A 57,078-nucleotide genomic window follows, 5' to 3' on the forward strand; every position below is an offset into this window, starting at 1 on the left:
CCGGCGAAGCCGCGCATCGGGACGCGGGCGTCGCGGTCGTGCGAGCCGAGGGCGGCGAGCGGGATGCCGTCGCAGGAGGGTTCGAGGCGCAGCCAGCGGCGGGTCTCGGCCTCGCGGGTGACGTCGGCGGCGATCCGGGCCTCGGCCTCGGAGGTCAGTGCCAGCACCCGGCGCACCCCGTGCTCCTCCAGCAGGGTGAGGGTGACGTCCTCCTCCCGGGCGGCCGCGATGAGGTCGCCGACGAGCGCCTCGGGGACGTCCCGGTTGGCGAACGGGTGGCGGCTGGAGTGGCGTTGGGTGAGGGCCGGATAGAGGTCGGCACCGAAGGGCCGCGACGTACGGGCCGGTGCGGAGAGGTCGAGCACGGCTCGCGGCTGGGTGCCCTCCCCTGCGGGGAACAGCCGGACGGCGGCCTCGCGGCCGAGGTGCGCGGCGGCCACCCGCAGATTGAACAGGGCGGCGCCGATCGAGATGTGCAGTGCCCGTCCGTCGGGGTCGGCGGCCGGGACGGCGCGGGTCAGGTCGGCGTGGACCTCCAGGCCGAGCAGGTCGGGGGTGGCGCGGAAGTGCCAGGGCTGGCTGTTGTGCAGCGAGGGCGCGAGGCCTCCGGCCTCGGCCAGCAGCTGCAGATCGGCGGTGGAGAGGGCGGTTTCGGTGGCGGTCATGGTGGTTCACTCCCTGCTCCCGGCGGGGAGCGCCGGTGATTCGAGCATCCGCCGCGTCGGCGGTGCCTGGCGAGGGCCCAACGGCCCTGGGCCCACCGGCCGAGCGGCCTCGGGTTCCGAGGGCTCCGAGGGCTCCGAGGGCTCCGAGGGCTCCGAGGGCTCCGAGGGCTCCGAGGGCTCCGAGGGCTCCGAGGGCTCCGAGGGCTCCGAGCAGCATCGGGTTCCGAGGGTTCAGTGGCCGGCCGGGCCCCGGCCCCACCCCGGACCGCCCCCGCCGGCCCGGCCGATGGGGCCCAGTGGAGGGCCGATCGGCCCTGCCGCCGGCACGCCCGGCGGCGGTCTGCTGGGTACTGGAAGCCTGGTGATCCTGCCGGGCCCGGAACATCCGGAGGCAGCGCCGTGCTGACCGACGAGCCCCGCACCACCACTCAGCAGCTGATGCACACTGCCTGCGGGCGGACCCTCGCGGTCTCCCGCTTCACCCCGGAGGTCCTGCCGGACAGCGGCCGCGTCGTCCTCGACACGCTCTGCGAACCGTACGACACGGACCAGGTCTGGGTCTCGCTCACCCCGGCCGAGGCCCGGCAGCTGGCCGGGATGCTGCTCCGCCAGGCCGCCGCGGTCGACCGCCCCCGGACCGCGCGACCCGGGCGGATCGAGGTCGACCCGGTGGCGGGCGACCTGTACGCCATCGGCGTCCGCTCGCACAGCCTGGCCGTCGACCAGCCCACCGACGCGGGTGGCGCGGACGCGGCGCCGACCCCGGTCGAGCTGTGCGCCTCCGCCCTGGCCTCCTGCACCGCCCACTACGCCGGCGGCTACCTCGACCGGCACGGCCTCAGCCGCGACGGCCTCCACGTCTCCGCCGACTACACCATGGCCCAGGACCGCCCGGCCCGGATCGCCTCGGTGTCCATCGAGGTCACCGCCCCCGGCCTGCCGCCCGAACGGGAGGCGGGTCTGCTCGCGGTCGTCCGCCATTGCACGGTGAAGAACACGCTCGACCGCCCGCCGGACGTCAGGGTCTCGTTGAACGGCATCCGAAGGGCGGGCGCGTCATGAAGGCCGGAGACCTGATGACCACACCGCCGGTCACCGTGGGACCCACCACGACGGCCTTCCAGGCCGCGCAGGTCATGGAGCAGGAGGCGGTCGGCTGCGTGCTCGTCACCGACCACGGCCGACTGCGGGGCATCCTGACGGACCGCGACCTCACCGTTCGCGGGCTCGCGCACGGTCCCCGCCCCGCCCAGCCGGTCGGGGACCTCATGACCACCCCGGTCACCACCGTGGACGCCGGCGACGACCTCGACACCGCGTACCGCACCTTCCGCAACGCCGGCGTCCGGCGCCTCCCCGTCCTCGACGACGGCCGCCCGGTCGGCATGCTGACCGTCGACGACCTGCTGCGCGACGTCGTGGAGCGCTTGGTCGACCTACTGATCCCGGTGTCGCGCAGCGCACTGCGCGAAACCACCGTCTGACCGCACCGCGCCGAAATCCGCACTCGGCCCGACCGGGAGAACCATGCGTCCCCTCGGTCGACGCCGGGTGCCCCCTGCTGGTCTCCCGAACCGACACCGGCGAGCAGGCCTCTCCGTATCCGTCCTCCAGGCCGCCGCCTACCTCCGCAGCCGGCTCCACCTCGGCGACACGGCCTGGCAGACCGCCCGCGAGGCGCTGGGAACCCGCCCGACCCGATCGGACGAGTCGAAACCAAGTAGGCCACCCGGACGCACGGCATTGGGGCCAGGGCCGCACCGGGCGAGGACGACCCCGCCCCGCATAAGGTTTTCTTCGGGTTCTCGAATCTCCCCTTCTGAAATCGTCATCATAAGTAACATTGCACTCACCCTGTGAAATTTCACAGTCTGAAATATGCCCACGGCACATAACAATGAGATAACAGTGGACTAGACCACTGAAGCCGCAGAACGACAAGTCACCTTCGACCACTGCCTGTTGACGCTCGATGTGCGCCGTCTATGCGCGTAGCCGCAACTCGGCCCGGACTTCTCCGTTCCGGTTTTGACGTGGCTCTGCCAGACTCCCCCGCATTCGGCTTCACCTAACGGGGAGTGAGATCTGACGCATGAGCAGACACCGCAGGAAATCACGTCGGGCGGCCGTGACGGCCATCGCCACCGTGCTGGCCGCCGCGGCCGCGCTGGGCATCGGTGCCGTGGCCCAGGCAGGTCTGGTCAAGGGAACCGTCATCGGAGGGCAGGGGAACTACAGCACCGTCAACGAGCGTGTGCTGGCCTCCCTCTCGGCTCGGGTCTCCGGCCAGGCCGCGCCGGGCGACCGCATCCCGATGATCTGCCGGACCACGGGGGACACCGTCGAGAACGACAACCGCTGGATCTGGTCCGGCGCCTACTACATCGCCGACGCCTTCATCAGCGAGGACACCGGGAACCTGCCGCTGTGCAGCTCGACCCGGCCCACCAGCTGGACGGCACTCGACATCACCATGCAGAAGCAGGTCCAGGACGAGTGGTGCTGGGACGCCTCCGGCCTGACGGTCGCCACCTACTGGGGTTACAACCAGTACAACCAGTACGACTTCTGCCGCCTCGCCCAGCAGGGCCGCTGGCTGGACTGCAACGACCGGCCCGCCACGCTCGACGACATGGCCAACGGCCTGTCCGCCATGGGCTTCCGCAACAGCGGCTACGACCTGAACCGCAACGCCTCGTTCAGCGAGGTCACCAACGAGATAGCCAACGGGCGTCCGTTCGCGGTGCGCATCGGCTGGACCTCGGGCGGCGGGCACATGAACGTCATCTACGGCTACGACAGCACCAGCAACATGATCGCGGTGGGCGATCCGTGGCCCAGCACCCAGACGTACACCTGGTGGAACTTCAACACCTACGCCAGCAACGGCTCGTTCCAGTGGACCCACTCGCGGGTCGGCATCCACGCGTGAGGAGACAACCAACCATGAGGACCCTGAAGGCGGTTGCGCTCACCGCCGCCGCACTCGTGAGCGTCGGAGCCGCCACCACGACAGCCCGGGCCGACAGCGGGGCCGACGTCCCCGACTACGGCGCCGCTCAGCAGGTACTGCGCTCCGGGCAGACCCACGACACCGTCTCCCGCTTCCTCGGCGCCGCGAGGACGGCGACCGCGCCCGGAGCCGGGACCGGCGCCGACGGCGGCGGTGCGGGCAGCCGGCCGAACACCCCCAACGCAGTCGCCGCGCCGCCGTCGTTCCAGTTCAGGGACCCGGTCCCGATGTACGAGCTGTCGGTGGACTTCGTGGCCGGCAAGGCCCAGCCGACACCGCAGAACGCGCTCAGGCTGTCCTACCTCGCCTCGCGGGTGAGCGCGGCCGACGGTCACCAGGCCACCGTACTGCTCGCCCCGCCGGACAAGGGCCGCAGCTGGGGGCTGGCGGGCATCCAGGACGGCGACAACGAGCTCAAGCTCGCCGAACGCACCACCGCCGACGCCCGCACCTTCACCGAGCCGCAGATCCACGCCTGGTACCGGCTCACCGCGAGCGGCGACGTCGAGCCGCTCAACAGCGAGGCCACCACGGGCCTCGGCGGCAGGCACAGCCTCCCGCTGGCCGCCTACCAGAAGCTGGTGACCGGCCGGTACGCGGACAAGCTCCCCGGATCCGGTTACGACCGGAACGGGCTCGCCGGAGGGTTCGGGCTGTTCGACGGCACGGGGACAGCAGCCGGGGCACCGGCCCCGACACCGCCCCAGGTCCTGCCCGAAGCACGGCCGGGGACGCAGGGTCCGACGTCCTCGTCGGCCTCCGCCGATCAGTCGTCCGCGACGTCATGGCAGCTGCCGGCGGTCGGCGCCGCCGTGCTGGCCGGCGCCGCGGGGCTCTGCCTTCGCCTGCGCCGTCGCGGCCGCGGCGCACCCACGAACTGACACCCGAACGGCGCACACGCACGAGGCACCGGGCGACGGCCAACACGCCTTCGAGCGCCCGGTGCCTCGTGCTCCCCGACCAGTCGATCAGGCCCCACGCCTTGGTGGAACCGTTGGTCCCGTGCTCCGGCCGTTCACCGCTTTCGATCGCGGCGTCCGGCTCGGGCTGTTCCGGTCTCCGAGTCCGGTTCCGATGGGCGGCGCTGGGCTCCGGCCACCCACCAGCCAACCAGGACGACGAGCGCTCCCACGCCGATCCTGATCAGCACGCTCAGCGCGGACTCGTGCGAGTGGTGCGCCACCCATTCCCAGATCAGGTAGGCGAGGACGGCGGCGAGGAGCACGACGACGCCCGCGAGGCGCCGTCCCACCCTGTGGGCTCCCTCAGCCGGCGACTGTGACGCGGGATCGTTCGTCGAGGGTTTCCCGTCGGGCCTCGTCGGTGGTGGCGGCGCGGACCTGACCAGCAGGGCCGATGCGGAGGCCCCGGCCAGCAGCAGGAGGGCTCCGGCGAGCGTGAACGCGGCGGGCAGGCCGGGCACGAAGAGGGCGCAGGCCAGGAGCACCCCGCCGGCGGCGATGACGAGTTCCACCGTGTTGGCACCGAACCCGCTCCGGCGGGTCAGGAAGGTGACCATCCCCCAGACGGTCAGGGTGTAGCCGCGGAAGGCCGCGAGGAGCGTGCCGACCAGCTTGATCTTGTGAAGGTTGAACGCCGAGTTGGGCTCCGGTGCGGTCGCGGTGTTGACGGCGACCGATGCTGCCTGGGAGACCGTGCGGGCGAAGGTGTCGCTACCCGCGTCCCCGGCGATCAGCTCCCCACCGATCTGATAGGTCTCAGCCCACAGGTCCCACAGGGCCTGGGTCGGGAGAACGCCCCCGGCAGCGTCCTTCTTCCGCGTGTTGTAGAGGTTCAGCCAGCCGCTTTCGCCGCGGGTACGGTCCCTGCTCGGCTCACCGTTGATCGAGATGGCCAGCGCCTCGATGTCCTCCCTGAGGATGTCGGTCTGAGCCGCCTGGGTGATCACCTCGATGCACGCCTGCAGCCCGGCCGCGTCGACCGCGGCCCCAGGCGGTCCGGTCCGGTTCGAGTCCCGCGTCCAGCGCCTCCACCTCGGCGTGTTCAGGTGAACGACGGTGACCATGCTTTCCAGGAATGTCCTGCACTGCGCCTCACGTTCCTCCCACTTGGCCTCCAGCCAGCTGCGATCGTCGCCGTCCGACCTGGTGTACAGGGCGCATTCGCGGACGGCGTCGAGCAGTTCGGCCGCGCGTTCGGGCGAGCTGGCCCCGCTGTCCGCCGTGACCACGGCGCACCGCCTGAGCTGGTCGGACGAGAGCAGCATGCGCACGATGTGCTCCGCGCCGTCCATCCGCCCGCGCAGCCAGTCGTTGACCCTCCAGGACGGACGGTAGAACGCACCGAAGTGGTGGAGTTGCCTGCCCGTCAGCAGATCCGGATCCTTGGCCGAGAACTGGACCAGCTCCACCTCCTGCTCGACGTCCTGGCTGGCGCCGGAGAAGGAGAGCTGTACGACGTCGAGCCGGAGCATCCGCCGCAGCACCTCGTGCTCGGGCGGAAGTCCGCGCCACGGCACCCGCGCCGCTCTTGCCGGCCCCCTCGCCGGGCCGAACAGGTAGTCGTGGAGGGCTCTGAGCCGTTCGCTCTCCTGGCGGTCGGATTCGGCCGGCCACGGAATCCGGGCGACGGCAGCGATGTCCGAGGCGCAGCCGTGCAGCACCCCGGCCACCGCACGGGCCCGTTCGTACTGCCACTGACGGTCTTCCTGGCGCGTCCATCCCTTGAGGATCTCGTCGAGCCACGTCTCCAGCTCGTCCTTGTTCGTCGCCGTCCCTGATCCGGGCTTCGATCCGGGCTTCGCCTTGCGGCTCGGCATCTTCGACGCGGGCGCGTGGGCCCAGTAGTCGTCGAGCCTGCGCCGCTCCTGCTGGATCTCCTCCAGTGTGGAGTTCAGCCTGTGCCGGGCAGCGATGACCTTCCGGCGCTGATCGGTATTCATCGGCGCCAGCAGGACCGCCCGCCTCAGCACGTCGACGGCCATGTCCGCCAGCCGCTCGACGGTGGTCACGCCCCAGTCCCACTCGCTGCCCGCCCGGTTCAGGGCTCGGTCCAAGGGGCCGGCGGGGATGAACGAAGCGGCCTGGCCGCGGTCCCGCCACAGCAGCCCTCGCAGCACGTCGACCAGCTCGCTCCGACTCCACCTGTCCCGCTGCGCCGGCTGCCCCGCGGCGATGAGTCCTGCGATGATCCGGGCGGCAAGGTCGATGCGGACTTCGATGTATCCGCTCCAGGCCGGCTTCGACAGGTCCCCGGTGGCGCCTGTCATGGCTGCCCCGAGACGGTCCCTGACCCGACGTCGAAGGCGCACCGCCTCGTTGTTGCCACGGATTTCGGCGAGTTCACGCGACACCGAGTCGGTCGACCGCAGCCGGGTGAACACGCCGAGCACGGCATCCCGGGCCTGCGGGCGGTTCTTCTTGCCCGGCAGGGTCGTCGTCTCGCCCGGATCGGGCACGACGTAGGCGAGCACGCGACGGACCTGGATTCCCGCGGGCTGCCGGTACACCGCCTCCAACGCCGGGCGGATGGGCTTGTTGAGCAGCACACCGCCGTCGAGGACGTACTGCGACTGGCGGAAGTTGGCACCGCCGGCGGATGACGGCCACGGTCCGTCCCCGGCGGTGGTTGATGCCTCCACATCGACCCAGTGCGGCTCGAACGCCCCGGGGAACGAGGAGGTGCACCGGGCCGCGCTCGCCAGCTTCTTCACGACACCGTCGACATCGCCGTCGACGGCCAGGTCGCCGAGGGCGGGTCTGCCGGCGACGGGCTTGGCGAACCTGAAGGTCGCGTCGTGGTCCACCTCGGTGATCCCCACCCCCAGGTCGTCGGTGAACGACGTCGTCCGGCCCTCCCACAGGGTGCCGGTGAGAATGAGTTCGACCGGGTGGCCGTAGCTGTCCGCGGCTCCCTGATCGGCGGACGTGGGGGGCTGGGCGTCGAGGATCCCGTCGAGGGCCTGCTCGAGTCTCGGGAAGAAGTAACCGTCCCCCTGCAGGAGGGACGGCGGGTCCTTGTCGAGTGGACTGCGCAGCAGCTTCTCCAGGCTGCCGTGATCGCGCCACAGGTCCCGCAGGCCACGGAGGTCCCGATTGCGTGCGAGACCGAGGGCCAGGAAAGCGCCGTTGATCCCGCCCGCCGATGTCCCGGCGATGACGTCCACTCGCGCATCGGCCTGCAGCAATCCGAGCAACGGCTCGTAGACCGACCGCTGCCAGCGGCGCGCCATCGCGAGGTGGTGCAGCTCCAGTGTCACACCACTCATCCAGATGGCAAGGCTCACACCGCCGTTCAGCACAACGGCGAGGCGGATTTCCTGGTCGAAGGCATCTCCTTCCGCGGAATTCCCGGAATTTGGATATTCATTCGCTGTGTTCACCGCACCGTCTCCATCGGCTTCCCGCGCCCTGCGTACCGGACCTGGCGTAAGCAGTCTGATCCACGGTCGGCAAAGTCCGCAAAATGTCAACAAGATTGTTGGCGAATCAACAGATTCGCCCCGGCCTGAGCGCACAGCCCGCACCATGTCACGCATGTCACGCATTCGGCTCTCCCCGGTAGCGCCATGCACCGGAGGATGGTGAACTCGGGTTGTCGATGCCGCTGGGAGCGCAGCCGTGAGCGCGGCGTGAGCACATTCGGAAAGTCCGGGCGGGGAAGAACGGCGACCTGCCGTCCCGGTCGGCGGCGATCGCCACGGCAACCTCGTCCGTCAACGTCGCGCTGACCGTCCTCGCGCGGGAGCCGTCACGATGAACGCACCGCGGCGGAGGCCGCAGGCCCCATCCTCGGCTGCGCCCAACTCGCCTGACGCGCAGCGGAGTCTCAACTCCGCCGTCGTCGGATCAGGAGAGCGCGGAGGGCCGCGGGCGGCAGGCCTGGCCGAAGGCCGGTGCCGCGGGTTGCTGTTTCGAGGCCGGCGGCGAGGCCGCGGCCCTCCATTCCGTCGCCCCGGCCTTCCACGGCCAGGCGACCGAGGAGCGCCGGCACCGGCGGCTCCAATCGAACCGAGGAGGCCAGGATGGCCAAGCAGCCCACCCCGCAAGGCAAACCGCAGACGACTGGCTCTACCGACCGGCCCGAGCCCGCGTTCTTCCTGCGGGCGTACGAGCAGCTGGCGCTTCTCGTCGACCACAAGATCGGCTGGGACCGCCTGCCCAGGCCGCTCGGCCTGGCGATCTTGTACGGCCTGCGGAACCTGCTGCGTCGCAAGAACCTCTTCGACACCACCGGCTTCCCGGCGACGAACCTGCCGCGGATCGAGCCACGCCGGGCCAATGACACCACCGAGCGCTCGGCCGACGGCACCTACAACGACTTCGCGAACCCACGGATGGGGATGGCCGGTTCGCGCTTCGGCCGCAATGTGCCGCCCGGACGGACCTTTCCGGAGATCAGGCCCCAGATCCTCTCGCCGAGCCCCCGCGAGGTGAGCCGCGCGCTGCTCACCCGCGACGAGTTCGTGCCCGCCACGACGGTCAACTCGCTGGTCGCCACCTGGATCCAGTTCATGATCCGGGACTGGTTCAGCCATGGGCAGGGCACCATGGAGGATCCGTGGACCATCGAGCTGCTGGAGGACGATCCATGGCCGGTCCGCCCGATGGTGGTGCCGCGGACCATCCCGGACCCGACCAGGCAGCCGGGCGACGGCCTCCCTCCCACCTTCATCAACCAGGACACCCACTGGTGGGACGCCTCCCAGCTCTACGGCGACAGTCTGGAGGCGCAGCGGCGGCTGCGTAGCCATGACGGCGGAAAGCTGCGGGAGCCCCTCAACGGGGCGGCGATCCCCGACGACCAGGGACAGGATCCGGCGAACACACCGGGATTCTGGCTGGGCCTGGCGATGATGCAGCGTCTGTTCATTCTCGAGCACAACGCCATCTGCGACCGGCTGCGCGACGACTACCCGCGGTGGACGGACGAACAGCTCTTCCAACGAGCCCGGCTGATCAACGCCGCCCTCATCGCCAAGATCCACACGGTCGAGTGGACCCCGGCGGTCATCAGCCACCCGACCACCGTCGCCGCGCTGCGGGCCAACTGGTACGGCCTCCAGGGCGAGCGGCTGCGTCGGCTCCTGGGCCGGCTCAGCGGCAACGAGGTGATCAGCGGGATCGTCGGCGGCAGGACGGACCACTTCGGCGTCCCCTACGCGCTCACCGAGGAGTTCACCGCGGTCTACCGGATGCACCCGCTGATCCGCGACGACTGGACCTTCCGCTCCGCCGGCGACGACACGCTGCTGCAGGAGGCGACATTCCGGGACCTGGCCGGGCCGCACGCCTACGAGCTCCTGGCGAAGCACTCGCTGACCGACCTCTTCTACTCGTTCGGCACGGCCCACCCGGGGCTGGTGACACTGCACAACTACCCCAGGTTCCTCCAGGAGTTCGAGCGACCCGACGGTAAGCGCGTCGACCTGGGCGCCGTCGACATCCTGCGCATCCGGGAGATCGGTGTGCCCAGGTACAACGAGTTCCGGCGCCTGCTCCACCTCAAACCCGCCAAGGACTTCGAGTCGCTGACACCGGACCCCGCATGGGCCAGGGAGCTGAGTCGGATCTACGAAGGCGACATCGAGCGCGTGGATCTGATGGTCGGCATGTTCGCCGAACGCCGCCCCGAGGGCTTCGCGTTCAGCGACACCGCCTTCCGCATCTTCATCCTGATGGCCTCGCGCCGTCTGAACAGCGACCGGTTCCTCACCAAGGACTACAGCCCCCAGGTGTACACCCCCATCGGTCTCGACTGGGTCGAGAACAACACCATGGCCTCCGTGCTGCTGCGCCACTTCCCGGATCTGCGTCCGGCGATGTCCTCGGTGACCAACGCGTTCACCCCCTGGCAGAGCACCGGGGTCTGCGCGGATCGGTGATCGCCTCCCACGGGATCGCCGCCTGATCGCCGAGTACCCGTGGTGGGTGGCACGAGTACCTGTGGCCGCTACTGCAGGATGCCGACCGCCCTCGCCACCACCAGCACCACCGTGATCAGCGACACCGCCGACTGCGTCATCATCAGCAGCTTCGCCCAGACCGACAGCGGCATGGTGTCCGTCGGGCTGAAGGCGCAGGCATTGGTGAACGCCACGTACAAGTAGTCCGGGTAGGAGGGCTCCCAGCCCGGCTCCGCGATGCCCTCCTGCTGCATCTGCGGGAAGAGGAAGTCGGGGTACGACTTCACCCCCTGGGCGCGGGCCGCCGGGCCGCCTCGGTCCCACTCCCAGTACCAGAGCGAAAAGGCGATGATGTTGGTCGCCCAGACCGCGCCGCCGGTACCGAGCAGCGCCAGCGCGCCCGGTGCGGCAGAAGTGTGGATCAGGTCGCGCACCAGCTTCACCGCCGACCAGCCGTTGGCCAGGCTGATCACCGCCACCAGGGCCAGGCTCAGCATGCGCAGCAACCGCGACGTCTGGTCGATGCGCTTGTGCGGGTTGAGGACCACCAGGGCCACCAGCAGCGCCAGCTCCAGGGCGGGCAGCATCCAATGCGGGTGGATGGTCAGACGGGTCGGCAGGGCCAGCTGCAGGCCCACGGCGGCCAGGATGGCCACCGAGACCGCCCAACGCTGCTCACCGAGAGTGACCGAGCGCCACGCCGGGCGCTCCGGCTTCTCGGGCTCCAGGAGCCGCTCGATCCGCTCCAACCTGCGGTGCAGCGCCTCGGAGAGCTGCGCCGGGGCATGATGTTCGTGCTCAGTCATGGCGCACAGTGTGTCAGGTGTCCACTTTCACGATCACAGTGGTGTTGCCCGTGACCAGTTCTCTCCGCTCAGTGCCGGTGCGGCCGGAGCGTCGCTGGCTGCCGGCCCCTTGGCGCAGGCCGCGCCGCGCAGGCGTTCCGCGGTACGCCACGTGACGCTCGTCCACGGTGCCTACGCGGACGGCTCCTCCTGGTCGAAGGTGATCCCGCTGCTCCAGGCGGCCGGCCTGGAGGTCATCGCCGTTCAGAACCCGCTCACCTCGTTGCAGGACGACGTCGCGGCGACCTCGACACAGAGCCATAACCCCCCGGGCGCGCCGCACGACGGGCGGCCGGCTGCCGCGCAGTGGGTTCAGTGCTCCTGGGCCGTCGGGCGCATCATGATCTCGTTGATCGCGGCGTGCGGCGGCTGGGTGACCATGAAGACGATGGAGCGGGCGATGTCCTCCGCCCGCAGCCAGGACTCCTGCGCCATGCCGCGGGCCGCGGCGAGTCCGGGACCGGTCGCCATGCGCGTCGAGGTCAGCCCCGGCTCGATCACGCCCACCCGGACACCGCGCCGGGTCACCTCCTGGCGCAGGACCTCGCTGAACGCGCACACCGCGTGCTTCGTCGCCGAGTACACGCCGTTGCCGCGGCGCACCACACGGCCCGCGGCCGAGCTGACGTTGACCAGGTCGGCGACCTCACGCGGGCCGATCGCCGCAGCACGCAGCAGATGCGGCAACGCCGCCTGCGACAGGTGCAGGACAGCCGTCAGGTTGAGGTCGACCATCCGGTCGACCTCCTCGGCGCCGACCTCCTCGACAGCCCCCATCGCGACGTAACCGGCGTTGTTCACCAGCACGTCCAGCCGCCCCAAGCGCTCGGCGACCTCCTCGACGGCCTCCCGGGCCCGTACGGTGTCACGCAGATCGGCGCTGATGACGGCGCACGAGCCGCCACGGGCCCGGATCGTGGCTGCCGGCTCCTCCAGCCTTTCGGCGCTGCGGGCCACCAGCGCCACCGCCGCCCCCTCCCGGGCCAGCGCCAGGGCAGTGGCAGCCCCGATACCGCTGGACGCACCCGTCACCAGCGCGACACACCCCGACAGCGCCACGTCGCTTCCGGCCACGGAGTTCCCCGCTCTTCCGGCGTCCGCACCCGGGACACCCATGCTGCCAGCCTGCATCAGCCGGCCTCGGACCGCCTCCCGCACGGCCCCGCACAGGTCGACCGCGACACCTGAAATGGCGGGGCCGACCCGTTCTGCATAGGCTCGAAGGGAATCCGCGCGTCTGCCTGGTCTTCCTGCGGCAGTGTTCGACAGCGGCGGCCGGCGTCCGATCCCGCCGCGCGAGGTTGCGCCGCTCCCGGTGCCGTCCTGGACGCGGACGGGGGCGCCGCGCCGTCGGTCGGTCGAGTTCGGTGGCGGTCCCTCGCGCGGTGATCGTCGTAAGGGAGATCGATTCCCGTGGATCTCAACACCATCACCGAAGTCATCCGCCGCCCGCCGGATCGACCGGGCGTGGACTGGCGCGAGGGCGACGCCTGGCTCGCCGGCGGAACGTGGCTGTTCTCCACGGAGCAGCCGGGCCTGCGTCGCCTGATCGACCTGACGGCGTTGCGTTGGGATGCCCTCGTGCCGAGCGACACGGGCCTCGAGATCGGCGCCACGTGCACCATCCGTGACCTGTATGCCTTCGTGCCGCCGGACGACTGGATCGCGGGCGCCCTTTTCGCGACGAGCTGCGACGCGTTCCTGGCCTCGTTCAAGGTGTGGAACTCGGCGACCGTCGGCGGCAACATCTGCATGTCCCTGCCGGCCGGCCCGATGATCACGCTGACGGTCGCCCTGGAGGCGACGTACGAACTGTGCGCCCCGGACGGGTCCGCGCGCGTCGTCGATGCCCTCGACTTCGTGACCGGCGACAACCAGAACGTCCTGACTCCCGGGGAAGTGCTGCGGCGCATCACCATTCCGGCGCGCGCGCTGAGGAAACGCACCACGCACCGACGCTTCACGCTGACCCGCCTCGGCCGATCGACGGTCTTCCTCATCGGCACTCAGACGCCCGGCACGAACGACCTGCTGCTCACCATCACGGCCGGCACCACACGGCCGGTGCGCCTCGCCTTCGACACCATGCCCGATGCCCGGACGCTGCGGCAGAGCATCGACGTCGTCCCCGCCGACGTCTGGTTCGCGGATCCCAACGGGACCCCCGATCACCGCCGTCACCTGACACAGCACTTCGCCGAAGAGATTCGTCGCGAACTCATGGATGGAAGCCCGGCGTGACCTACATCGTGAACGGCAGACGTTTCGACGAGGAACCGGACCCCGGCCAGTGCCTGCGCACCTTCCTTCGCTCACTCGGCCACTACGGCGTCAAGAAGGGCTGCGACGCGGGCGATTGCGGTGCGTGCACGGTGTGGTTGGACGGCAGCCCGATCCACAGCTGCATCACCCCCGCGTTCCGCGCGGACGGTCGTGAGGTGACGACGATCGAGGGCCTCGGATCACCGGGCGATCTGCATCCCGTGCAGCGGCAGTTCCGCGACGCGCCGGGATTCCAGTGCGGCTTCTGCACCGCAGGGATGATCATGACGTCGGCGACGTTCAGCGAGGCCCAGAAGGCGGACCTGCCACGGGCGTTGAAGGGCAATCTCTGCCGCTGCACCGGCTACCGGGCGATCGAGGACGCCCTGAAGGGCGTCAGCGGTGTCGAGACGGCCGCCCCGGGGAAGGCCGTGGGAACGAGTGTCGGCACACCGGCGGCCGACGACGTGGTCACCGGCCGCGCCGAGTTCACGATGGACACCCGCATCGACGGCATGCTGCACCTCAAGGTGCTGCACTCGCCGCACGCGCACGCCCGGATCGTCTCGATCGACAAGAGCGCCGCACTCGCGGTTCCCGGCGTTCATCGCGTCTACACCTGGGAGGACGTGCCGCGCAGGCGTTTCACCACGGCGATCCACACCGACCATCTCGTCGATCCGGACGACACCTTCATCCTCGACGACACGGTCCGCTTCGTCGGCCAGCGGGTCGTCGCGGTCCTGGCCGACACGGTCGGGGCCGCGGAGGAGGGCTGCCGGCGGGTCGCCGTCGAGTACGAGGAGCTGCCGGCGGTCTTCGACCCCGAGGAGGCGATGGCCGAGGGGGCGCCGCAGCTGCACGGCTCGCACGACCCCTTCGTCCGCGATCCCGTGCGCAACATCCTGCTGGAGCTCCATGCGCACATCGGCGATGTCGACGCGGGGTTCGCCGACGCCGACGTGATCCACGAGGGCACGTACTCCTCACCGCGCGTGCAGCAAGCGCATCTCGAAACCCACGGCTCGATCGCCTGGATGGAGGACGGCCGTCTGAACGTCCGTACCAGTTCGCAGTCGCCGTCGATCGCGAAGGTCAAACTCGCCTACCTGTTCGCGCTGCGCCCGGACCAGCTCCGCGTGTTCTGCAAGCGCGTGGGCGGCGCCTTCGGCGGCAAGCAGGAGGTGTTCTCGGAGGATCTGGTCGCGCTCGCCACCCTGGACACGGGGCGGGCCGTCTGCTTCGAGTACACCCGCGGGGAGGAGTTCACCACGGCCTCGCCCCGGCATCCGATGACGCTGACGGTCAAGCTCGGCGCGAAGGCGGACGGAACGCTCACGGCCTTCCAGGTCCGCAACGTGTCGAACACCGGCGCCTACGGCAACCACGGCGGCGAGACGCTGTACGCGGGTGGCGCGGCCGGCATGATCTACCGCTGTCCCAACAAGAAGTACGACGCCTTCGCCGTCTACACGAACACCGTTCCGAGCGGGGCGCTGCGCGGTTACGGGATGACGCAGCCGGCGTTCGCCGTGGAGTCGGCGATGGACGAACTGGCACGCGCCCTGCACCTCGATCCGCTCGAACTGCGGCGCCGCAACATCGTGCGACCGGGTGATCCGCTCGTCGCCCTGGACGACGGTCCCAGCGACGTGCTGTCCACCGAGGACGGGCTCGCGAAGTGCATCGACCTCGTGGACGGCGCCCTGGCCCGTACGGCCGATCAGCCGCCCCCCGGCCCCGGGTGGCTCGTCGGGGTCGGCGTGGCGAGTTCCCTGCACGAGACCGCGCCCCCGACCGAGCACATCTCGGAGGCCTGGGTCACGCTCGGCGACGACCTCAGGTACGAGCTGGCCGTGGGAACGGTCGAGTTCGGCCAGGGCACCCCCACCGCCCATGTCCAGATCGCGGCCAACCAGCTGGGCACGACGCCGTCGCGGATCCGCCTGGTGCAGTCCGACACCGACCGCACGGGATTCGACACCGGCGCCTTCGCGAGCGCGGGCCTCTTCGTGGCGGGCAACGCGGTGCTTCGAGCGGCCAACGCCGTACGCGACCGGATCCTGGAATTCGCCGCCGCTCACACGGGCGTCCATGTCGTGCTGTGCTCGATGGACGACGACGGCGTCGTGTGCGGCGACCGGCGGGTGTCGTTGGCCGAGCTCGTCGCCCTGGCCCGCGCGCGCGGAATCCGCTTCACCGCCGCCCGCAAGGCCTACGGCTCCCCCCGAAGCGTCGCCTCCAACACGCAGGGCTTCCGCATCGCCGTCCACCGGGTGACGGGCGAGATCCGCATCCTCTACAGCGTCCAGGCGACCGACGCCGGCGACATCATCAACCCCGCGCAGGTCCGGGGACAGGTGGAGGGCGGTGTCGCACAGGGCGTCGGCTTCACGCTGACCGAGAACTACCTCGTCGACGCCGATGGCGTCATGGTCAACCCGAACTTCCGCAACTACCGCATTCCCGCCTACGCCGATGTGCCCCGTACCGACGTGCTCACGGTGGCGTCCTCGGACTCGGTCGGGCCGATGCGCTCGAAGGGGATCGCGGAGTGCTGCATCAATCCGGTGGCCCCCGCGTTGGCGAACGCGCTCCACGACGCCACGGGTGTCCGGTTCCGCGCGCTGCCCCTGACCCCGGAGCGGATCTACCGCCGGCTCAACGAGAGCCGGTCGGTACCAGCGGCCTGAGCACATGAACACGGACAGGCACCCGGACAGCGGCCGGCACGAGGACACCGCGGCGACGGCGATCATCGGCCAGAAGGTCCTGCCCGGGCTGGAGCGCGAGTACGAGACGTGGCAGGAGGACGTCAACGCCGCCGCCGCCGGCTACGCCGGGTTCCTCAGCGCCGAGATCTCCCCACCGACGCCCCGGCAACCCGACTGGGTCGTCGTCTACCGGTTCGACTCGATCGCCCACATGCAGGTGTGGATCAACAGCGCGACCCGGCAGCGTTTCCTCGATGCCGGCAGCAAGTACTTCGACGGCCCGGCGACCCAGCAGGTCGTCACCGGCGGCACCCGAAAAGCGGATCCGCTGGTGACCGTGGTGGTCACCCACCGGGTCCACCCGCGCCGCGTCGGCGACTTCCTGGCCTGGCAGGACCGCATGGGCCAGGCGGAGAGCGCGTTCGAAGGCTTCCGCGGAACCGAGCTGTTCCGCCCGGTCGAGGGACTTCAGGACGAGTGGACCACGCTGTACCGGTTCGACACCGCCGAGCACCTCGACGCCTGGCTGACGTCGGCCAGGCGGCGGGAACTCCTCGCCGAGGGCGAGGAGTTCAGCTCCTTCGAACTGCGCACGATCGACAACTCGTTCGGCAGCTGGTTCGCCTTCGAAGGCGACCGGCGGCAAGCGCCGCCCCCCTCGGAAACCAAGACCGCCGTGGCGGTCTGGGTCGGCCTGTACCCGACCGTGGTGCTGCTGACGCTCGTCCTGTCGCCGCTGAGAATGCCGCTCTGGCTCGGGCTGCTGGTGGGCAACCTGCTGTCGAGCTTCATCATGAGCTTCTTCACGATGCCCTACTACGTGAACCCGCTGCTCAGGCGGTGGCTGCGGCCGTCACCGGACGAACCCTCGGCGAGGACCAACCTCGTCGGCCTCGGCATCGTCGCTGCGGTGATCGCGTTCTGGGCCGTCGTCTTCTACCTCGTGACGACCCGGTTCTGGTCGCTGCCCTGACCTGCGGAGACCGGGCGCGGCTTCAGCCGGCTGGAGGTGACCGGCTCCGACATCGAGCACCAGTGGAGCGAAGGGTCGGAGCGCGGCGTGGCTGCGTTGGCCGGCGGCCCGGTGGTGCTGAGGTGGGCCGCCGTGACGAGAATGCTAGACCCGCGCGTCAACGGTGGCGAGGGCTTTGAGCTGCAATCTTTCGGCCGCGGACATGCCATGTACGGCGGGGCGGGGCGGGTCCTCGGGAGCGGCGACGGCGATCCGTACGGTCGGTGGCCGCGACGGCTGGGAAACGGCACGAGGGCCTGGGTCCGCGCACGTCGCGCGGGCCCAGGCCCTCGTGGGTCACCCCGGTGGTCCCTGTCCGGCCCCCGAGGCACGGGGGATGGTCGGCTCAGTACCAGTGGTGGGTCTGCCAGAACGCCCAGGCGGCGTTGGGGCTGCCGTAGCGGGAGTTCATGTAGTCCAGCGCCCACTTGATCTGGGTGCTCGGGTTGGTCTTCCAGTCCGCGCCGGCGGAGGCCATCTTGGAGGCCGGCAGGGCCTGGCCGAGGCCGTAGGAGCCCGAGCTCGGGTTGGTCGCGGTGACGCTCCAGCCGGACTCGTGGGAGATGATCTGGCTGAACGAGGCCAGCTGGTCCGCCGGCACCATCTGCGCGGCGATCGCCTGCGGGGAGGCATCGGCTGCCGAGGCCACGGTGGGGACCACGGCGGCACCCAGGGCGGTCAGACCGGCGGCGCCGGCGAAAATCGCGGCGGAGGTGCGCATACGGAGCTTGAAAGCGGGCATGTAGAGCAAGACCTCAATCGGGTTGGGCCACAGTCACGCCCCGTCTCGACCGTGGCCGGACAGGGGCCGAACGGTCGCGGGGTGTGACTCGGCGGTGAGCCGTTCACCGGAGGGACAGGAGCCGGTGCGGCTGGCGATGAATGCAAAGTTGCCAGAGCGGATCGCCGGTCGCCAAGACCCCTCGCTACGATCCGCGGTCGTAGCCGAGGAGGTTGGTACCGGTCCGAGGGGCGGGCCGCCCGGAGCGCGCCGGTCCCCGCCGATCCCTCCCGGCCTGCGCAAACGCTCCTCGAATGCCCGCCAAATAGTCTCAAAAGGGTCCAAAACGGACACTACTATTCGCCCTCGTCCACCCCGTCCACGTGTGAGCGCACTCACGGCACAAACCCCGGCGACATCACCGACCGACCCATCGCCACCACGCTGGGTCAACCCCGGGCGACCGCCATTGAGACCGCCACCACACTCGGCCCGTCCTGGACGAGGGCTCTGGGGTGGGTTGGCGGGGCGGGGCTACTGGGTGGGGGTGGCGAAGGCTTCGAGGAGCTGGGTGGCCAGCCTTGCCACCTCGACGGAAAGCTCGACCCCACCGACCCCACCGACCCCGCCGCACCGGACGACCGCGTCCGGGCGATAGTCCGCACACTGCTGAACACCGCCCGCCCCCGCCCAGCCACGGAACCTGGCCGGTGCAGGGCTGCCGCCGGTGGGCGGCAGCCCTGCGGCTTCAGCCGGGCATCAGGGCGGGGGCGAGCAGGCGTAGGTCCTGCAGTTGCTGCTGCAGGGTGTCGGCGACGGGCTGCACGGCGACGTGGTCGGCACCGGCCTGGTAGTGCTCCCGGATGCGCTCGGCCAGCGTCTGCGGGTCGCCCCAGGGCACGACCGAGTCGATGAGTGTGTCGCTGCCGCCCTCGTCGAGGTCGGCGTCCGTGAAGCCCAGTTCGCGCAGGCTGTTGAGGTAGTTGGGCAGGCGCAGATAGCCGGCCGCGTAGGCGCGGGCGGTGGCGCGCGCCCGCTCGGGGTCGGTGTCGACCACCACGGCCTGCTCGGGGGCGAGCAGCGGGTCGGGGCCGAGCGCCGCGCGGGCCCGGCGGGTGTGTTCGGGTGTGACGAAGTACGGGTGAACGCCCTGGGCCCGGGTGGCGGCGAGCTTCAGCATCTTCGGGCGCAGCGCGGCGAGCACGCGGGGCACCGGCTCGGGAGCCGGCGCGTCGAAGGGCGTGGCGTCCATCGCGTCCAGGTAGGCCCGCATGTCGGACAGCGGTGTGCTGGAGTCGTGTCCGCGGCCACTGACGAGAGGCCGGTGGCTGACGCCGAGGCCGAGCACGAAACGGCCCTGCCATGCCTCGTGCAGGGTTCTGGCCCCGTTGGCCGCCGCCGTCGCGTCGCGTCCGTAGATGGTGGCGATCCCCGTGGCGACCATCAGGCGCTGGCTCGCGGACAGCAGCAGGGCCGCATGGGTCAGCGCCTCCTTCCCGGCGGGGAGCTCGCCGATCCACAGCGTCCCGTAGCCGAGGTCCTCGATGGCGGCGACGGCACGCCGCTCCTCGTCCGCCGTCACCGCGGACAACGACGCGAGCCACACCCCGGTGCGGCCCAGACGCTGTTTCAACGCGGGAAGGTCCGTGGGCGAGGTGGTGATGCGTTCAGTCATGGGTGCACTCCCCATCATCTGGCTGCAGGGCATCTGGCTGCCACTGCACGACTACGCCTTCGACCGCACCCCGCTGTGGGCCGGCATCTTCCTGCTGCCGCTGACCACCGGGTTCCTGCTCGGCGGACCGGCCTCCGGCTTCAACCGTGTCTGCGTCGGGTGGACACCCGGGCCGACCCGCGGCCGCACCGCGAGGCATGGCTCACGCGCTGGCGCGCTGTGGAGGAGTACCTGACCGCCACGGACATGCTGGCGCGGGCCGATCTCACCCTCCCCGGAGACTGACTGTCAGCGCTGTTCCTCCGGACGGCCCTCGACCTCCCAGCGAGTGTGGAAGGTCCCGTCCCGGTCGACCCGGCGGTAGGTGTGCGCGCCGAAGAAGTCCCGCTGGCCCTGCACCAGCGCGGCCGGAAGACGCTCCGCCCGCAGGCCGTCGTAGTAGGCGAGCGCGGTCGCGAAGCCGGGGGCGGGCACCCCCAGTTGGGCCGCCACCGAGACGACCCGTCGCCAAGCCGACTGCGCGGAGCCGAGCGCCTCCCGGAAGTGCGCGTCGGTCAGCAGCGTGGGACGCTCCCGGTCCGCCTCGTACGCGGCCCGGATCCGGTCCAGGAACCGAGCCCGGATGATGCAACCGCCGCGCCAGATCGTGGCCATCTCACCGGGGTCGATCTGCCAGGAGTACTCCGCGCTGCCGGCCTGGATCTGGTTGAAGCCCTGCGCGTAGGCCACCATCTTGGAGGCGTACAGAGCCTGCTCGACGTCATCCGCGAACCGGTCCGCCGCCGCGCTGTCGAGCCACGTCTCGGTCGGGCCGGGCAGCCCCCGTCCGGCCTGCCGGAGTGGCACGCTGCCGGACAGCGACCGGGCGAAGACCGCCTCGGCGATCCCGCTCACGGGCACGCCGAGCTCCAGCGCGCTCTGGACCGTCCAGCGGCCGGTGCCCTTCTGCTCGGCCTGGTCCAGCACGACGTCGACGAAGGGCTTCCCGGTCGCCGCATCGGTGCGGGCGAGGACCTCGGCGGTGATCTCGATCAGGTAGGACTCCAGGCGCCCCGCGTTCCAGGTCCGGAAGACCTCGGCGATCGCGTCGGGCTGCAGTCCCGCTCCGTGCCGCAGCAGGTCGTACGCCTCGGCGATGAGCTGCATGTCGGCGTACTCGATCCCGTTGTGGACCATCTTGACGAAGTGACCGGCACCGTCCGGTCCGACGTGGGTGCAGCAGGGCTTGCCGTCGACCTTGGCCGCGATGTCCTCCAGCAACGGCCCCAGGACCCGGTAGGCCTCCGGTGTACCGCCGGGCATGATGCTCGGCCCCTCCAGCGCACCCTGCTCACCACCGGAGATCCCGCTGCCCACGAAGTGCAGTCCGCGTTCCCGCAGGGCCGCCTCCCGCCTCCTGGTGTCGAGGAAGTGCGCGTTCCCGCCGTCCGCCACCACGTCGCCCTCGTCGAGCAGCGGCACCAGCTCGTCGATGACCGCGTCGGTCGGCGCCCCCGCCTTGACCATGATCACGATCAGCCGGGGGCGCTCCAGGGCCGCGACGAACTCCTCCGTGGTCCCGGCCGCCACGAACTCGCCCTCGTGCCCGAACTCCTCCAGCAGCGCCGTGGTCCGCGCCTGCGTGCGGTTGTGCACGGCCACGCGGTACCCATGACGGGCGAAATTCCTGGCCAGGTTGCGGCCCATCACAGCCAGTCCGGTGACGCCGATCCGGGCGGGTGACTGCTCGGTCATGGCGGGAATCTCCAAAGGTCTCGGGGGCCCGGGGCGGTCGGGATCGAAGGCGTCGGGTGCCGGGCACGCCCGTCGCCCTGTCCCTACTCCGCGGAGAGCGCGAGGACCTCGTCCTCGGGAAGCTCGACGTACTCCTGCCCCTCCACCTCGATCTCCGATCCGGAGAACCTGTTGAAGAGGATCTTCTCGCCGACCTTGACGTCCACCGGGTGCGGCTTGCCGCTCCCCAGCTGCCGGCCGGGCCCCACCGCCACCACCTCGCCCTTCCACCTCTCCGGGTCCTGCGGGGTCGGGCCCCCGAGCGGCTTGACGATCAGGTGATCGTGCTTCGGGCGGAAGTCGGGCATGACATGGTCCTCTCACGTAGGCAGCCGGGGCCATCCCCCCGCACATCGATTCTGCCGAGGTTCGGGATTCCCGCACCTCGGCCGCCTGGTCGTGGCGGCGGGCGGGCGGGAATCAGCAGTGGCTGGTGCCGCGGGGCGCCGAACTGTCGGGGGTGTCGGGCGGGTGACTGTGGTGAGGGCGTGGCGGAGGGTGGCGTCACTCGACGGGCGGTCGCGCCACCGGGCGCCGATGTGGCCGTCGGGCCGGATGAGCAGTGCTCCGTGCGGGCGCAGGCCGCAGAGGTCGGTCTGCTCGTCGGGAAGGGCCTCGATGTGCAGCGGCCATGGTGCGGTGGATTGTTGCTCCCAGTGAGTGCGGTCCGGGGTGAGCAGGGTGAACCATTCGCCGAAGACGTCGAGCGTGGAGCGGTCGGATGTGAGCCAGAGGTGTGGACCGGGACTGCTTCGCCGGTTCGGCGCTGCTCGCGGCGCCGGTCCTGCACCTGGAGGAGGAGTCGGGTGTTCGCCACCGCTTGGCGGAGAGTCCGGTGGGCGACGGGTTGTCGCTCCGTCTCGTAGCTTTCCAACAGGCTCGGTCCGGCCCACCCGTGGAGAACGCCGGCCAGCTTCCAGCACCCAGTGCTGAACCCGCAGTACGTCGGCTTGTACCTCGGCGCCGGGGCTGATGGCCCGTGAGAGGAGGTCGGGCCAATCGGCGTGCGCGGCGTCTTCGGGCATGGTGAAGCCTCCCATCGCTCCGGGGCCGGTGGCGTCGATTCCCAGCAGTTGTCGGACGCTGGAGTTCGCACCGTCGGCGGCGAGTACATAGCGGGCACGGACGCGGGTCTCGTCGCCGCGTTGGTGGTCGACGCGGATCAATTTTCCCAGCCCCCGGCCGACCCCAATGTCCGCGCATCGACGGTGGCCGGCGTCAGTCGCGGGCACGGAGGCTGGCCTCCTCGAGGTCGAGTTCGCGCTGGATCCGGCGCCGGGTGGCGTTGCTGATCATGTTCGCTTCGTAGAGGCGCCGGAGCTCGGCCGCCTCGATACCGATGAGTGTCCGGCGTATCTCGCGGTAGGCGTCGGCGGGACGGGCGTCCGGGTCGCTGTAGTGGGCGTCTTCCGCTTGGTGGATGCGCGCTTCCAGATCGCGACGAGCCTGTTTCAAGGCGGTCTCGGCGGCGGCGCCCAGTTCGGCGAGCTCATCCAGATCGCCGAGCTGTCTGAGCTCTTCGAGAGCGGTGTGGGCGATGTGCCGGCGGGTCCGGGCCTCCTCGCGGGCGGTGTGCTCCGGTTCCAGGGCGATGCCCGAGCGGCGGACGACAGGAGCGAGGGTGAAGCCCTGGAAGACGACGGTGAGCGCTACGGTCCCGGTGGTGAGCGTGAGGATGAGCGCCCGGTGCGGCAGCGGCGCCCCCGTGTCGGTGACCAGGGGGACGGAGAGCGCGGCGGCCAGCGGCATGACGCCTCGGGTGCCGGCCCAGGACAGGACGGCCGGAACGCGCCAGGAGAGGCGGCTGTCGCCCTCCTTGTGCCGGTAGTGGATCAGGGCGGACAGCGGGAAGACCCACAGCAGGCGGATCGCCAGCACGGTGAAGGCGATCACCGGCACCCACAGCGGCCAGCCGTGCTCGTCGTGCGCGAGGTGACGGACCGCGAAGGGGAGCTCGAGACCGATGAGGGCGAAGACGACGCTCTCCAGCAGGAAGGTCACGGTGTCGTAGACGGCGTGGACCTGGAGACGGACGGGGGCGTTGCTGAGCTTGTGGCCGGTGCTGCCGAGGACCACCCCGGCCACGATGACGGCGGTCACGCCGGAGGCGTGCGAGTCCTCCGCGATGACGTACGAGGCGTACGGAGTGACCAACGCGATGACGGTCTCCAGCACGGGGTCCTCGGTCCGTCTGCGGATGAGGGTCACCACGGCGGCGACCGCCGCGCCGATGAGGGCTCCTCCGCCCGCGAGGATCAGGAACTGCTCGATGGTCCCGGAGACGGTGATGGCGCTGCCGGAGACCGCGGTCGCCACGGCGACCTTGTACAGGACCAGCGACGTGGCGTCGTTGAACAGGCTTTCCGCCTGCACCATGGCCTGCACCCGCGGCGGGAGGGACAGGCGCCGGCCGAGTGCGGTCACGGCCACGGGGTCGGTGCTGGCCAGGACGGCGCCGAGGATGAACGCGGACGCGGTGGTGAGCGGGGTGATCGCGCGGGCGACGTACCCGACGGCGACGGCCGAGACCAGGACCAGACCGAAGACCAGGCCGGTCACCGGCCGCCACACGCTGCGCAGGTCGCGAACGGAGATCTCCCCGGCCGAGGCATAGAGCAGCGGCGGCAGCACCAGCACGCTGATCACGTGAGGTGCCAGGCGGACCTCGGGAACCCAGGGTATGAGCCCGACGACCAGACCGGCGATGACGAGGAGCGAGGGAGCGGGCAGGCGCCAGCGCCGGGCACCGGTCGCCACCGCCGTGGCGAGGACCACGAGCAGCAGGATGATGGTCAGGCCAGTCATACAGCGTCCCCAGTGGGTTAGGGCTTGTTACCCCCCTCCGACCAGGTGCTCTATCAACGTAACCGGACTACCGACGCCCGCCCACCGCAAACGGCGGCCTCGGCGACGAGGACGGGCCCCTGCACGGCGCATGGCTGGTCCCGTGGTCCGACCTGCGGGTGTTTCCGCAGACCGGACCCCGTCTACGGGACCACGTCGAGGAAGCTCATCATGCCGTGGTCCTCGTGGGCGGCGATGTGGCAGTGGAACTTCATCGCCCGATCCGGTGAGCAGATCGTACTGGCACGGAACGGCCCTCGGCGGCGGCGCGCTGGCCGCCTACCGCCCCGTCCGCGCCACCGAGAACCGGACCGACCACACCGTCCTCGACCACCTGCAGCGCGGTCCCGGCGTTACCCCGGAGGGGATCGCCGCCGACCTCGGCCTGCACCCGGCCGCCGTCCGGCTCAGCCTTCACCGACTGGCCGCCGCCCACCAACTCCCCTGTCTGCCCCTCCCGGCTCGGGACGCTGACCCAAGGCGAGGAGGGCCGCCACCGACATCGGTGGCGGCCCTCCTCGCTGACCGGCCTACCTACGCGGTCCGTCACCGATGACCCCACCACCACAACGCACCGCTCACGGCCGCGGCACCCGCCGCCGACGATGCGCCCCTCAGCGCATGGACGCCGGCCATCCGCAGGTACCGCCGCCATCGGACTCCCACCTCCCTACGGCGCTTCGTGTCGCCCCCATGGACCGGCCCCGCCTCAATCGAGCTCGTCGTCATTTCCTGCCCCTCCTGCACGCGTTGGCGCCACCGGCCGGTTGTTCCGGCTTCGTGCCCTCATCGAAGCAAGTGGCGTTCCGCCCAAACCGGGTGAACCTCGGGGGGTTCTACGGCGGGCGGACACTACACCGGGCCGTGGCCGACCGCCGGGTGTTCGCCACAGCCCGGTCAGAGCGCACGCGGCGGCACTACGTTCGGTTCATGGCCAGAACTTCCCCCAGCCCCGCCGACCGACGCTTGATCGACCTCGCGGCGCATTACGGCGTCGAGGTGTCGGCGCGTCATCTCGAACGCTGGCGTAGTCGTCCGAACCCGCTGCTCCCAGCTCACCAGCGGGACTACCCCGGTCGGCCGTTGGGTGGCAGCTCCTCGACGGCGGACGAGCAGTTGGTGGCGCTGGTGGTCTGGCTCGCCCGGAATCGCCGTCAGGGCGCGGACCGTGGCCACCTCGCTTTGCGGGCCTTCGGCGCCGGCCTGCCCGTGCCCGAAGAGACCGTTCGCCATGCCTTCGCCCGACCAGCTGAGGACCTGGCCAAGCAGTTGCGCCGTGGCTTCGGTCCCCTGCCGGTGGACGGTGATCTCCAGGAGTGGGTGTACGACGGTGCGGCCGACCTCGTCGGCACCAAGGAGCGCCGCCCTACCGCGGTGCAGCGCCGCGTCCAGGCGATCGACCGGCAGGTCCTGGCGACGCCGGATCTCGCCCCGGGATGGCAGTTCGCCGCCGAACTCGATCCGGGAGCAGCCAAGGCCGAACCGCTGGGCAGGACCGACTTCTTGTTCCAGTCGGCGATCACGGCCATGGCCGGTCCCGGCGAGATGGCTCCCGATACGATCGCCCGGGCAGCTCGCGGTCTCGTCGCGGACGGCGCTCCGCAGTGAGCCGCCCATCTGTTGGAGACCGATCCCCGCGATCCGCTGGCTGCTCTGGCAGCCGCGCCGCCGCACCAGCTCCCGGGCCTATCGGTCGACAGCATCGCCAATCACCTCTACACCGTGGCCCAGGCAGCCCCGATCGAGCGGCTGCAGGCGGCCTGGACAGCGGCAGGTGAGATCGCGGCCTGGGCAGAAACCAGCTGTGCAGCCGTCGAAGCCGAGCTGGCCGCCGGCCAACCGGCAGAGGCCACCGAGCAGTGGGGAACGGGCATGATTTCCGGGGCCAGCCGGACCTTCCTGCTGACCGGCCTGGCCGAGCCGAACCCGACGCCGGCGGAGCAGACTGTCACCGCCGTGCAGCTGATCTTCATGGCTGACGCCTTCAACACCACGCTCGCGGAGACTGACGACGACGGCCGTGAGGCGATGCGGCGGCTGGCCCCGCCCTTCCTCCTCTCCCTTCTCACGGTGGGGTAGCGGAAGGCGTATCAAGGGGGGCCGACTTCGGGTCGGCCCCCCTTGATGAAGCCCCAGGTCGAGGCCGTTCGAGGCATCCGATGGTTGCATCGGATGCAATTCGACCCGTTATACCGGCGGAGAGTACTTATTCCGGCGTGTCGTATTCCACCTACTGCGTCCGCGTATTCACCTGAATGGGTGCGGCCGGATGGCCGTATCCGGGGCGTCTTGCTGTGCTGGGCGAGGGTGCCCGACGAATGCGTCCGCCAAGGAGGTTGAGATGACCGCCTACCCGATACGCGCTCTCGTCACCGGTGCGTTGGCCGCGAGCGTCGCGATGTGCGCCGCCTCCGCCGCACCGGCTGTCGACGGCCCGGCTGCCAGGACCGCGATCCCGACTCTGCAGCAACAGACGCAGACCAACCTCACGCAGTCCATGAAGGGCGAGGCGTTCGCCAACGCCTCCTACACTCTCTTCGCGGCCCAGGCCCAGCGCGAGGGCCGGCCCGCGGTCGCCGACCTCTTCCGGAAGACCGCCGACGTGGAGCTGGGTGAGCACTTCACCCAGGAAGCCGCACTGAGCGGCCTCGTGGGCGGCAACGAGGCCAACCTCACCGACGCCATCACCGGCGAGGGGTACGAGACCACCACCATGTACCCGACGTTCGCCCAACAGGCCAAGGCGGCCGGCGACACCGCCGCCGCCGACCTCTTCACCGAGATCGCCAAGGACGAGGCAGCCCACCAGGCCGCGTACCAGGCCGCCCTCACCGCGCTCCGCAACGGCAAGGGCACCATCCCGGCACCTCCGGCCGTCAACCCCGTGACGGTACCGGCCGGGAAGCCCAAGGTCACCTCGGCGCAGACCAAGGCCAACCTCGACACCGCCATGCACGGCGAGGCCCTGGCACACGCCAAGTACACCCTCTACGCCCAGCACGCCCAGCAGAGCGGCAACCCCGCACTGGCGCGCCTGTTCACCGCCGTCTCCAACGTGGAGCTGCAGGAGCACTTCTCCGGCGAGGCGGCGCTGGCCGGAACGGTCGGCACCACAAGCCAGAACCTGGCCACGGCCATCACCGGCGAGACCTACGAGTCCCAGACCATGTACCCGACGTTCGCCCAGCAGGCCAAGGCCGCCGGCGACACCGCCGCGGCCACCCTCTTCCAGCACAACGCCACCGACGAGGCCGGCCACGCCCAGGCGTTCCAGACCGCCCGCAAGGGCCTGGGCTGACCACCCCCAAGGGTGACCGCCCCGTTTCCGGGTGAGCCCCCGCCGGGGCCGGCTCGGACGGTGCAGGAGAAGTCGGAGGTGGTCGACTCGACCGCCCCCGGCTTCTCCGTTCGGTCAGTGTGCGAGGGAGAAGTAGTTCTCCTCCTCCTGGGCGAAGTGCAGGCGCAGCACGCTGTGGAGGCCGTAGAGGCAGGCCCGCAGGTCGTCGAGCTGTTCGTCGCGCAGGTGGCCGTGGTTGGCGTCGGCGAGTTGCAGGTGGGTGGCGACCCGGCGGGCGAGGCGGTGGATCTCGGTGTGGGCGCGGCTCATGGTGGCGGTGGCCTCCGGCCCGCCGAGGGCGGGGGCGAGGGCCGGGTAGAGCTGGTGCTCCTCGGCCAGTTCGTGCGGCAGTAGCTGTTCGGTGAGGAGCCGGTTGACGTGGTGGACGGCGTGCAGGGCCTGCGGGCCGGTGGTGTCGGTGAGCTGGTCGGCGGCTTCGCGGACGGCTTCGATGACCTCGCGCAGGTCGTCGTGTTCGGCGGCGAAGTGCCGGATGAGCTGTTCGGTGGCCGGTTCGATGGTGGGCAGGGCGGTGCGGTCGAGGCGTAGGGCACGCAGGGCGTTGAGGATGACGGCGACGTCGATGGCTTCCTGGAGCAGGGCACCGACGGCGGGCGGGAGCAGGCCGTACGCGGCGGCGACCATGGCGGCGAGGGAGAGCAGCATGCCGCCGAGGGCGCTCTGGACGGCGATGCGCCGGGCGCGGACGGCGATGGTCGCGGCGTCGGCGAGGCGGTCGACGCGGTCGGTGGTGAGCACGATGTCGGCGGCCTCGGAGGAGGCGCTGGAGCCGCGGGCTCCCATGGCGACGCCGACGTCCGCGGCGGCGAGGGCGGGAGCGTCGTTGACGCCGTCGCCGACCATGACGGTGACGGCGCGCTCGCGTTCGGCGCGAACGGCGGCGACCTTGTCGGCGGGGGTCTGCTGGGCGTGGACGTCGTCGAGGCCGAGGACGGCGGCGACCTCGCGGGCCGGCTCGGTGCGGTCGCCGGTGAGCATGAGCAGTCGGGTGATGCCGGCTTCGCGCAGGCGGCGCAGGGTGCGGGGTGCGTCGTGGCGGAGTGGGTCGCGCAGCAGGATCGCCCCGGTGGGCGTGTCGTCGGTGGACAGCCAGGCGGTGGCGGCGCCGTCCAGGGTGGCGCGGTTGTCGGCGGCGCGGGCCCAGGCGGACAGGGGCGCGCCGTCGTGTTTGCCGACGCTCACCACCGTGCCGTCGACGTGGCCGGTGGCGCCGCGGCCGGGCTCCTCGGCGATGTCGTGTGCGGGCAGGAGGGTCAGGCCGCGGGCGTGGGCTTCGTCGGTGATGGCCTGGGCGAGGACGTGTGGGGAGTACTGGTCGACGGAGGCGGCCAGTGTGAGGACCTCGGTCACGCTGTGGCCTGGGGCGGCGGCGATGTCGATGACACGGGGGCGGCCGGTGGTGAGGGTGCCGGTCTTGTCGAGGACGAGGGTGCGGGCGCGGCCGAGGGTTTCCAGGGCTGCGCCGTCGCGGATGACGACGCCTTGGCGGGCGGCGCGGGACAGGCCGGAGACGATCGCGACCGGTGCCGCGAGCAGCAGCGGGCAGGGGGTGGCGACGACCAGCACGGCCACCGCCCGCACCGCCGATCCGCTGAGCAGCCAGGCCAGGCCGGCCACGGTGAGGGAGAGCGGCAGGAACCAGGCGGCGTACCGGTCGGCGAGCCGGATCACCGGGGCGCTCTCGGCACCGGCCTGCTGGGCGAGGCGGACGATCTCCGCGTAGGTGCTGTCGGATTCGGTGGCTGTCGCGCGCAGGTCGAATGCGCTGCCCGCGTTGACGCCGCCGCTGCGGACCGTCTCTCCGGCTGCCCGCTCGATGTGCGCCGACTCCCCGGTCAGGACGGACTCGTCCAGGACGGTGGTGCCGCCCTCGATCCGGCCGTCGACGGGGACGACCTCGCCGGGCCCGACCACCAGGAGGTCGCCGACCCGTACCTCCGAGAGGGGGACGGTGCGGACCTGGTCGCCGGTGCGGCGGCGGGCCGAGCGCGGGGCGTGTTCGAGCAGGTGGCGCAGATCGTGGGAGGCGCGGCGTTCGGCGGCGGCGTCCAGCCAGCGGCCGGTGGCGAGCATGAGTGCGATCAGGGCTCCGGCCAGGTACTCGCCGGTGGCGAGGGTGCCGGCTAGAGCCAGGACGGCGATCAGGTCGACCCCGGCCCGGCCCCGGCGCAGGGCGCTGATCACCCAGGCGAGGGAGGGGATGATCGCCACCGCGGTTCCGGCGGCCCAGCACGCATCGGCGAGCGTTCCGGCGCCGGCGAGCCAGGCGATCCCGCCGGCGGCCAGCGCCGCGCCGGTGACGGCGAGCAGGGCCGGTTCCAGCCAGGCGTGCGTGCCGGGAGTCGTGCGCCGCGCCGCCTGCTGGTCGTCGTGCAGCTCGGTCATGCCGGACCTCCGATCCTCCAGTCCACCGAACCCCACGGGCTCGTTCAGGTGCCAGGGGCCTTCGGACCGATCGGCTGGGCCGGGCGGGCCCTGATCGTGTCCCGGGCAGCTGTGGGTGGAGCCGGGACTGTTCGGCCCAAGCGATCATTCCCTGGGTGTGGGCACGATGGCGGTGACCGCCGAACCGGCTGGCCAGACCAGGGAGCGGGCGAGATGACTACGGCGACGGACACTGGCGTCTTCCGGGTGCTGGTGGTGGAGGACGATCCGGTGATCGCGGACTCCCTCGTGCGGGGCCTGCGGCAGGCCGGCTACGTCGCCGACAGCGTCGACACCGGCCGTGCCGCGCTGGCGGCGCCCGTACCCGATGTGCTGCTGCTCGACCTGGGACTGCCGGACATGGACGGTGTCGAGGTGTGCCGGAGGATCCGGCAGCGGTCGGACACGGCGATCATCGCGGTCACCGCGCGCGGCGAGGAGGCCGACCGGGTCCTGGCCCTGGACGAAGGCGCCGACGACTACCTCGTCAAGCCCTTCGGCCTGGCCGAGCTGATGGCCCGGCTGCGCGCGGTGCTGCGCCGCACCCGCCCGTCGGAGCAGGAGCCGGTGCGCCACGGCCCGCTCACGGTCGACCGCCGCACCCGCCGGGTGACGGTCGGCGGCCGGGAGGTCCCCGTGACGCCGAAGGAGTTCGACATCCTGGCCTGTCTCGCGACCGACCCGGGCCGGGTGGTGACCCGTCAGGAGATCCTGGAGAGCGCCTGGGACGCGCACTGGTACGGGCCGACGAAGGTGGTGGACGTCCACGTCGCCGCGCTGCGGCGAAAGCTCGGCGTGCCCGGTCTGATCGAGACGGCCTACGGGCGGGGCTTCCGGCTCGGTGAGGTCGCGGAGACGCCGTGACCCGCCGGATCGTGCTGGCCCTGCTCGCACTGACGGTCGTTCTGGTGGCCGCGGCGGCGGTACCCCTGGGGTTGTCGATCACGCAGCGCGAACACCTGGCGTTCCGGGACAAGGCTCAGGCCGCCACCCGGGTCATCGCTGCCTCCGCCGAGGAATACCTGTCCGACCGGGCACCGGCGGACGCCATGAACGCCGATCTCTCCGACGTGGCGAAGGCGGGGGACTGCGCGGCGGTGTACGAGGCGAACGGCCGGCTGGTGGCCGCGACACCGTGCCAGGCCGCCCAGGCCCCCGAGGCCCGCGAGCTGGCGGCCGAGACCCTCACGGGCCGGGAGCCGGAACCGCCCGAGACAGACGGTCGGCTGCTGGCCGCCGAACCCGTCGGAACGTTCCGACAGCCGGACGGTGCGGTGGTCCTGGCCCGCTCCGCAGCCCCGCTGAACACCCGGATCGCGGTCACCTGGGCCTGGATCGGCCTGGTCGCCGTGACCGGGATCGCCGCCTCCGCCCTTGTCTCGGTCCGGCTCGCCCGCTGGGTGAACCGGCCACTGACCACCCTGGACACCGCCGCGCACAGACTCGGCGAAGGCCGACTCGGCGAACGCGCGGTCGTGGACAGTGGCCCGCCCGAAGTGCGCCGCCTGGCCGCGACCTTCAACACCATGGCCGCCCGCACCGAGAACCTGATCCACGGCCACCAGGCCGTCATCGCCGACGTCTCCCACCAACTGCGCACGCCGCTCGCGGCGTTGCGGCTGCGTCTGGACCTGCTGGCCACCGCCGCACCGGAGAGCGCGCCGGAGCTGCTGACCTCCGCGCAGGAGGAGGTGGCCCGGCTCTCGCGCCTGGTGGACGGGCTGCTCGCAGTGGCGCGGGCCGAGCAGACCGTACCGAGACCCGTGCCGGTCCGCGTGGACGAGATCGTCGCCGACCGGATCACGGCATGGGAGCCGGTCGCACAGGAACGCGGCATCCACCTCACCAGCAGCTCCCGGACTGCGGGTCCGGTCGCCCTGGGCAAGGGAGACCTGGAGCAGGTGCTGGACAACCTGCTGGCCAACGCCCTGGATGCCGTCCCGGACGGCGGGACGGTGACGATCGACAGCACCTCCGTGGCCGGCGCTGTCCGGGTACGGGTGGTGGACGACGGCCCCGGCATGACCCCCGAAGCACGCGCGGTCGCCTTCCACCGCTTCGGCAACCCCAAGGCCCGGGGCAGCGGGCTCGGGCTGGCCATCGTGCACCGGCTGATCACCGTCAACGGCGGCACCATCGCCCTGGAGGAGACGCCCGGTGGCGGCCTGACCGTCGTCCTCGACCTGCCCTTGTGGCACGACCGCCGAACACCTTGATCTTTACCGGTTCTGCACAGCTTGTGAGCAGGTCCGAGAAGCGCCCCGACGCATCGTGGTCAGTGGAAACACCCGAGCCGGACCACGAGGAGCGTCCGCCATGGCCGATCTCCACAACCAGCCTGAGCCGGAAGGGCCCGGGCACCGCGAGCGTGGGATGAGGCGGGTCTCCACCGCCACCCGCTGGACCGTCGCGGCCGCCGCCGCCGGGTCCGCCGCTCTCGGCCTCACCTACGTCAGCCTCGCGCCCGGCGTCACCGGCGCGCCCGCGCCGGCACCCGCACCGACACGGAGCATGCTGCCCGCCGAGGTGACCTGCACCCAGCAACCCGCCGCTCCCGCCCCGGCCAACACGCCGCCGCGCGGCGACAAGGAGCAGGGCCGCGACGACTATGAGGAACTCGCGGCTCCGGCACTGAGCGCCGCCACGCCGCAGTCCACGGTGACCTGCACGACTCTCTCCCCACCGGCGCAAGCCCCGGCCCCCACTCACCAGATGCCGCAGACCCGGACCGGTGCGTCATGAACGGCCACCGCGTCCTCGGCGCGGCCACCAGCTTCCCCGCCCTCGGCACCACCGCCACCCTGTTGACCACCGACCAGCGGACGCTGACCGAAGCCGAGCGGATCCTGATGGACGAACTCACCGCCATCGACCACGTGTGCAGCCGCTTCCGGCCCGGCTCCGAACTCAGCCGGATCAACGCCACCGCCGGTACCACCACGACCGTCAGCGAGCTGTTCGCCGAAGCACTGGAGGCGGCGCTGCGTGCCGCCGAACTAACCGGCGGGGCCGTCGACCCGACCGTGGGCCGCGCCGTGATCGCCCTCGGATACGACCGCACCTTCACCTCTCTGCGCCCTCAGGACACCACGCCGCTGCCCACGGCCCGCCCCGCCACCGGCTGGCAGGCCGTCGGCTGGGCCCCGGGCACCCGGCGCCTGCTGGTGCCGCACGGCACCGTCCTGGACCTGGGCGCGACCGCCAAGGCCCTGGCCGCCGACCGCGCCGCCCGCCGGATCGCCGACGCCACCGGTAGCGGCGTGCTGGTCAACCTCGGCGGCGACCTCGCCACCGCCGGCCAAGCCCCGCACGGGGGCTGGGCCGTCGGCCTGGCCGACGACCACGCCGCCACCGGCTCCGGCCCGGTCGTCGCCGTCACCTCCGGTGCTTTGGCGACCTCGGGCGTGAGCGTGCGCATGTGGCGCCGCGGCGGCCAGGTGGTCCACCACATCGTCGACCCCGCCACCGGCCGGTCCGCCGAAGCGTACTGGCGCACCGTCACGGTCGCCGCTGGCACCTGCGTGGACGCCAACACCGCCACCACCGCCGCGATCGTGCTCGGCAACGCCGCTGTCGCCTGGCTGGAGCGGACCGGACTGCCCGCCCGCCTGGTCCGCCTCGACGGCACCACTACCCGCCTCGGCGGCTGGCCCCACGACCGGGCGGGAGGCCCGAGATGACCACCGCGACCGCCCTCGCCGCCAGCCCGCTCTGGTACGCCAGCCGCGCCGGCGGCACCATCGCTCTCCTCTTGCTCACCGCGACCGTCGGCCTCGGCATCGCGATCGGAGGCAAGGCCCGACCGCGCCGGATCGGCCGCTTCGAGATCGGTCTGCTCCACCGCAACCTGGCCGTCCTCACCCTCGCCTTCCTCGCCCTGCACATCGCCACCGCGATCATCGACCCCTACGTCCACCTCTCCTGGGCCACCGCCGTCGTTCCGTTCGGCGCCTCCTACCGGCCGCTGTGGCTGGGTCTGGGCACCGTCGCCTTCGACCTCCTGCTCGCCGTCCTCGTCACCAGCGCGCTGCGCCTGCGCATCGGCCAAGGGAGGTGGAAGGCGGTGCACTGGCTGGCGTACGCGGCCTGGCCGATCGGCCTGTTCCACGCGGCCGGCACCGGCACCGACACCCGTCTACCGCTGCAACTGTGGCTCTATGCCGCCTGCCTGGCCGCGGTGGCTGCCGCCGCAGGCTGGCGGCTCTACCGAGCTGGGCCCGGCCACCTCTCCATCCGGCTGAGTACCGGTCTCCTGGTTCTGGCCGTACCGGTGCTGGTCACCGCGTTCCTGGCCACCGGGCCACTGCAGCCGGGCTGGTCCCACCGCGCCGCCGCCCTCTCCCTCACCGCCCTGGGAGGCATCCGATGACCCCCGCACCGGCCCGCGCGCTCACCGAGCCGAGCACCACCCCGCGGCTACTGAACAGCTGGTCCGCCACTGTCAGGCCGCTTGGTCTGACCGAGCACCTTCGACACCACGGCCCCGTACCCCGGCCGGGGCGAGCGCTGATCGAAGTCGTCGAGGAGGCCGGGCTCACCGGGCGCGGCGGCGCCGGATTCCCCACGGGCCGCAAGCTGCGGGCCGTCGCCGGGCAGCAACGCCGACGGGCCGTTGTCGTCGCCAACGGTATGGAGAGCGAGCCGCTCAGCCGCAAGGATCAGATGCTTCTCGCCACCGCGCCGCATCTCGTCCTGGACGGCACGGTCCTGGCCGCCGAAGCGGTGGGCGCCGACCGCGTCCACGTGTGCGTCCCCCGCACCCGCGCCGCCCAGCTGGACGCCCTGGCCACCGCCGTCGACGAGCGCCGGGCCGCCGGGCTCGACTCCGTCCCCATCCGGATCGAGGCGCTGCCGCACGGTTACGTCACCAGCGAGTCGACCGCCCTGGTCCACTGGCTCAACGGCGGCCCCGCCCGCCCCACCAGTTCCCCACCCCGCACCCACGAAAAGGGCGTTCGAGGACGGCCCACCCTCGTCCAGAACGTCGAAACCCTCGCCCACCTCGCCCTGATCGCCCGCCACGGCGCCGACTGGTTCCGCCAGGCCGGCACCACCGCCTCACCCGGCACCACCCTGGTCACCGTGGCCGGAGCCGTCCACCGCCCCGGCGTCCTCGAAACCGAACCCGGCGCCCTCGTCGGAACGCTCCTCCAGCAGGCCGGCGGCCCGGACCAGCCGCCCCAGGCCGTCCTGCTCGGCGGCTTCGCCGGCACCTGGCTGAGCCTCCCCCACGCCCTCGGCCTGCCGTTCAGCCGCGAGGGCCTCACCCCACACGCCACGCCCGGAGCCGGCGTCATCGCCGCCCTTCCACACGACGCCTGCCCCCTCGCCGAGACCGCCCGCATCCTCGCCTACCTGGGCGCCAACGCAGCCCAACAGTGCGGCCCCTGCCTCTTCGGCCTGCCCGCCGTCGCCGACGACTACACCGCCCTCGCCCACGGCCACGCCACCCCCGACCTCCTCGACCGCCTCCGCCACCGGATCGGCCTCCTGCCCGGCCGCGGCGCCTGCCGCCACCCCGACGGCGCCGCCCGCCTCGCCGCCAGCGCCCTCACCACCTTCACCGACGACGTCGACCACCACCTGAGCCACGGCCACTGCCACCGCCCGACCACCCTGCCCGTCCCACCCACGACCCGCACCCAGGAGTGGACATGACAGCCACCGACCGCGAGGTCCTGCGCATCGACCGGATCGCCTGCACCGGCCACGGCCAGTGCGCCGAACTCCTCCCCGAACTCATCACCCTCGACGAATGGGGCTACCCCGTCCAACACGGCGCCGTCGTCCCGCGCGGCCTGCGCGTGCACGCCCGCCGCGCGGTCCGGGCCTGCCCGCGCCTCGCCCTGCGCAGCGACCGCCGGTGACCGACAGCGCCATGCCCGGACGGCCTGCCCGGACGGGACAGCCGCCCGACTCCCCCCGACACTGATCTCGACGAGCCGACAGGAGCAGCCGCCCCGATGACCCGCCACGACCGCTTCACCCCGCACCCCGAGAGCCACGCCGCCGGCCGGGCCGGCTGGCTGCGCGCCGCCGTCCTCGGTGCCAACGACGGCCTGGTCTCCGTCGCCAGCCTCATGGTCGGCCTCGCCACCAGCGGGGCGAGCACCTCCACCGTCGTCACCGGCGGCCTGGCCGGCCTGTCCGCCGGTGCGATGGCGATGGCCGCCGGCGAGTACGTCTCCGTCAGCTCCCAGGTCGACGTCGAGACCGCCGACCGCGCCAAGGAGGCGCGCGAGCTCGCCGAGTCCCCGCAGGCCGAACTCGCCGAACTCACCGCCATCTACGAGAACCGGGGCGTCCCCCGCGACCTCGCCCGGCAGGTCGCCGAGGCCCTGCACGAGGCCGACCCGCTCCAGGCCCACCTGCGCGACGAACTCGGCCACAGCGAACACACCGCCGCCAACCCCCTCCAGGCCGCCCTCGCCTCCGCCGCCAGCTTCCTTGGCGGCGGACTCGTGCCCTTCCTCGGCCTGCTCGCCGGATCGACCACCGCACGCCTGGGGCTGATCGTTGCCGTCACCCTCTGCGGCCTCGCCCTGGCAGGCGTCCTCTCCGCCCGCGCCGCGGGTACGGCGGTCCTCCGTCCCGCCCTGCGCGTGGTCCTCGGCGGCGGCCTCGCGATGGCCATCACCGCCGCCGTCGGCCAACTCGCCCACGTCTCCGGTGTCTGAGCAAATGTTCACCGAGAACATCACCGTTGGAACCCGCGATCGGTTCACCGCCACCACGGCCACCGGCGCGGCAACCTCCTGGAGCGCCGCACTGCGTGCCAGTTCGCGGCCCCTCGCCATGGAGGCGACTTCACTCCTTCCGAGTCAGTCGACTGTAGAGCGGTCTGCCAAGGCTCCGCTCCAGTCAAGTCCCGACGCCAGCAGCACGTGCACAGCATCCGGGAAGGTCTGCCGTCCGACCCGTGTTGCATTCAGCGCAACTAGGTTGCATCGGTTACGTCACTCCAGGCAGGAGTGGGCCGACGAGATCAGCCGCCAGCCGATCTCACCGAAGAACCCTCGGTCAGCGCGGTGCGTACATCGTGTTCGATGTTGCATCAGCTGTAATTCCGCGCATTGTCATACCGGCGGAGAGCACTTATTCCCAAGGCGTCGCATTCCTCCGGTTACGTGGTCAGCCGCCGCACGCGCAGCCGGCGGCGGCCTTCGCCTCGGCCGGGCTCTGGGACGGGTCGAAGGCTTCCTCGTCCGGCGTGCAGCAGGCGGTGGCGCCGCAGCAGGCCTCCGGCGCACTGTGGGCGCTCTTGCCGAGGATGTCGGCGTCGGCCTTCACGACGTAGACCTCCCAAGGCTCCTTGCCGGGCCCGTGCACCCACACCTTGTCCTGAAGCGCGTAGCAGCAGGAGGTGTCGTCCTCCTCGAAGGTGGCCAAGCCCGCGTCCTTGAGGCGGGTGGAGGCGGCGGTGACCTGCTCGGTGCTCTCGACCTCGACGCCGAGGTGGTCCAGGCGGGTGTCCTCGCCGGCCTCGCCCTCGATGAGGACGAGCTTGAGCGGCGGCTCGGTGATGGCGAAGTTCGCGTAGCCGGGGCGGCGCTTGGCCGGCTCGGCACCGAAGAACCTGGAGCAGAAGGCGATGGAGCCTTCGAGGTCGGCGACGCGCAGGGCGAGCTGAACACGGGACATGGCGGTCTCCCCGAGGTCTTGTTTCGACATCTGTCGATACAGCGAGCTTGCCTCTTCGAATAGATGACCGTCAACATAGACGCATGTCGAATCTGGAATTGCCAGTGCTCGGCCAGGACGACGCAGTGGCGTGCTGCTCGCCGATGGTCCGCGAGCCCTTGGGTGAGGAAGCCGCCGCCGACCTGGCGAAGATCTTCAAGGCCCTGTCCGACCCGGTCCGCCTGCGACTGCTGTCCCTGATCGCCTCCCACGAGGGCGGCGAAGCCTGCGTCTGCGACCTGACCGGGCCCTTCGACGTCTCCCAGCCGACCATCTCCCACCACCTGAAGGTGCTGCGCGAGGCCGGTCTCGTCGGCTCCGAGCGACGCGGGACCTGGGTCTACTACTGGGTGCTGCCCGCCGCGCTCGCCAAGCTGTCTGCCCTGCTCCAGGCCCCGGACGCCACCGCCGCGGTCCCGGCAGGGGGCGCGAGATGACCGAGATGGCTCCGCTCGGACGCCGGGTCGCGGTCGAGTTCGTCGGCACCAGTGCCCTGGTCGCCGTCGTGGTCGGCTCCGGCATCCAGGCCACCAAGCTCTCCCAGGACGTCGGTGTCCAGCTGCTCGCCAACTCCCTGGCCACCGTCTTCGGCCTCGGAGTGCTGATCGCTCTGCTCGGCCCCGTCTCCGGCGCCCACTTCAACCCCGTGGTCACCCTGGCCGCCTGGTGGACCGGCCACAGCGGCAGCGAGGGTCCGACACTGCGAGAGATCGCCGCCTACCTGCCCGCCCAGATCGCCGGGGCGATCGGCGGCGCGGTGCTGGCGGACGCGATGTTCGCCGAACCGCTGGTCCGCTGGTCCACCCACGCCCGCTGGGCCTCGCACCTGTGGCTGGGCGAGGTCGTCGCCACCGCCGGCCTGGTCCTGCTGATCTTCGGTCTGGCCCGCGCCGGCCGCGCGCACTTCGCCCCGGTCGCGGTCGCCTCCTACATCGGCGCCGCCTACTGGTTCACCTCCAGCACCAGCTTCGCCAACCCCGCCGTGACGATCGGCCGTGCCTTCACGGACACCTTCGCCGGCATCGCCCCCGGCTCGGTGTTGCCGTTCGTCGCCGCCCAGCTCGTCGGCCTGGTGGTCGGCGTCGCCCTGGTCGCCGTGCTGTTCGGCCGCCCCACCGCAGCCGCTGAGGACGTCGTGGTCCCGCACGGCGAGTACCACCCGGCCACCGCCGACCGCTGACCCCATCCCGCTGTTCCTGCCCGAAGGAAGTATCCCGTGAGCTCTCCCTCCGTCCCGTCCGTGCTGTTCGTCTGCGTGCACAACGCCGGCCGCTCCCAGATGGCCGCCGCCTTCCTCACCCGCCTCGGCGGCGAACGGGTCGAGGTCCGCTCGGCCGGCTCCGCCCCGGCCGACGCCGTGAACCCGGCCGTGGTCGAGGCGCTGGCTGAGATCGGCATCGACATCTCCGCCGAGGTGCCCAAGGTGCTGACCACCGAGGCCGTGCAGGCGTCCGACGTGGTGATCACCATGGGCTGCGGCGACGCCTGCCCGTACTTCCCCGGCACGCGGTACCTGGACTGGAAGCTGGAGGACCCTGCCGGCCAGGGCGTGGAGGCCGTCCGCCCGATCCGCGACCAGATCGAGCAGCTCATCCGGGGCCTGCTCGCCGAGCTCGGCATCGAGGCCGCCGCGTGAGCACGGTGAGGGTCGCGGTGATGCTTCCGGAGCACGCCGAGCAGGTGCTGGCGATCTACCGGGCCGGGATCGACGGCGGCGACGCCACCTTCGAGACCAACGCGCCAGGGCGAGGGCCAGGACGGCGTGGGCGAAGGTGACCAGCCAGCCGGTGTGGCCGCCGTCGGCCCAGACCAGGGCGATGCGGTGGTGTTCGGCGCGCAGTTGTTCCAGGAGGTCGCGGCCGGCATCGTTGTCCTTGACCGAGGCGGCGGTAACCATCACGGTCAGCAGCAGGCCCAGGGTGTCCACGGCGATGTGCCGCTTCCTGCCGTTGATTTTCTTTCCGGCGTCGTAGCCGCGGGTGGCCGCGCCGACGGTGGCGTCGGCCTTGACCGACTGCGAGTCGATGATCGCGGCGGTGGGCTCGGGCTTCTTCCCGGCCAGGGCGCGCAGCATCGTGCGCAGCCGGCCGTAGAGCTCCTCGAAGTTGCCCTCGGTGTCCCGGGGGACATCAATCTCTACTGGCCCGACGTCGGTCAGCACGGTCTTGGCGCGGTTGCCGTTGCGGGAGTTGCCGCCGTTGCGGCCGGCCGGTCATGCTTCTCATAGCCGAGGTGGTCCGTCATCTCGCCCTCGAGCGCGGCCTCCAGCACCCGCTCGTTCAACTGCTGCAGCAGCCCGCCCTCGCCGGTCAGCTGCAGCCCTTCCGAGCGGGCCCGGTCCACCAGCAGACCGATGCTCATCGTCCACAACTGCCGATCCCGGCAGCTGACGGCCATTCACATCGTCGCCCTCGGCCTCGGTCACAGTCTCAGCCACGGCGTCTCTCCTCGATCAGCAGATCCGCCGTTAGTTGCGCAGTCCCTCACGAGCTGTCCTTCCACAGCGGCCCATCCGCGGTGTGCCCACGCCGGACATCAGGTGAAGAGGCCGGACAACCTCAACGATGCTGCCCCGCGGTGCGTTCGGAGGCGTTTGTTTGCACTGCCGATTCGACTGGCTGAACAACTCCCCGGCCCTGATGATCGAGCCGTGACCGCGTCATCCGGCGTCAGTGCGAGGCCGGAGTACGAGGTCTGGAACCTGTCTCACAGAAGGAGAAGTGTCTGTGTCTCCCATGACCAATGGGTCGGTCGATGCGAAGCGTGCTTCAAAGAGCAGGCGAGCGATGGCTGTCGGTCTCGCGTCGGCCGCGCTGGGCGCGTGCCTGAGCTTCGCCGGTGCTGGCACGTCAGTAGCAGCGCCCCCGCCGCCGCCGGCGCCGGCCCCCGTGTCCGGCAGTGACGCGCACCCCCAGCAGCCGCCCGCCTTCATGGTCGACGCTATCCGACTGTGGGAGCAGATCGGCTGGCCGAACGCCACCAACATCGGCAACCGCGAATGGGTCAACGCCGGCTCGTTCGTGAACCCGAGCACCCATCAGCGGGTGAACGAACTGCTCTTCACCGGCGGGACATATAACGACAGGGACGGCTCACTGCGCCGTTTCATGAACACCGGCGGTGCCGGCCCTTCCAGCGTGAACGCCGGAGGTGCGTTCCAGGAGTACAACACGACCGTGTACCACGTGCCGGAGAATTCCAACATTCCCGGGCGTGACACCAACCGGATCGTCCGGAACATCCGGACCGGTGACGTGTTCTGGACCACCGACCACTACAAGAGCTTCCACTACATGGGCCGGCACTGACGGCACGGGGAGGGCCGAGCCCGGCTCGGCCCTCCCCGGCCGTGGTCGGCCGTGCTACCTCGCGGCGTCGGCAAGGCGACAGCATCGGCGGCTGTCGACCTCTCGCAGGACAGACCTTGTGCATCGCACCCAGGCCCGGCTGGCCTCGGCGTCGGCGGGTTGTTCGGCGTGATGGTCCGGGTTGATGAACAACTCTGCGCCGTCCAGATTCGGTGCTGACCACCAGCGAGTTCCTGGTTCCGGGCGCTCCGTGCCGGCTTGACAGGTGGTCGTCGCGCTTCAGCAACGCCAACGCGCAACGGCCTGGTGCAGCGTGTAGGGGAAACCGCCAGGATTCAGCGCGTGGTCGGGCGCGGCTCGGGAAAGTTCTCCGAGGCGGGCAACCTTTCACGGCCGGGCGGCCACTGACAGGCAGAGCGCGGCGCCGCGTTCCGGGTGGCCCTGCCCTGGTCGGGCCACCCGCCGGTCCCGTCGAAGAGGAACTGTCGGACGTGAGCAAGCGAGCCGGGCGTTTCACGCTTGGTCAACGCGAACAGCGCAAGCGCCTCGCCCTGCGCGACGGCGACACCGCCTCCGGCAGGCCGCTGCAGCAGAGCACCTGCGACACGACGGCCGCCAAGTGGTGGACGATTCACCCCTTCGCCGGTCCGCTGACGGTTCGCCAGGGCGACGTCCTGGTCCTGGACGCCGACGTCACCGTGAACGGCTCGGGCAACGCGGCCGTCCACCAGGCATCCGGCGAGCCGACCTGCGAGAAACCCTCGCGTCGAGCGACGGCGGCTGCCGGGCACCGGTCCACGTCACCGCCGCCTCCTACGCGCACATCCGGACCTGGAACAGCAACCTCACCCCCAGCGGCAGCGGCGTCACCGTCACCGCCCTGCCCACTGGCAGCGGTGCGGTGCCCACCTTTACCTTCCCCGCCTACCCGAGCCTGTGACGGCCGTCGACCGAAGAGGAAGCATCGCAGCATGAGCAAGCATCGTCCGAGCCGCCGCCGGTTCCTGGTCCGGGCCGGAGCGGCGAGCATCGCCCTGGGCGGGACGGCGGCCGGCGCCGGCGCCGTCCTGTCCGGCGCACAGGCCGCCACCACGGCAAGCGGCACGTTCGGCTACACCGATGACGGCCGCGAGTACACCGTGCACACCGGCGCCGACCTGGTCTTCCGGGTCAGCAGGAGCACCGGCGACCTGACCTCCCTGGTCTACCGGGGCGTCGAGTACCAGGGCTATAACGGGCAGAACTCCCAGGTCGAATCCGGCCTCGGCCCGTCCACGGTGAGCATTGCCCGGCACGGCCGGACCGTCCTGGTCAGCGTCGTCCACGGCACCCTGCGCCACTACTACGCCGCACGCCAGGGCGAGAACAACGTCTACCTGTGGACCGACAAGGCGGACGACTCGATCACCGTCAGCCGCTACATCGTGCGCGTCCGCCCCGGCCTCTTCCCCAATCACAACCCCGATTCCTGGGATGCCACCCAGGACGTCCTCATCGAGGCCCAGGACGTGCGCCGCCGACCCGACGGCACCACCCGGTCCAAGCACTACTCCAACCAACGGGTTATCGACTACCGGTATGTGGGCTGGAGCAAGCCCGGCGTCGGCCTGTGGATGGTGCGCAGCAACCACGAGAAGGCGTCCGGCGGACCGTTCTACCGCTCCCTGATGCGCCACTCGTACGACACCGGCGCGGGCCTGTACGAGATCCTCTACTACGGCGAGAACCAGACCGAGCCGATGCGCTTCGGCCTGCAGGGGCCGTACGTGCTCGCCTTCACCGACGGCGGCGCACCCTCATCGGAGCTGTGGCACGACCGCATCGATACCTCCTGGGTGGACGGGCTCGGCCTGGCCGGCTGGGTCGGCGACAGCGACCGCGGAGCCGTGTCCGGGGTGGGCATTTCGGGCCGAAACCCGGCCCTCGCCTACACCGTCGGGTTCGCCAACGCCGCCGCGCAGTACTGGGCGAGCGCCGACCCGGGCACCGGCGCCTTCACCGCGCGCCGGATGCTGCCCGGCGCCTACACCTGGACGGTTTACCAGGGCGAACTCGCCGTCCGCACCGGCGTCGTGACCGTCCAGCCCGGCAGCACCACCGCCCTGCACACCATCACCCTCACGCCCGCCGACGACCCGAACCGGGCTCCGGCGATCTGGCGTATCGGCAGCTGGGACGGCACCCCGGCGGGCTTCCGCAATGCCGACCTGGTCACCCACGCACACCCCTCGGACGCGCGCGCCGAGCCGTGGAGCGGCGACTTCACCGTGGGCCGGTCCACGGCCGCCGACTTCCCCGCCTACCAGTGGCGGGACGTCAACGACGGCCGGAGAGTCACCTTCGACCTGACGGCAGAGCAGGCCGCCCACGCGCGTACCCTCAACATCGGCATCACCACCGCCTACCTCAACGGCCGCCCCCGGATCCGGCTCAACGACTGGACCCCACCCGCCCCCGAACCCCACTCGGAACCGAGCACCCGCTCGCTCACGGTCGGCTCCTACCGCGGCAACAATCACACCTACGCCTTCACCGTCCCCGCCTCCGCCCTCCGGCCCGGCACCAACACGCTCACCATCACCGTCGTCTCCGGCAGCAGCGGCTCGCAATTCCTCAGCCCCGGCTTCGCCTACGACTGCGTCGAACTGCTCACCTGAGCCCGACACCAGGCGGAGCCGCCCCAGCCACGGGCGGCTCCGCTGGATGCCTCCGCGCGCCCCCGGGGAGACGACTCCAACCGCCCGGCCCGATCGGCGGCCCCGAAACCGCGCCGACCCCATCTCCGTACCTGGGGAACGATCCTCCGCCGCCCGGCTCGGGGCTATCGGCCGCCGCCGCCGGCTCCGACTGGTCCGCCGTTGCCCCTGGACCGACGTGATCACCACCGCGTTCGAGCGCCTTCAAGCTCTGCCGCAGCCAGGCTGATCAGCGACAACGCCTATTCCGACGAGCAGCCCACCACTCCGGAGCCGTGGAACCCGGCGCCTACCCGACGCGACAGCCGGGCCACCGCCCTGCCCATCAGCGGCCCGAGAGCCGAAACGGCCCGCCGGAACAACCAACGGGCCGTCACGAAAGATCGACGCTAGTGCGCCGAAGTCAGTACCCACTGTCCGCGCAAGCCAGGGCTAACGCACTCCGGCAGAGGTCTACGCCGACTGTCCCCCGCGTGTGTCAGATCAGTTCGAGCAACCGCAGGTCCGTCGTGTACTTCTCGATCAACTCCGCTTCCACATGCGGGATTTCTTTATCCGCGAGCCCTGCTTTCCGCACCGCCTCCGTGAACTGCACCGCCGGGACCATCGAACCGTTCAACGGCTCGTCGGGTCGGCGGAAGGTGTGCAGCAATGGCAGCAGCGAGTTCTGCCGCCGTGCCTCCGGCAGGGCGAGCAGGGCGGTCTCGAAGCGGGTGAACCACTCGTCGTAGTCGGCGATACGGCTGACCGGGTGCCCGGCGGCGATGAGCCAGTCCACGAAGGTGTCCAGCGAGACACCGTCGTCGTGCGGGTTGACCACGTTGTACGTCCGGTAGCCGGTGAGGCCGGCGCTGCCGAGCGTGTTGACGGCCTCGGCGACGAAGTCACCCGGCAGCCCGTCGTAGTGGGCCCGCGCCCGCCCGCCGTCGGCATCTGGCCGGTAGAACGACGCCGGCGCGATCCCCGCGGTCAGGATGCTGAACAGCAGCCGCGTGAACATGTCGGGGACGTTCAACTGGCCCGCGTACCGGCGGTGGGCCAGGATCATGTCGGAGCGCAGAACGGTGACGGGAAGACCGTACTCCTCGTACGCGCGGCGCAGCAGCACCTCGCCGGCCCACTTGCTGGTGGCGTACCCGGAGGCGTAGCCGTCGGTGAGCCCTCGGGCGGTGCTCGCCTCGCGGATGTCGGCGCTCTCGTCGAGCCGGGCCGGATCGAGACCGCCTGCCACGCCGACCGTGGAGAGGTAGGTGAACGGCTTGACCTTGCCGGTCAGGGCCAGCCGGATCAGTTCGGCGGTGCCGACGACGTTCGGGCCGAAGAGCTGTTCGTAGGGCAGGACGTGGTTGACGAGCGCCGCGGGGTGGAAGACGGCGTCGACGTCCTCGGCGAGCCGGTTCCAGGTGTCCTCGTCGAGCCCGAGCCGCTCCTTGCTGATGTCGCCGGCCAGCACTTCGAGATGGCCGGCCGCCAACTCGTGGTATCGGGAAAGGAGTTGCTGGTCTCCGCTGTTGAGTGCGGTGTCGAGCCGACGATGAGCGTCGGCGTCGTCGCGGCCGCGGACCACGCAGATCAGCCGGCCGCCGGTCGCCGACAGGCGCTCCAGCCAGTCCAGGCACATGAGCCGGCCGAGGTAGCCGTTGGCGCCGGTCAGCAACACGGTGTGCGGGGCGGCGCCGGAGGCGGGGCGGGCGCTGCCCAGGGCGGTGACGTCGAGGAACTTCTCCAGCGTCAGCTCGTCCGCGCGCACCTCGGCCGTGTCCGGGCCGTGCACCGACGCGGACGACGGGCGCCCGGCGCCGGCGCGGGCCGCCTCGATGTGGTCCGCGACCGCCTGGAGGGTGTTGCCGGCGCTGAGCAGCACCCCGACCGGCACCTCGACGGCGAAGACGTCCCGCAGCAGTTGCGAGAAGGACAGCGCCGACAGCGAGTCGACGCCGAGGTCGGTGAAGCGTGCGGTGGGCCGCAGCTCGGAGGCGGGGCAACCGAGCAGCGCGCTCGCCGCCGCGCGGATCGCCTCGAACACCGGCTGATCGGGGCCGGCCGCGCGCAGCGCGCGCAGCGCCTCCTGGCGGCCACTGGACAACTCCTCGTACAGCGCCTCCAGTTGATCGCCGTAGCGGTCCTTGAGGCTGGGGCGCAGGTTCTTGCGGATGTCCGAGAGGAGTCCGTTCGCCGGGCTGAACGGCTCGGTCTCGACGAGGAAGTCGCGCGGGATCTCGTACGGCTCCAGCTCGGCCTTCCGGGCGATCTCCTGGAGGGAGGCGGCGAGCAGGGGCTTGAGCTGCTCCACGTCGCCGGCCTGCGCGAGGGCGTCCTCGGTGGGGACGATGACCGCGAGGAGGTACGCGCGCTCGCTGTTGCCGTAGACGTAGATCTGCCGGATCAGGGGGCTGGTGACGAAGGTGGTCTCCAGCTGGGAGACGGTGACGAACTCGCCCTGGGCCAGTTTGAGGACGTTGTTGCGGCGGTCGAGGTAGACCAACTGGTCCGGGCCGGTCTCGGCCATGATGTCGCCGGTGCGGTAGAAGCCGTCCGCGTCGAAGACCGAAGCTGTCGCGTCCGGCCGCTTGTAGTAGCCGGGGGTGATCATCTCGCTGCGGATCAGGAGTTCACCGCGCGGATGCGGCACGTCCGAGGCGAAGTAGCCGAGTTCGGGTACGTCGGCCAGTTTGTACTCGATGACCGGGGGCCGCACGACCCGCCCGTCCATCAGGACGGGGCCCGTCTCGGTCGAGCCGTAGCCGTCCCGCAGTGACAGCTCCAGGCAGGACTCCACGAACCGCTTCAGCTCCGCCGCGATCGGCGCACTGCCGCAGAGGACGTCACGCACCCGGCCGCCGACGAACTCCTCCCGCAGCTCCGCCTTGACGGCCTTGTCGAGCGCGTCGGGGTCCGCGAACTCCCCGGCCCTGCTCGCCGATCGGCTCTGGTACTCCTGGAAGAGCATGTCGCAGATCCGCGGCACCAGCATCAGCTGGGTCGGACGGGCCTCGCGCATGTCGTCGAACAGCGTCGACATGTCGCTGGATCCGGTGAAGTACATCGCGCCGCCCCGGACCAGCGTCATGTACAGCGATGCTCGCGCCGCGATGTGGCTCATCGGCATGTAGCCCATGGTGACCGGCGACGCGTCGCCCTTCGACGGGAGCCAGCCCGCCCAGACGCTCTTGAGCATGCTGTCCGTGTAGATCGCGCCCTTGGGCGCGCCCGTGCTGCCGGAGGTGTAGATCAGCAGCCGCACCGGGTTGTCCTCCGCTGCCGCGGGCGTGACCGGCGCCGGCAGGGTCCGGCCGCGCGCGACGACGGCGCTCAGTGCCTCGACGGCCGTGACCCCGGCGTCCGCGAGCCGGCCCCGGGCGGTCTCGAACCGTTCCCGCTCCTCGTCGGCCTCCGGGTGGAAGTCGAACACGACAAGGCGTGGCCGCGACGGCGCGGAGAGGGCCAACTCGACGGCACTGTCGATGGATTCGATGCTGGTGGCGAGGACGCGCGGCGCGCACTCGGCGACGATCGGCTTCAGCTTGCCGAGCGAGGAGCTGTGCTGGAGTGGCACCGAGACCGCGCCGGCCCGCAGGCAGGCCAGGTCGAGCACCGTGTAGTCGACGCTGGTGAACCCGTGGATGGCGACGAAGTCGCCTTCGCCCACCGGGTTCTCTGCGTCCGCCGCCCACTCGGCCGCAACCGCGCCGGCCCGCTCCCACAGCTCGGTATAGCTGATGGTCGTGTAGTGCGGCAGGAGCCGCGGTTCGGTCCGGCCGGTCGCCGGGTCGGTCACCGGCTCGCGGACCCGCTCACCGAGGGCGGGGCGATCGGCGTACTCCGCCATCACGGCGGCGACAGCCTGCGGCAGACCGATGCTGCGGTCGCGCAAGGTCGCCAGGACTGCGGGGGAGGCGAGGAGCCGGGTCTCCTGAGCGGGGGAGGCCGAGCCGTTGGTTCGAGGTGTCGAGGACACCGGCTTCACCGACTTTCCATCAACTGTGGTTTGTCAGGGCAAGTTGGTGCACGGTCCAGGCACATGCCGATGGCCGGGCCTGGTGCGATGGCGCGGCGGGCCAGCGGCCCGGGGAAGGCGTGGTCTGCCCGGGGTGGCGCTCGGGCTACGGGTGGAGCGGTAGGTGCGGCCTGCCGGGCGTGTCGGCCACCGTCTTCGCGGGGAAGCCGACACGTTCCTTCCGATCGGATGCCTTCGTGTACTCAACAACTATCTCAGGTTATGTTACGTGACTGTCAAGTAAAGCAATGCCAAGCTACGCTGACCGGATGCGAGACATGGCCGAAAAGAGCCCTGAGAACAGCGAAGAGGGCGCAGGGAAGAGCAGGGCGAAACCGCCTTCCGGGGGCGGGCCCGGCAGACCCAGGGACCCTTCGGTGGAGAAGGCGGTTCTGCGCGCGACCGTCGAGCGGCTCGTCAGTGACGGCTACTCCCGCATGACGATCGGTGACATCGCCGCCGATGCCGGCGTCACCCGGCCGACGGTGTACCGGCGCTGGTCCAACAAGCACGACCTGGTCGTCGACGCCCTCGACTTCAACTTCCAGGAGGAGCGTGAACGGCACCCCGTCGGCCCCCTGGAGGAACTCCCACCCGTCGAGGCCCTGCGGCAGGCCCTGCGCCACGCCTCTCCCTTCGGCCCGACAGGCCGGGGCCTGACCGTCATCGGGAACGTTCTCAGCGAGGCCGAGCGCACACCTGGCCTGATCGAGCTCGTACGGGAACACGCGCTGGAGCCTCGGCAGAAGCCGCTCATCGACACCTTGCGGCGGCTGGCGGCACAGGGGGTGCTGCGCGAGGGGGTCGACGCGGAGCTGGTCGCCGACATGATGATCGGGAGCTACTACGCGTCGTACATGCGGCAGGGCGAGCGGGATCCGGAGTTGGGGGACCGGGTTGTGGAGATGGCGTGGCGACTCATGGGGATCGAGGGCTGAAAGGGCCTCTGGGCCGGGAACGCCTGGTGGCCATTCCGTACTCGGGTCCAGTCCGGGGCGGCTCGGAACTGCCGGGGGCCTCCCTCGGGCAGGTCGACGCGCAGCGAGACGCTCACCATTGCGTCATGCCCGTTCCGTCAGGTCGATGCGGTGTGTCCGGTGCGGTGCCAGCAGGGCACGGCGGGTCTCCGGGAGCTGCGCCGTGCGCCAGACGGCGACGCCCAGGAGCAGCGCGGGTCGCTCGTGCGCAGGGCGTCGGCGACCTCGGCCACCCGGCGGGCGGCGCTCTTGCGCTGGCGTGCGCTGTCCCTGTGCTGCTGCCACGCGGCCAGGCCCACGACCATGGCCACCGCCAGCACGGCGGACAACGCGGTGGCCAAGAACCGGGACCGGCGGGCGGTGCGGGCCGCAGCTTGCCGCTCCGTCTCACGGGCCGACAGCGCGGCGGTGAGGAAGGCCCGCTCGGACTCGGTCAGCGTGCCGTCGTCCGCGAACAGTTCCTCCGCACGCGCCAGCCGGGCCCCCCGATACAGCGCGCCCGGGTCGCGGTCGTGCTCCAGCCAGGAGCGCGTGGCCTCCATGAGGCGCCGGTGACGGCGCAGCCGTTCGCGGCCCTCCTCGACCCAGCCGTGCAGCCGGGGCCAGCAGGTGATCAGCGCCTCGTGAGCGAGGTAGACGCCTACCTCGTCGGCGGTCAGCAGCCGGGCGCGGGCCAGCCGCTCCACCACGAGGGGCGCCTCGGGATCCGTACACTCATCCAGTTCGGCCCGGGTGAGCGGGCGGCGGGTGTCGGGGGCACCCTGGCCGGGCTCCACCATCCGCAGCAGCAGATGCCGCGCGGTGCGCGCCTGGTCTGGGGACAGCTTTCCGTACACCTCCTCGGCGGTGGCCGCGATCGCGCCGCGGACCCCGCCCGCGGCCTCGTACGCGGCCACCGTCAGGATCCGTCCCCGACGCCGCCGCCAGGTCTCCAGCAGGGCGTGCGAGAGCATCGGCAAACCGCCGGGCTCGCCCTCGACCTCGTCCACCAGACGCGCGGTCAGCTCACGCTCCACAAGCCACCCCGCCGTCTGGGCCGGTTTGACGATGGCCTCGCGCAACTCGTCGGCCGTCATTGGGCCGAGCAGGAGCGCGGCACCGCGCAGCGCGTCGGCGAGAGTGCGGTGTTCGGCGCAGCGGGCGTAGAAGTCGGCACGTACGGCGACCAGCACCCGCAGCCGGGAGCCCGCCTCTCGCGCGGCCAGCAGCAGGTCGAGGAAGCGGGCCCGCTCCGTCCGGTCTTGGCACAGGGTGAAGGCCTCCTCGAACTGGTCGACCACCACCCAGCTCTCCGGTTCGCTCTCCGCCGGGGCCAGCAGATGCGCGTACGTGGTGGCGGGCAGGGTTCCCGGAGTGAGCACCCGCAGCACGGCAGGGCGGCCCATACGGGCGATCTCCTGGCGCAGGGCGGGAATCAGGCCCGCCCTGAGCAGCGAGGACTTGCCGCTGCCGGAGGCGCCGAACAGCACCGCGAACCGGTGGTCGCGCACCAGCCGCTTCAGCTCCTCGACCATCCGGTCGCGGCCGAAGAACAGGTGGTGGTCGTCCGGTTCGAAGCGGGCCAGGCCCCGGTACGGCGGCCTGGCATCCGCCGCATCTTCGTGTACCACTCCCGCAACGGCCGCCTTCGCCTCCTTCCAGCGCGGCTCCCACTGCGCGGGGTCGCCCCCGCAAGCACGCACGTACCCCTGCAGGACGGCGAGCGACGGCAGCCGTTCCCCGGCGGCCGCCTGCGACACGGTGGTCACGGAGAACCCCGCCGCGCCGGCCATCGCCCGGTACGACGGGCTGCCGGCCGCGCGGCGCAACTCCCGGAGCTCATGCGCGAGCCGCTGCACGGGACCGGCCCCCGGGTCAAGAGGTCTCTCAGGACGCCCCACGCCTCCCCCTTCTGCGCTTACAGGCAACGGGAGTAGTCATACATTTACTTAGTGAGGACAACTTGAAGTCCTGAGTGACATGAAACGATCGAGGATTCATTCGGATTCATCGGCGTTGAGGAGACAGTCGCCGCTGGATGTGGTTGTCGCCCTTGGCCGACGCGGTGGTCGGAATCGCCAGGGCGCTGATCGCGGCGGTAGCCAGCACGGCCACCGCCGCTCGGCGCACGAGACGCGTCATGGGAATTCACCGTTCTCTGATCGGGTCACGGGAAGGGGTCAGTGCACCAGACCCTCGGCGCGCAGCCAGGCGGCGGCGGCCTGGGCCGAGATCGCCGCCGGTGACGGCGGAGGCGAGTGCGGCAACCTGGTCTGTGGTGAGCGAGGAGTTCAGGCGGGCGAGCGCGGTGCGCGTCGCCTTACCCGCGTAGTCGGCGTTGATCAGGGGAAAGACGTGCTCCGGTGGGATGACGCCGCGGGATCCGCGAGCACCGTCAGGCCCTCTCCGGTGACAACCGGGTCGGTGCCTCGCAGCACGAGCACCTCGACGGTGCTCGATGGACTGATGGTGACGCCATGGGCTTCAGTCAACACGACGGCTGACGGCGCATCGGGGTCCTGTGCCGCAGCGCCGCCCAGAGCGACGCCGCCCTGGACCTTGGCCAGGTCCGCGGTGCCGTGCAGGTCGTAGCGCTGGGCCGTGGCACGGCTGACGGCGAGGACCACGCCGCGCTGCGCGGCGGCGGGCGGCAGGGCGTCGATGCCTGGAGGCAGCGCCATGCTGAGCGTCGCGGTCATGTTCCCGGGGAGCGTCTGGCCGCCGGGGAAGGTGTGCAGCAGCGCGCTCTCGTAGGCCGGCGCCAGGGTGAGCGTGCCCGCGGTCACGGCCTTGGCGGTGTCCGCCGGCGTGCCGTAAGAGCTGTTCGCCATCTGGGTCTTCTCCCCTGCGGCGGTGAGCAGTTGCTCGTAGAGGGCCGCGACGACGCGGCTCTCGGCGGAGTTGTCGGCGCCGATCACGATCGGGCCCTGGCCGGGATCGCCGGAGGCGGTATAGGTGCGCTGGTGGCCGGCCGCGCAGCCGGAGAGCAGCAGCGCGGACACCATGGTCGCCAGTGCCGCTGCGAAGCGGCGGTTCGTCATATGTGCCGTCATGGCCTTCTGCCTGTGGAGGGCCTGCCGCCCGCTCCGGGGAGGGATGCGGGCGGCAGGCGGTCAGGGTGTTGCTCAGCGGTGGCAGTGGGCCCGGCGCTCGGCGGCGGACATTGGGCGGGACTGGGTGTTGACGTAGCCCCTGGGCGCGTTCGCGTTGGGGCCGGACTCCTTGTAGTTGTGTATGTACCAGATGTAGTGGCCGTAGTAGCGCTTGCCGAAGTGGATCTCGTACCAGCCGGTGGCCTCCTGCTTGGCGGTGCCGCGCTCGATCCAGCCGACCCGTCCGGGGGTGATGGTCACCGCGTCGGTTTCGCCGAAGGTGTGCGAGGTCTCCCAGGTGTGGTTGTAGGTCGCCTGGATGGAGGCTTCGAAGACCTGCGAGAACTTGTAGCTCGCGGAGACGGAGACGCCGACCGAGTTCGCGGAGCCGGTCGTCTCCGCCCAGTTGACCGACTGGGTGGAGTTCGCGTTCGTGCAGTTGTACAGGGACTGGCTGACCTGGTGCACCGGGCCGGTGTAGGTCCGGAAGCTCTGCGGGTGGAACTGGCAGTAGTCCGCCCAGCTGCAGGCGTTCAGCAGGTTGGCGACACCGGGGTCGCTGTCCGCGAAGGCCTGAGGTGCCGCGATCAGCGACGCGCCCATGGCGAGGGCGGCGACGGCTCCGGCCGAGCGGGACAACCGCTTCAGGGAGTCGTACTTGCGACGTGCGATCGTCATCGATTACTCCGAGTAAGGTTTGGACGTCGTCGGTCTTGACGTCCGACGGTGCGTAACTTTCCATTGGCTCGCATCGCCAGACACGAGTCATCATGCACACATCACATGAACCGTGCGTTACATGGCCGGATAACTGAGCAAGATTTGAGCTTATTTGACGTACCATCAGGCCGATCACTCAGCCGGGCCTTCTCGTTCATGACAGGATCAGCGACCGCATAAACCGTAGGCGCGTCGGCAACCGAGGGCGCTCAGGCGATACCCACGGCAGTGCAGACGCGATACGGATCGTGACTGCCGGCATGCCGGGTCCGAGTCGTGCCCGGGGCGCTGACTGTCGCCTGCGGCCGAGCGCTGTGTTCGCGTCCGGAAGTGTTCATGGGCAAGGGGCGACGTCCGGCTGTCACGGTGGCAGGTCCTTTCATGAGGAGAGACTGCGATCCGTGGTTGCCGCCGCGGCACGAAAGGTTGCCGTCTTCGGAGAAAACCGTGTTGACCCTCCCCGTAGCGTAGAAGCCGTGACTGCAGGGGAGGTTGGGAGTCATGGCGAAGAAGAGACGGAAGTTCGACGCGGAGTTCCGTGAGGGGGCTGTCCGGATCGTGACCGAGACCGGCAAGCCGATCGCGCAGCCCCGGCCTCACCTCGGTCAACCAGCCCCCCAACCGCTTCGCCCGAAACCGCGCTGCTTGCTCCCTCGCGTCACTCGCAGGCCAGCCCAGATCCTCCCGCATCGCCCGAGCCCTCACCCCCTCCCCACCACCGGCCGCGTCCCGCTCGACCAAGGCCACGATCCGCGCGCACTCGGGCGGGAGCACCTCATCCCCCAACCCCTCACGCCACAGCGGCACTTCGACCGGCGGACCGACGCCGACCGCGCGACCGGCACCGCTACCGCCGGCGCCTCGCACCCCGCAGCATCATCGCCTGCCTCGGCCAGAGCCTCCACCGTGGTGGTGCGTCGCTGGGCGAGGGCGCGGACCGCGAGCACCAGGGCACCGGCCGCAGCAGCCCAGGCCGGTCCACGCCGAGCGCGGAGGCGAGCGCGAATCCGGCCAGCGTGCCGCCGACCGTAACCAGGGCGAACGCCGTCATCCCGGCCGGCTCATGCGGCCGCGGGGGTCGGCAGCCCCGCGTCCAGATCGGTGGCGAGGAAGCGGTGGAACAGGTGCGTACTCGGCCCCGATCGCGACCAGCCACGGCAGCGTCATCGGCGCGGCGAAACGGGTGAAGCTCAGGCCCTGGCCGTGAAGGCCAGCAGGTTGGTCAGGTTCGAGACCGGCAGCAGTGAGCCTCACTGCGGGTGGGCCCATCCATCTGCCTCAGGACACGGCACCCCTTGCCCATGTCCGCGACCGGGACCACCACGACTGCTGCGCGTGCGTCTACGACGACAGGCATGACGCCGTCATCGCGCTCCCCCTTCGCGGCTACCGCACAAACCCGGCCCACCTCACCATGGACCGCACGCCGTCTGACTCCAGGCCCTGGGGAAGCGACCGAAGGCCGCCGTCCTGGCCGCGCGCCGGCGGGCGCGGTCTGCTGGTCGACGGCACGCAGCCGCGGTGCCGAACAGCCCGGCGGACCTGGCTGTTTCACCACGAAGCGGGCTTCGGCGGTTCCGGGGCCGTCCGCAGATCCGGCCGACGGCCGAACCGAACGACATTGGTACTGGACCGTGATCCGCCTTCGAGGCCCTGGCCTCCTACATTCCGCCCCGGCACAGCCTTCGAGGCCATAATCATGGCCTCGACCTCGGCCGTTGTCTTCCGGTCGCCCAGGAACATCAGAAGATAGCTCTCGGCAAGGGTCATCTTGTGCAGTTCGGTGATGTCGACGCTCTCGGGGAAGGAGTGAATGCGGCACAGCGGCTCTTCGCAGCCGATCAGCAGCACCGTGGAATCCGGGTTGACCTGCTGGAGCTGGGTGACCAGGGGGCGTGGCCGTCGCCGTGAGCTGGTTGATGGAACCATCGATCGTTGGAGGGCCGTCGAGCCCAACCACGTTGACCGACGGCTTGCCGAACAGGCGGCTGCCGAGCAAGCCCGTGCCGATGAGGTGCACCCCGGCCTTCACCCCGGCCTGTTCGCGGAACTTTTGTTCGTCGGGCTCGTGACCCTGCCACGCCGCCTGGAGCAGATCAGGCACCACGACGTCGCCCGCCGGGTTCTGCACCTGGTTCAGGAGGTGGATCAGCGCCATGAAGGCGTCGGGCGTCGGACCGCCGTACTCGCCGCTGTGCACGGGCGAGTTGAGGGTGCGGACGGTGACGTCCGCTGCGACCAGACCGCGCAGACTCGTGGTGAACGTCGGCTTGCCGAGCTCGTAGTTCCCGGTGTCCGCGATGACGAGAACGTCGGCTTTGAAGAGGTCGGGGTTATGTCTGACGTATTCCTCCAGGCTGTCCCCTGCCTCCTCCTCGCCCTCCAAGACGATCTTCAGATGGACGGGCGGCATCGTGGTGAACGTTCGGAGGGCGCCGAGGTGCATGATGATCCCGGACTTGTCGTCGGCGGAGCCCCGGCCGTACACCCGGCCGTCCTTGACAGGCTGTCCCGGTGCAGCACCAGGAACTCCCCGCTAGGGACGCCGCCCATGTCGGCGTCGGTTGAACCGCGCCCCTTTCGGGTCGATGAGGCCGTACTACAAGGACGGCAGCGTCCAGACGCTCGCCGACCAGGTCCTGGGCCTCTCCGCCCACCTGGACGACGACGGCAGCGTGCCGGTCGTCTTCTCCACCGAGGTCGACGCCCAGGAGAAGATCGAGCTGGAACACCACGAGGGCTGGATCGACCGGATCGTCGCGGGCCTCGGCCACATGGGAAAGACCAGCTACCACACGGCGATGGACGCGGTGGTCCGGCACTGCCGGGAGAGCGGCTCCACGGCGCCGGCCTTCGTCGTGGTCCAGACGGACGGCGGACCGATCAGCAAGCGCGCGGCGGAGGCCTGCCTGTGCGAGGCGGCCAAGCTGCCGATCTTCTGGCAGTTCACAGGCTTCGGCGACCAGGCGCGGGGCGGTCGCCCGATCGGGCGGCGCTCGGCCGCTGATGCGCGCCGGGCATGGGCCGCCACACCCCCAGATCGAGACCCTCCGCGTTTGAAAGATTGCACAACGTGATCGATGCTGTTGTTTTGCCTACGCACCACTCGGTGGTGGGGCCACTGTGCGCGACTCACGAGGAGAACGTCATGGAACCCGAACAGCAAGGCAACGGACACCGCCGCCTCGCCAATATGGAGGACATCGCCCCGCTGCTGCTCGGCGGCGATGCCGGTCAGCAGAGGCGCCTGGAGGCCGCGGAGGCGGGCCCGCTCCGCATCCCGCCGGCCGAACTACAGGAGGCGGTCGAGCTGCACGTGTGCATGGGCCTGAACGCCTGCAAGGGCCACGGGGTCGGCAAGACGGGGGAGATGGCGGGCATGGGGCACTGCGCCACTGTCTTCCACGTCTGCCACGGCGCCAACGAGTGCCGCCAGCAGGGCGGCTGCGGCTACTCCGGGTCCGACGCCGAGCAGGCCAAACCCGGTGACCAGAACTGCCGTTGGAACGGCAGCTGCGCCAGCCCGATCAACGAGAGCCGGGTGCACGCGGCCGGTCCCTACCGCGGGACCAGCGTCTGGAAGCGGGCCCGCAAGATCTTCGAGCAGCGCATGTTCGAGGCCGGCGTCCCCTTCGGCCCCGCTCCCGGCGAGGGCTACCCGGACGCCCTCGTTCCCAGCTACGAGACACCGGCCGGCCCCCAGAGGCCGTCCGACTCGTGACCGCACGCCGCATGCCGGACACGTCGCCGGTTCCCCGATCGTCCGGCCTGGGCCTCGGGCTGGGACTTCGGTTCCCCCATCTGGCCCAGGTGCTGGACACCTGGCCGGAGGTGGGCTGGTTCGAGATCATCTCCGAGAACTTCATGGACTCCGGCGGCTACCCGCGTCACGCCCTGGACCGGATCGCCGAGCGCTACCCGATCGTCATGCACGGCGTCTCGCTGTCCATCGGCAGCACCGACCCGCTCGACCTCGGGTACCTGGAGCGGCTGCGCCGCCTGGCCGACGCCACGAAAGCCCGCTGGGTCTCCGACCACGTCTGCTGGACCGGCGTGACCGGAGTCAACACGCACGACCTGCTGCCGGTGCCCTTCACCGAGGAAGCGCTCGCCCACCTGGTGCGCCGGGTCCGCACCGTCCAGGACGTGCTGGAACGGCCACTGGTGCTGGAGAACCCGAGCACGTACGCGACGTTCGCCGGCGCCGCCATGCCCGAGTGGGAGTTCATCGCCCGCCTGGCCGCGGACTCCGGCTGCGGCCTGCTGCTCGACGTCAACAACGTCTACGTCTCCGCCGTCAACCACGGCTTCGACCCCGAGGAGTACGTGCGCGCACTGCCGGCCGACCGGATCGTGCAGATCCACCTCGCAGGCCACACTCACCTCGACACCCACATCATCGACACCCACGACCAGCCCGTGGCAGAACCGGTCTGGCAGCTCTACGAGCTGGCGACC

45 protein-coding genes and 9 pseudogenes (2 of these 54 running past the window's edge) are annotated in these 57,078 nt (G+C 71.0%); 31 read left to right on the top strand and 23 right to left on the bottom strand.

The window, feature by feature from the left end; translation table 11 throughout:
• Positions 1-665, bottom strand: the 5' portion of a protein-coding gene (locus tag ACWCYO_RS01260; RefSeq protein ID WP_449782962.1) for an Acg family FMN-binding oxidoreductase. It extends 331 nt beyond the left edge of the window; 665 of the gene's 996 nt are visible here — the first part of the coding sequence; it begins with the start codon at positions 663-665; the stop codon falls past the left edge of the window.
• A 399-nt stretch (positions 666-1,064) separates the two neighbouring features.
• Between ACWCYO_RS01260 and ACWCYO_RS01265 the strand changes: the two genes are divergently transcribed.
• The 4 genes from ACWCYO_RS01265 to ACWCYO_RS01280 all read left to right on the top strand — a co-directional run bounded on the left by ACWCYO_RS01265 (position 1,065) and on the right by ACWCYO_RS01280 (position 4,559).
• Positions 1,065-1,727, top strand: a complete 663-nt coding sequence (locus ACWCYO_RS01265; protein WP_449782963.1) for an OsmC family protein — start codon at positions 1,065-1,067, stop codon at positions 1,725-1,727.
• Positions 1,728-1,741: 14 nt separating this feature from the next.
• Positions 1,742-2,149: a CBS domain-containing protein gene (locus ACWCYO_RS01270; RefSeq protein ID WP_270140471.1), complete on the top strand. Its 408-nt coding sequence runs from the start codon at positions 1,742-1,744 to the stop codon at positions 2,147-2,149.
• 608 nt (positions 2,150-2,757) lie between these two features.
• On the top strand, positions 2,758-3,597 hold the full coding sequence (locus tag ACWCYO_RS01275; protein ID WP_449782964.1) for a papain-like cysteine protease family protein: 840 nt from the start codon (positions 2,758-2,760) through the stop codon (positions 3,595-3,597).
• A 14-nt stretch (positions 3,598-3,611) separates the two neighbouring features.
• Positions 3,612-4,559 carry a hypothetical protein gene (locus ACWCYO_RS01280; RefSeq protein WP_449782965.1) on the top strand — a complete coding sequence of 316 codons (948 nt, stop codon included), beginning with the start codon at positions 3,612-3,614 and terminating at the stop codon, positions 4,557-4,559.
• 134 nt (positions 4,560-4,693) lie between these two features.
• Here ACWCYO_RS01280 and ACWCYO_RS01285 read toward each other — a convergent pair whose 3' ends face one another.
• Positions 4,694-8,020 carry a patatin-like protein gene (locus tag ACWCYO_RS01285; protein ID WP_449782966.1) on the bottom strand — a complete coding sequence of 1,109 codons (3,327 nt, stop codon included), beginning with the start codon at positions 8,018-8,020 and terminating at the stop codon, positions 4,694-4,696.
• 642 nt (positions 8,021-8,662) lie between these two features.
• Here ACWCYO_RS01285 and ACWCYO_RS01290 point away from each other — a divergent pair.
• A complete protein-coding gene (locus ACWCYO_RS01290) occupies positions 8,663-10,522 on the top strand; it encodes a peroxidase family protein (RefSeq protein ID WP_270140477.1) in 1,860 nt (619 codons plus the stop codon).
• Positions 10,523-10,590: 68 nt separating this feature from the next.
• On the opposite strand, the gene ACWCYO_RS01295 is transcribed toward ACWCYO_RS01290, so the two are convergent.
• Both ACWCYO_RS01295 and ACWCYO_RS01300 read right to left on the bottom strand, forming a co-directional pair.
• Complete coding sequence (locus ACWCYO_RS01295; RefSeq protein ID WP_449782967.1) at positions 10,591-11,349, bottom strand: hypothetical protein; 759 nt, start codon at positions 11,347-11,349, stop codon at positions 10,591-10,593.
• Positions 11,350-11,700: 351 nt separating this feature from the next.
• A complete protein-coding gene (locus tag ACWCYO_RS01300) occupies positions 11,701-12,462 on the bottom strand; it encodes an SDR family oxidoreductase (RefSeq protein WP_270140480.1) in 762 nt (253 codons plus the stop codon).
• Between the two features lie 339 nt (positions 12,463-12,801).
• Between ACWCYO_RS01300 and ACWCYO_RS01305 the strand changes: the two genes are divergently transcribed.
• The 3 genes from ACWCYO_RS01305 to ACWCYO_RS01315 are packed head-to-tail and all read left to right on the top strand — an operon-like array spanning position 12,802 to position 17,337.
• A complete protein-coding gene (locus tag ACWCYO_RS01305; RefSeq protein WP_270140482.1) occupies positions 12,802-13,629 on the top strand; it encodes an FAD binding domain-containing protein in 828 nt (275 codons plus the stop codon).
• Positions 13,626-16,343 (top strand): molybdopterin-dependent oxidoreductase, encoded by a 2,718-nt coding sequence (locus ACWCYO_RS01310; protein WP_449782968.1) that lies wholly within the window; start codon positions 13,626-13,628, stop codon positions 16,341-16,343. Before ACWCYO_RS01305 ends, ACWCYO_RS01310 begins: the two co-directional genes overlap by 4 nt.
• Positions 16,344-16,347: 4 nt before the next feature.
• Positions 16,348-17,337, top strand: coding sequence for an antibiotic biosynthesis monooxygenase (locus tag ACWCYO_RS01315; protein WP_270140484.1), 990 nt, complete (start codon positions 16,348-16,350; stop codon positions 17,335-17,337).
• A gap of 385 nt (positions 17,338-17,722) precedes the next feature.
• Here the strand turns inward: ACWCYO_RS01315 and ACWCYO_RS01320 are convergent, their stop codons facing one another.
• Positions 17,723-18,118 carry an aggregation-promoting factor C-terminal-like domain-containing protein gene (locus tag ACWCYO_RS01320; RefSeq protein WP_270140486.1) on the bottom strand — a complete coding sequence of 132 codons (396 nt, stop codon included), beginning with the start codon at positions 18,116-18,118 and terminating at the stop codon, positions 17,723-17,725.
• A gap of 727 nt (positions 18,119-18,845) precedes the next feature.
• Positions 18,846-19,772 carry a TIGR03620 family F420-dependent LLM class oxidoreductase gene (locus ACWCYO_RS01325; protein WP_449782969.1) on the bottom strand — a complete coding sequence of 309 codons (927 nt, stop codon included), beginning with the start codon at positions 19,770-19,772 and terminating at the stop codon, positions 18,846-18,848.
• Between ACWCYO_RS01325 and ACWCYO_RS01330 the strand changes: the two genes are divergently transcribed.
• Positions 19,771-20,007, top strand: coding sequence for a hypothetical protein (locus tag ACWCYO_RS01330; RefSeq protein ID WP_270151495.1), 237 nt, complete (start codon positions 19,771-19,773; stop codon positions 20,005-20,007). The genes ACWCYO_RS01325 and ACWCYO_RS01330 overlap by 2 nt on opposite strands.
• A 53-nt stretch (positions 20,008-20,060) precedes the next feature.
• Here ACWCYO_RS01330 and gndA read toward each other — a convergent pair whose 3' ends face one another.
• From gndA to ACWCYO_RS01360, 6 genes and pseudogenes are all read right to left on the bottom strand, one after another.
• Positions 20,061-21,506, bottom strand: coding sequence for an NADP-dependent phosphogluconate dehydrogenase (gene gndA, locus ACWCYO_RS01335; RefSeq protein ID WP_270140488.1), 1,446 nt, complete (start codon positions 21,504-21,506; stop codon positions 20,061-20,063).
• Between the two features lie 83 nt (positions 21,507-21,589).
• On the bottom strand, positions 21,590-21,853 hold the full coding sequence (locus ACWCYO_RS01340) for a co-chaperone GroES (protein WP_270140489.1): 264 nt from the start codon (positions 21,851-21,853) through the stop codon (positions 21,590-21,592).
• Between the two features lie 12 nt (positions 21,854-21,865).
• Entirely contained in the window at positions 21,866-22,468 is a 603-nt protein-coding gene (locus ACWCYO_RS01345; RefSeq protein ID WP_449783040.1) for an aromatic-ring hydroxylase C-terminal domain-containing protein, read from the bottom strand.
• Positions 22,414-22,659 (bottom strand): annotated as a pseudogene (locus tag ACWCYO_RS01350) (hypothetical protein); the annotation flags it as partial. The gene ACWCYO_RS01345 and the pseudogene ACWCYO_RS01350, both read right to left, overlap by 55 nt.
• Positions 22,592-22,777, bottom strand: a pseudogene (locus tag ACWCYO_RS01355) (FAD-dependent monooxygenase); the annotation flags it as partial. The pseudogenes ACWCYO_RS01355 and ACWCYO_RS01350, both read right to left, overlap by 68 nt.
• Positions 22,764-24,350 (bottom strand): Na+/H+ antiporter, encoded by a 1,587-nt coding sequence (locus tag ACWCYO_RS01360; RefSeq protein WP_270140491.1) that lies wholly within the window; start codon positions 24,348-24,350, stop codon positions 22,764-22,766. The gene ACWCYO_RS01360 and the pseudogene ACWCYO_RS01355, both read right to left, overlap by 14 nt.
• Before the next feature lie 265 nt (positions 24,351-24,615).
• On the opposite strand from ACWCYO_RS01360, the gene ACWCYO_RS01365 reads away from it, so the two are divergent.
• From ACWCYO_RS01365 to ACWCYO_RS01380, 4 genes are all read left to right on the top strand, one after another.
• The gene (locus tag ACWCYO_RS01365) at positions 24,616-24,945 is read left to right on the top strand and encodes a helix-turn-helix domain-containing protein (protein ID WP_270140493.1); all 330 of its coding nucleotides are present in this window, start codon (positions 24,616-24,618) and stop codon (positions 24,943-24,945) included.
• A 308-nt stretch (positions 24,946-25,253) separates the two neighbouring features.
• Positions 25,254-25,997: a hypothetical protein gene (locus ACWCYO_RS01370; RefSeq protein ID WP_449782970.1), complete on the top strand. Its 744-nt coding sequence runs from the start codon at positions 25,254-25,256 to the stop codon at positions 25,995-25,997.
• A gap of 12 nt (positions 25,998-26,009) precedes the next feature.
• Entirely contained in the window at positions 26,010-26,468 is a 459-nt protein-coding gene (locus tag ACWCYO_RS01375) for a hypothetical protein (protein ID WP_449782971.1), read from the top strand.
• 262 nt (positions 26,469-26,730) lie between these two features.
• Positions 26,731-27,687 carry a ferritin family protein gene (locus ACWCYO_RS01380; RefSeq protein ID WP_449782972.1) on the top strand — a complete coding sequence of 319 codons (957 nt, stop codon included), beginning with the start codon at positions 26,731-26,733 and terminating at the stop codon, positions 27,685-27,687.
• A 114-nt stretch (positions 27,688-27,801) separates the two neighbouring features.
• Here the strand turns inward: ACWCYO_RS01380 and ACWCYO_RS01385 are convergent, their stop codons facing one another.
• Positions 27,802-30,132 (bottom strand): heavy metal translocating P-type ATPase, encoded by a 2,331-nt coding sequence (locus ACWCYO_RS01385; protein ID WP_449782973.1) that lies wholly within the window; start codon positions 30,130-30,132, stop codon positions 27,802-27,804.
• Between the two features lie 213 nt (positions 30,133-30,345).
• Here ACWCYO_RS01385 and ACWCYO_RS01390 point away from each other — a divergent pair, with 213 nt between their 5' ends.
• The 8 genes from ACWCYO_RS01390 (at position 30,346) to ACWCYO_RS01425 (ending at position 36,848) form a co-directional block, all read left to right on the top strand.
• Positions 30,346-31,035: a response regulator transcription factor gene (locus ACWCYO_RS01390; protein WP_449782974.1), complete on the top strand. Its 690-nt coding sequence runs from the start codon at positions 30,346-30,348 to the stop codon at positions 31,033-31,035.
• A complete protein-coding gene (locus tag ACWCYO_RS01395; protein ID WP_270140498.1) occupies positions 31,032-32,387 on the top strand; it encodes a sensor histidine kinase in 1,356 nt (451 codons plus the stop codon). The genes ACWCYO_RS01390 and ACWCYO_RS01395 overlap by 4 nt, the downstream gene beginning before the upstream one ends.
• 100 nt (positions 32,388-32,487) lie before the next feature.
• Complete coding sequence (locus ACWCYO_RS01400; RefSeq protein WP_449782975.1) at positions 32,488-32,913, top strand: hypothetical protein; 426 nt, start codon at positions 32,488-32,490, stop codon at positions 32,911-32,913.
• Positions 32,910-33,851, top strand: coding sequence for an FAD:protein FMN transferase (locus ACWCYO_RS01405; protein WP_449782976.1), 942 nt, complete (start codon positions 32,910-32,912; stop codon positions 33,849-33,851). The genes ACWCYO_RS01400 and ACWCYO_RS01405 overlap by 4 nt, the downstream gene beginning before the upstream one ends.
• Complete coding sequence (locus tag ACWCYO_RS01410) at positions 33,848-34,540, top strand: ferric reductase-like transmembrane domain-containing protein (RefSeq protein WP_270140501.1); 693 nt, start codon at positions 33,848-33,850, stop codon at positions 34,538-34,540. The genes ACWCYO_RS01405 and ACWCYO_RS01410 overlap by 4 nt, the downstream gene beginning before the upstream one ends.
• Positions 34,537-35,829 (top strand): NADH-ubiquinone oxidoreductase-F iron-sulfur binding region domain-containing protein, encoded by a 1,293-nt coding sequence (locus tag ACWCYO_RS01415; protein ID WP_449782977.1) that lies wholly within the window; start codon positions 34,537-34,539, stop codon positions 35,827-35,829. Before ACWCYO_RS01410 ends, ACWCYO_RS01415 begins: the two co-directional genes overlap by 4 nt.
• The gene (locus tag ACWCYO_RS01420) at positions 35,826-36,038 is read left to right on the top strand and encodes a ferredoxin (RefSeq protein WP_449782978.1); all 213 of its coding nucleotides are present in this window, start codon (positions 35,826-35,828) and stop codon (positions 36,036-36,038) included. The genes ACWCYO_RS01415 and ACWCYO_RS01420 overlap by 4 nt, the downstream gene beginning before the upstream one ends.
• A 96-nt stretch (positions 36,039-36,134) precedes the next feature.
• Complete coding sequence (locus ACWCYO_RS01425; RefSeq protein WP_449782979.1) at positions 36,135-36,848, top strand: VIT1/CCC1 transporter family protein; 714 nt, start codon at positions 36,135-36,137, stop codon at positions 36,846-36,848.
• 454 nt (positions 36,849-37,302) lie between these two features.
• Here the strand turns inward: ACWCYO_RS01425 and ACWCYO_RS01430 are convergent, their stop codons facing one another.
• The gene (locus ACWCYO_RS01430; protein WP_449782980.1) at positions 37,303-37,812 is read right to left on the bottom strand and encodes an ArsI/CadI family heavy metal resistance metalloenzyme; all 510 of its coding nucleotides are present in this window, start codon (positions 37,810-37,812) and stop codon (positions 37,303-37,305) included.
• 83 nt (positions 37,813-37,895) lie between these two features.
• On the opposite strand from ACWCYO_RS01430, the gene ACWCYO_RS01435 reads away from it, so the two are divergent.
• The 4 genes and pseudogenes from ACWCYO_RS01435 to ACWCYO_RS01450 form a co-directional block, all read left to right on the top strand.
• Positions 37,896-38,288 (top strand): ArsR/SmtB family transcription factor, encoded by a 393-nt coding sequence (locus tag ACWCYO_RS01435; RefSeq protein WP_449782981.1) that lies wholly within the window; start codon positions 37,896-37,898, stop codon positions 38,286-38,288.
• Complete coding sequence (locus ACWCYO_RS01440) at positions 38,285-39,031, top strand: aquaporin (protein ID WP_449782982.1); 747 nt, start codon at positions 38,285-38,287, stop codon at positions 39,029-39,031. Before ACWCYO_RS01435 ends, ACWCYO_RS01440 begins: the two co-directional genes overlap by 4 nt.
• Before the next feature lie 36 nt (positions 39,032-39,067).
• Positions 39,068-39,487 carry an arsenate reductase ArsC gene (locus ACWCYO_RS01445; RefSeq protein WP_449782983.1) on the top strand — a complete coding sequence of 140 codons (420 nt, stop codon included), beginning with the start codon at positions 39,068-39,070 and terminating at the stop codon, positions 39,485-39,487.
• A 20-nt stretch (positions 39,488-39,507) separates the two neighbouring features.
• Positions 39,508-39,594 (top strand): annotated as a pseudogene (locus ACWCYO_RS01450) (GNAT family N-acetyltransferase); the annotation flags it as partial.
• A 100-nt stretch (positions 39,595-39,694) separates the two neighbouring features.
• Here the strand turns inward: ACWCYO_RS01450 and ACWCYO_RS01455 are convergent.
• Positions 39,695-39,925 (bottom strand): annotated as a pseudogene (locus tag ACWCYO_RS01455) (transposase); the annotation flags it as partial.
• Positions 39,926-39,949: 24 nt separating this feature from the next.
• Positions 39,950-40,237, bottom strand: a pseudogene (locus ACWCYO_RS01460) (transposase); the annotation flags it as partial.
• A gap of 340 nt (positions 40,238-40,577) precedes the next feature.
• Here ACWCYO_RS01460 and ACWCYO_RS01465 point away from each other — a divergent pair.
• Positions 40,578-41,159 (top strand): hypothetical protein, encoded by a 582-nt coding sequence (locus tag ACWCYO_RS01465; RefSeq protein ID WP_449782984.1) that lies wholly within the window; start codon positions 40,578-40,580, stop codon positions 41,157-41,159.
• Positions 41,160-42,130: 971 nt separating this feature from the next.
• Entirely contained in the window at positions 42,131-43,816 is a 1,686-nt protein-coding gene (locus ACWCYO_RS01470) for a rhamnogalacturonan lyase B N-terminal domain-containing protein (RefSeq protein WP_449782985.1), read from the top strand.
• Positions 43,817-44,333: 517 nt separating this feature from the next.
• Here ACWCYO_RS01470 and car read toward each other — a convergent pair.
• On the bottom strand, positions 44,334-47,822 hold the full coding sequence (gene car / locus ACWCYO_RS01475) for a carboxylic acid reductase (protein WP_449782986.1): 3,489 nt from the start codon (positions 47,820-47,822) through the stop codon (positions 44,334-44,336).
• A 407-nt stretch (positions 47,823-48,229) separates the two neighbouring features.
• Between car and ACWCYO_RS01480 the strand changes: the two genes are divergently transcribed.
• Positions 48,230-48,790, top strand: a complete 561-nt coding sequence (locus tag ACWCYO_RS01480; RefSeq protein ID WP_270140513.1) for a TetR/AcrR family transcriptional regulator — start codon at positions 48,230-48,232, stop codon at positions 48,788-48,790.
• A gap of 168 nt (positions 48,791-48,958) precedes the next feature.
• Here ACWCYO_RS01480 and ACWCYO_RS01485 read toward each other — a convergent pair.
• The 6 genes and pseudogenes from ACWCYO_RS01485 to ACWCYO_RS01510 all read right to left on the bottom strand — a co-directional run.
• Positions 48,959-50,709: pseudogene (locus ACWCYO_RS01485) on the bottom strand (nSTAND1 domain-containing NTPase); the annotation flags it as partial.
• A gap of 106 nt (positions 50,710-50,815) precedes the next feature.
• Complete coding sequence (locus ACWCYO_RS01490; RefSeq protein WP_270140515.1) at positions 50,816-50,950, bottom strand: hypothetical protein; 135 nt, start codon at positions 50,948-50,950, stop codon at positions 50,816-50,818.
• Positions 50,951-51,150: 200 nt separating this feature from the next.
• On the bottom strand, positions 51,151-51,849 hold the full coding sequence (locus ACWCYO_RS01495; RefSeq protein ID WP_449782987.1) for a glycine betaine ABC transporter substrate-binding protein: 699 nt from the start codon (positions 51,847-51,849) through the stop codon (positions 51,151-51,153).
• An 84-nt stretch (positions 51,850-51,933) separates the two neighbouring features.
• A complete protein-coding gene (locus ACWCYO_RS01500; RefSeq protein ID WP_270140518.1) occupies positions 51,934-52,578 on the bottom strand; it encodes a hypothetical protein in 645 nt (214 codons plus the stop codon).
• A 935-nt stretch (positions 52,579-53,513) separates the two neighbouring features.
• Positions 53,514-53,864, bottom strand: a pseudogene (locus tag ACWCYO_RS01505) (arsenic transporter); the annotation flags it as partial.
• Positions 53,843-55,120 (bottom strand): annotated as a pseudogene (locus ACWCYO_RS01510) (M20/M25/M40 family metallo-hydrolase); the annotation flags it as partial. The pseudogenes ACWCYO_RS01510 and ACWCYO_RS01505, both read right to left, overlap by 22 nt.
• 82 nt (positions 55,121-55,202) lie before the next feature.
• Here ACWCYO_RS01510 and ACWCYO_RS01515 point away from each other — a divergent pair.
• The 3 genes and pseudogenes from ACWCYO_RS01515 to bufB all read left to right on the top strand — a co-directional run.
• A pseudogene (locus ACWCYO_RS01515) lies at positions 55,203-55,583 on the top strand (VWA domain-containing protein); the annotation flags it as partial.
• Positions 55,584-55,768: 185 nt separating this feature from the next.
• Complete coding sequence (locus tag ACWCYO_RS01520) at positions 55,769-56,341, top strand: hypothetical protein (RefSeq protein ID WP_270140522.1); 573 nt, start codon at positions 55,769-55,771, stop codon at positions 56,339-56,341.
• A gap of 11 nt (positions 56,342-56,352) precedes the next feature.
• Positions 56,353-57,078: the 5' portion of an MNIO family bufferin maturase gene (bufB, locus tag ACWCYO_RS01525; RefSeq protein WP_449782988.1), read on the top strand. 135 nt of this gene lie beyond the right edge of the window; only the first 726 of its 861 coding nucleotides appear in the window; it begins with the start codon at positions 56,353-56,355; the stop codon falls past the right edge of the window.

It is taken from the genome of Kitasatospora sp. NPDC001683 (genome assembly GCF_053596495.1).

Excerpts from the sequence above, each read along its gene's own strand:
- ACWCYO_RS01385 (WP_449782973.1), bottom strand. The coding sequence starts at position 30,132 with ATGACCGAGCTGCACGACGACCAGCAGGCGGCGCGGCGCACGACTCCC.
- ACWCYO_RS01425 (WP_449782979.1), top strand. The coding sequence starts at position 36,135 with ATGACCCGCCACGACCGCTTCACCCCGCACCCCGAGAGCCACGCCGCC.
- ACWCYO_RS01440 (WP_449782982.1), top strand. The coding sequence starts at position 38,285 with ATGACCGAGATGGCTCCGCTCGGACGCCGGGTCGCGGTCGAGTTCGTC.
- ACWCYO_RS01410 (WP_270140501.1), top strand. The coding sequence starts at position 33,848 with ATGACCACCGCGACCGCCCTCGCCGCCAGCCCGCTCTGGTACGCCAGC.
- ACWCYO_RS01315 (WP_270140484.1), top strand. The coding sequence starts at position 16,348 with ATGAACACGGACAGGCACCCGGACAGCGGCCGGCACGAGGACACCGCG.
- ACWCYO_RS01405 (WP_449782976.1), top strand. The coding sequence starts at position 32,910 with ATGAACGGCCACCGCGTCCTCGGCGCGGCCACCAGCTTCCCCGCCCTC.
- ACWCYO_RS01340 (WP_270140489.1), bottom strand. The coding sequence starts at position 21,853 with ATGCCCGACTTCCGCCCGAAGCACGATCACCTGATCGTCAAGCCGCTC.
- ACWCYO_RS01360 (WP_270140491.1), bottom strand. The coding sequence starts at position 24,350 with ATGACTGGCCTGACCATCATCCTGCTGCTCGTGGTCCTCGCCACGGCG.
- ACWCYO_RS01470 (WP_449782985.1), top strand. The coding sequence starts at position 42,131 with ATGAGCAAGCATCGTCCGAGCCGCCGCCGGTTCCTGGTCCGGGCCGGA.
- ACWCYO_RS01495 (WP_449782987.1), bottom strand. The coding sequence starts at position 51,849 with ATGACGAACCGCCGCTTCGCAGCGGCACTGGCGACCATGGTGTCCGCG.
- ACWCYO_RS01295 (WP_449782967.1), bottom strand. The coding sequence starts at position 11,349 with ATGACTGAGCACGAACATCATGCCCCGGCGCAGCTCTCCGAGGCGCTG.
- ACWCYO_RS01500 (WP_270140518.1), bottom strand. The coding sequence starts at position 52,578 with ATGACGATCGCACGTCGCAAGTACGACTCCCTGAAGCGGTTGTCCCGC.
- ACWCYO_RS01435 (WP_449782981.1), top strand. The coding sequence starts at position 37,896 with ATGTCGAATCTGGAATTGCCAGTGCTCGGCCAGGACGACGCAGTGGCG.
- ACWCYO_RS01490 (WP_270140515.1), bottom strand. The coding sequence starts at position 50,950 with ATGACGCGTCTCGTGCGCCGAGCGGCGGTGGCCGTGCTGGCTACCGCC.
- gndA (WP_270140488.1), bottom strand. The coding sequence starts at position 21,506 with ATGACCGAGCAGTCACCCGCCCGGATCGGCGTCACCGGACTGGCTGTG.
- ACWCYO_RS01520 (WP_270140522.1), top strand. The coding sequence starts at position 55,769 with ATGGAACCCGAACAGCAAGGCAACGGACACCGCCGCCTCGCCAATATG.
- ACWCYO_RS01280 (WP_449782965.1), top strand. The coding sequence starts at position 3,612 with ATGAGGACCCTGAAGGCGGTTGCGCTCACCGCCGCCGCACTCGTGAGC.
- ACWCYO_RS01320 (WP_270140486.1), bottom strand. The coding sequence starts at position 18,118 with ATGCCCGCTTTCAAGCTCCGTATGCGCACCTCCGCCGCGATTTTCGCC.
- ACWCYO_RS01380 (WP_449782972.1), top strand. The coding sequence starts at position 26,731 with ATGACCGCCTACCCGATACGCGCTCTCGTCACCGGTGCGTTGGCCGCG.
- ACWCYO_RS01390 (WP_449782974.1), top strand. The coding sequence starts at position 30,346 with ATGACTACGGCGACGGACACTGGCGTCTTCCGGGTGCTGGTGGTGGAG.
- ACWCYO_RS01400 (WP_449782975.1), top strand. The coding sequence starts at position 32,488 with ATGGCCGATCTCCACAACCAGCCTGAGCCGGAAGGGCCCGGGCACCGC.
- ACWCYO_RS01325 (WP_449782969.1), bottom strand. The coding sequence starts at position 19,772 with ATGACTGAACGCATCACCACCTCGCCCACGGACCTTCCCGCGTTGAAA.
- ACWCYO_RS01415 (WP_449782977.1), top strand. The coding sequence starts at position 34,537 with ATGACCCCCGCACCGGCCCGCGCGCTCACCGAGCCGAGCACCACCCCG.
- ACWCYO_RS01270 (WP_270140471.1), top strand. The coding sequence starts at position 1,742 with ATGACCACACCGCCGGTCACCGTGGGACCCACCACGACGGCCTTCCAG.
- ACWCYO_RS01275 (WP_449782964.1), top strand. The coding sequence starts at position 2,758 with ATGAGCAGACACCGCAGGAAATCACGTCGGGCGGCCGTGACGGCCATC.
- ACWCYO_RS01430 (WP_449782980.1), bottom strand. The coding sequence starts at position 37,812 with ATGTCCCGTGTTCAGCTCGCCCTGCGCGTCGCCGACCTCGAAGGCTCC.
- ACWCYO_RS01330 (WP_270151495.1), top strand. The coding sequence starts at position 19,771 with ATGGGTGCACTCCCCATCATCTGGCTGCAGGGCATCTGGCTGCCACTG.
- ACWCYO_RS01420 (WP_449782978.1), top strand. The coding sequence starts at position 35,826 with ATGACAGCCACCGACCGCGAGGTCCTGCGCATCGACCGGATCGCCTGC.
- ACWCYO_RS01290 (WP_270140477.1), top strand. The coding sequence starts at position 8,663 with ATGGCCAAGCAGCCCACCCCGCAAGGCAAACCGCAGACGACTGGCTCT.